At 71.8% G+C, this 55341-nt stretch carries 56 protein-coding genes and 1 riboswitch (1 of these 57 only partly in view); of the genes, 32 read left to right on the forward strand and 24 right to left on the reverse strand.

Annotated features, from left to right (window positions below; translation table 11 throughout):
- Nucleotides 1-201: 201 nt before the first annotated feature.
- The 10 genes from ACIQAK_RS19620 to ACIQAK_RS19665 all read left to right on the forward strand — a co-directional run bounded on the left by ACIQAK_RS19620 (nt 202) and on the right by ACIQAK_RS19665 (nt 10239).
- Nucleotides 202-810: a CDP-alcohol phosphatidyltransferase family protein gene (locus ACIQAK_RS19620; RefSeq protein ID WP_366390359.1), complete on the forward strand. Its 609-nt coding sequence runs from the start codon at nt 202-204 to the stop codon at nt 808-810.
- A gap of 113 nt (nt 811-923) precedes the next feature.
- The gene (locus ACIQAK_RS19625; protein ID WP_366390358.1) at nt 924-3419 is read left to right on the forward strand and encodes a mannose-1-phosphate guanyltransferase; all 2496 of its coding nucleotides are present in this window, start codon (nt 924-926) and stop codon (nt 3417-3419) included.
- A 108-nt stretch (nt 3420-3527) separates the two neighbouring features.
- Entirely contained in the window at nt 3528-4442 is a 915-nt protein-coding gene (locus ACIQAK_RS19630; RefSeq protein ID WP_366390357.1) for a DUF881 domain-containing protein, read from the forward strand.
- Nucleotides 4439-4771 carry a small basic family protein gene (locus ACIQAK_RS19635; RefSeq protein WP_003970459.1) on the forward strand — a complete coding sequence of 111 codons (333 nt, stop codon included), beginning with the start codon at nt 4439-4441 and terminating at the stop codon, nt 4769-4771. The genes ACIQAK_RS19630 and ACIQAK_RS19635 overlap by 4 nt, the downstream gene beginning before the upstream one ends.
- Nucleotides 4772-4776: 5 nt before the next feature.
- Nucleotides 4777-5598, forward strand: coding sequence for a DUF881 domain-containing protein (locus ACIQAK_RS19640; protein WP_366390356.1), 822 nt, complete (start codon nt 4777-4779; stop codon nt 5596-5598).
- A gap of 190 nt (nt 5599-5788) precedes the next feature.
- Nucleotides 5789-6574: an FHA domain-containing protein gene (locus tag ACIQAK_RS19645; RefSeq protein WP_366390355.1), complete on the forward strand. Its 786-nt coding sequence runs from the start codon at nt 5789-5791 to the stop codon at nt 6572-6574.
- A 42-nt stretch (nt 6575-6616) separates the two neighbouring features.
- On the forward strand, nt 6617-7360 hold the full coding sequence (locus ACIQAK_RS19650) for a MerR family transcriptional regulator (RefSeq protein ID WP_366390354.1): 744 nt from the start codon (nt 6617-6619) through the stop codon (nt 7358-7360).
- Between the two features lie 53 nt (nt 7361-7413).
- Nucleotides 7414-7887, forward strand: a complete 474-nt coding sequence (locus ACIQAK_RS19655; protein ID WP_006123076.1) for a bifunctional nuclease family protein — start codon at nt 7414-7416, stop codon at nt 7885-7887.
- Nucleotides 7888-8055: 168 nt separating this feature from the next.
- Nucleotides 8056-8673, forward strand: a complete 618-nt coding sequence (locus tag ACIQAK_RS19660; protein ID WP_366390353.1) for a MerR family transcriptional regulator — start codon at nt 8056-8058, stop codon at nt 8671-8673.
- Nucleotides 8674-8772: 99 nt separating this feature from the next.
- Entirely contained in the window at nt 8773-10239 is a 1467-nt protein-coding gene (locus ACIQAK_RS19665) for a DNA polymerase IV (RefSeq protein WP_366390352.1), read from the forward strand.
- On the opposite strand, the gene ACIQAK_RS19670 is transcribed toward ACIQAK_RS19665, so the two are convergent.
- A complete protein-coding gene (locus tag ACIQAK_RS19670) occupies nt 10161-10532 on the reverse strand; it encodes a PRC-barrel domain-containing protein (protein ID WP_366390351.1) in 372 nt (123 codons plus the stop codon). The two genes, ACIQAK_RS19665 and ACIQAK_RS19670, sit on opposite strands and share 79 nt — an antisense overlap.
- A 134-nt stretch (nt 10533-10666) precedes the next feature.
- A riboswitch (glycine riboswitch) is annotated at nt 10667-10764 on the forward strand.
- Between the two features lie 193 nt (nt 10765-10957).
- On the opposite strand from ACIQAK_RS19670, the gene gcvP reads away from it, so the two are divergent.
- On the forward strand, nt 10958-13843 hold the full coding sequence (gene gcvP / locus ACIQAK_RS19675; protein ID WP_366390350.1) for an aminomethyl-transferring glycine dehydrogenase: 2886 nt from the start codon (nt 10958-10960) through the stop codon (nt 13841-13843).
- A gap of 93 nt (nt 13844-13936) precedes the next feature.
- On the opposite strand, the gene ACIQAK_RS19680 is transcribed toward gcvP, so the two are convergent.
- Together ACIQAK_RS19680 and ACIQAK_RS19685 are read right to left on the reverse strand one after the other, a co-directional pair.
- Complete coding sequence (locus tag ACIQAK_RS19680) at nt 13937-14143, reverse strand: DUF5999 family protein (protein ID WP_366390349.1); 207 nt, start codon at nt 14141-14143, stop codon at nt 13937-13939.
- Nucleotides 14144-14455: 312 nt separating this feature from the next.
- On the reverse strand, nt 14456-15049 hold the full coding sequence (locus tag ACIQAK_RS19685) for a hypothetical protein (protein WP_366390348.1): 594 nt from the start codon (nt 15047-15049) through the stop codon (nt 14456-14458).
- Between the two features lie 486 nt (nt 15050-15535).
- Here ACIQAK_RS19685 and ACIQAK_RS19690 point away from each other — a divergent pair, with 486 nt between their 5' ends.
- Nucleotides 15536-17044, forward strand: coding sequence for a glutamate--cysteine ligase (locus tag ACIQAK_RS19690; protein ID WP_366390347.1), 1509 nt, complete (start codon nt 15536-15538; stop codon nt 17042-17044).
- Between the two features lie 50 nt (nt 17045-17094).
- Here the strand turns inward: ACIQAK_RS19690 and ACIQAK_RS19695 are convergent, their stop codons facing one another.
- Nucleotides 17095-18885 carry a substrate-binding and VWA domain-containing protein gene (locus ACIQAK_RS19695; RefSeq protein ID WP_366390346.1) on the reverse strand — a complete coding sequence of 597 codons (1791 nt, stop codon included), beginning with the start codon at nt 18883-18885 and terminating at the stop codon, nt 17095-17097.
- Nucleotides 18886-19082: 197 nt separating this feature from the next.
- Here ACIQAK_RS19695 and ACIQAK_RS19700 point away from each other — a divergent pair, with 197 nt between their 5' ends.
- Nucleotides 19083-19862 carry a type II CAAX endopeptidase family protein gene (locus tag ACIQAK_RS19700; protein ID WP_366390345.1) on the forward strand — a complete coding sequence of 260 codons (780 nt, stop codon included), beginning with the start codon at nt 19083-19085 and terminating at the stop codon, nt 19860-19862.
- 79 nt (nt 19863-19941) lie between these two features.
- Here the strand turns inward: ACIQAK_RS19700 and ACIQAK_RS19705 are convergent, their stop codons facing one another.
- From ACIQAK_RS19705 to ACIQAK_RS19720, 4 genes are all read right to left on the reverse strand, one after another.
- Entirely contained in the window at nt 19942-20763 is an 822-nt protein-coding gene (locus ACIQAK_RS19705; RefSeq protein ID WP_366390344.1) for a PhzF family phenazine biosynthesis protein, read from the reverse strand.
- A gap of 119 nt (nt 20764-20882) precedes the next feature.
- On the reverse strand, nt 20883-21140 hold the full coding sequence (locus ACIQAK_RS19710; RefSeq protein WP_366390343.1) for a hypothetical protein: 258 nt from the start codon (nt 21138-21140) through the stop codon (nt 20883-20885).
- Nucleotides 21124-21375, reverse strand: a complete 252-nt coding sequence (locus tag ACIQAK_RS19715) for a DUF6400 family protein (RefSeq protein ID WP_366390342.1) — start codon at nt 21373-21375, stop codon at nt 21124-21126. Before ACIQAK_RS19715 ends, ACIQAK_RS19710 begins: the two co-directional genes overlap by 17 nt.
- Nucleotides 21376-21619: 244 nt before the next feature.
- On the reverse strand, nt 21620-21757 hold the full coding sequence (locus ACIQAK_RS19720) for a hypothetical protein (RefSeq protein WP_366390341.1): 138 nt from the start codon (nt 21755-21757) through the stop codon (nt 21620-21622).
- Nucleotides 21758-22178: 421 nt separating this feature from the next.
- Between ACIQAK_RS19720 and ACIQAK_RS19725 the strand changes: the two genes are divergently transcribed.
- From ACIQAK_RS19725 to ACIQAK_RS19740, 4 genes are all read left to right on the forward strand, one after another.
- Nucleotides 22179-22628, forward strand: coding sequence for a spore-associated protein (locus ACIQAK_RS19725; RefSeq protein WP_366390340.1), 450 nt, complete (start codon nt 22179-22181; stop codon nt 22626-22628).
- A gap of 761 nt (nt 22629-23389) precedes the next feature.
- Complete coding sequence (locus ACIQAK_RS19730; RefSeq protein WP_366390339.1) at nt 23390-24190, forward strand: MerR family transcriptional regulator; 801 nt, start codon at nt 23390-23392, stop codon at nt 24188-24190.
- Complete coding sequence (locus ACIQAK_RS19735; protein WP_366390338.1) at nt 24187-25401, forward strand: glycosyltransferase; 1215 nt, start codon at nt 24187-24189, stop codon at nt 25399-25401. The genes ACIQAK_RS19730 and ACIQAK_RS19735 overlap by 4 nt, the downstream gene beginning before the upstream one ends.
- A gap of 456 nt (nt 25402-25857) precedes the next feature.
- Complete coding sequence (locus ACIQAK_RS19740) at nt 25858-26469, forward strand: PadR family transcriptional regulator (protein WP_366390337.1); 612 nt, start codon at nt 25858-25860, stop codon at nt 26467-26469.
- 73 nt (nt 26470-26542) lie between these two features.
- On the opposite strand, the gene ACIQAK_RS19745 is transcribed toward ACIQAK_RS19740, so the two are convergent.
- Nucleotides 26543-26980: an SRPBCC family protein gene (locus tag ACIQAK_RS19745; protein WP_366390336.1), complete on the reverse strand. Its 438-nt coding sequence runs from the start codon at nt 26978-26980 to the stop codon at nt 26543-26545.
- 80 nt (nt 26981-27060) lie between these two features.
- On the reverse strand, nt 27061-27255 hold the full coding sequence (locus ACIQAK_RS19750) for a hypothetical protein (RefSeq protein WP_366390335.1): 195 nt from the start codon (nt 27253-27255) through the stop codon (nt 27061-27063).
- A gap of 255 nt (nt 27256-27510) precedes the next feature.
- Between ACIQAK_RS19750 and ACIQAK_RS19755 the strand changes: the two genes are divergently transcribed.
- Together ACIQAK_RS19755 and ACIQAK_RS19760 are read left to right on the forward strand one after the other, a co-directional pair.
- Nucleotides 27511-28092, forward strand: a complete 582-nt coding sequence (locus ACIQAK_RS19755) for a Clp protease N-terminal domain-containing protein (RefSeq protein WP_366390334.1) — start codon at nt 27511-27513, stop codon at nt 28090-28092.
- A 154-nt stretch (nt 28093-28246) separates the two neighbouring features.
- Nucleotides 28247-29272 carry an EamA family transporter gene (locus ACIQAK_RS19760; RefSeq protein ID WP_366390333.1) on the forward strand — a complete coding sequence of 342 codons (1026 nt, stop codon included), beginning with the start codon at nt 28247-28249 and terminating at the stop codon, nt 29270-29272.
- Between the two features lie 401 nt (nt 29273-29673).
- Here ACIQAK_RS19760 and ACIQAK_RS19765 read toward each other — a convergent pair whose 3' ends face one another.
- Nucleotides 29674-30372, reverse strand: a complete 699-nt coding sequence (locus ACIQAK_RS19765; protein WP_366390332.1) for a pyridoxamine 5'-phosphate oxidase family protein — start codon at nt 30370-30372, stop codon at nt 29674-29676.
- A 35-nt stretch (nt 30373-30407) separates the two neighbouring features.
- Here ACIQAK_RS19765 and ACIQAK_RS19770 point away from each other — a divergent pair, with 35 nt between their 5' ends.
- Complete coding sequence (locus ACIQAK_RS19770; RefSeq protein WP_366390331.1) at nt 30408-31739, forward strand: aminotransferase class I/II-fold pyridoxal phosphate-dependent enzyme; 1332 nt, start codon at nt 30408-30410, stop codon at nt 31737-31739.
- 158 nt (nt 31740-31897) lie between these two features.
- On the opposite strand, the gene ACIQAK_RS19775 is transcribed toward ACIQAK_RS19770, so the two are convergent.
- A complete protein-coding gene (locus ACIQAK_RS19775) occupies nt 31898-32911 on the reverse strand; it encodes a DMT family transporter (RefSeq protein WP_366390330.1) in 1014 nt (337 codons plus the stop codon).
- Between the two features lie 73 nt (nt 32912-32984).
- Between ACIQAK_RS19775 and ACIQAK_RS19780 the strand changes: the two genes are divergently transcribed.
- Complete coding sequence (locus tag ACIQAK_RS19780; RefSeq protein ID WP_366390329.1) at nt 32985-33908, forward strand: LysR family transcriptional regulator; 924 nt, start codon at nt 32985-32987, stop codon at nt 33906-33908.
- On the opposite strand, the gene ACIQAK_RS19785 is transcribed toward ACIQAK_RS19780, so the two are convergent.
- Nucleotides 33909-34382, reverse strand: a complete 474-nt coding sequence (locus ACIQAK_RS19785) for a pyridoxamine 5'-phosphate oxidase family protein (RefSeq protein ID WP_366390328.1) — start codon at nt 34380-34382, stop codon at nt 33909-33911.
- A gap of 115 nt (nt 34383-34497) precedes the next feature.
- Between ACIQAK_RS19785 and ACIQAK_RS19790 the strand changes: the two genes are divergently transcribed.
- Nucleotides 34498-35151, forward strand: coding sequence for a cysteine hydrolase (locus tag ACIQAK_RS19790; protein WP_366390327.1), 654 nt, complete (start codon nt 34498-34500; stop codon nt 35149-35151).
- A 14-nt stretch (nt 35152-35165) separates the two neighbouring features.
- Here ACIQAK_RS19790 and ACIQAK_RS19795 read toward each other — a convergent pair whose 3' ends face one another.
- From ACIQAK_RS19795 to ACIQAK_RS19810, 4 genes are all read right to left on the reverse strand, one after another.
- Nucleotides 35166-35603, reverse strand: a complete 438-nt coding sequence (locus ACIQAK_RS19795; RefSeq protein WP_366390326.1) for a Rieske (2Fe-2S) protein — start codon at nt 35601-35603, stop codon at nt 35166-35168.
- A gap of 65 nt (nt 35604-35668) precedes the next feature.
- Nucleotides 35669-37885: a SpoIIE family protein phosphatase gene (locus ACIQAK_RS19800; protein WP_366390325.1), complete on the reverse strand. Its 2217-nt coding sequence runs from the start codon at nt 37883-37885 to the stop codon at nt 35669-35671.
- Nucleotides 37882-38331 (reverse strand): STAS domain-containing protein, encoded by a 450-nt coding sequence (locus tag ACIQAK_RS19805; RefSeq protein WP_401848523.1) that lies wholly within the window; start codon nt 38329-38331, stop codon nt 37882-37884. The genes ACIQAK_RS19800 and ACIQAK_RS19805 overlap by 4 nt, the downstream gene beginning before the upstream one ends.
- Nucleotides 38332-38473: 142 nt before the next feature.
- Nucleotides 38474-38746 (reverse strand): DUF3253 domain-containing protein, encoded by a 273-nt coding sequence (locus tag ACIQAK_RS19810; RefSeq protein ID WP_366390323.1) that lies wholly within the window; start codon nt 38744-38746, stop codon nt 38474-38476.
- A 931-nt stretch (nt 38747-39677) separates the two neighbouring features.
- Between ACIQAK_RS19810 and ACIQAK_RS19815 the strand changes: the two genes are divergently transcribed.
- From ACIQAK_RS19815 to ACIQAK_RS19845, 7 genes are all read left to right on the forward strand, one after another.
- Nucleotides 39678-40556 carry a HipA family kinase gene (locus tag ACIQAK_RS19815; RefSeq protein ID WP_366390322.1) on the forward strand — a complete coding sequence of 293 codons (879 nt, stop codon included), beginning with the start codon at nt 39678-39680 and terminating at the stop codon, nt 40554-40556.
- Complete coding sequence (locus ACIQAK_RS19820; RefSeq protein WP_366390321.1) at nt 40553-40936, forward strand: DUF3037 domain-containing protein; 384 nt, start codon at nt 40553-40555, stop codon at nt 40934-40936. Before ACIQAK_RS19815 ends, ACIQAK_RS19820 begins: the two co-directional genes overlap by 4 nt.
- Before the next feature lie 190 nt (nt 40937-41126).
- The gene (gene fabG / locus ACIQAK_RS19825; protein ID WP_015607234.1) at nt 41127-41888 is read left to right on the forward strand and encodes a 3-oxoacyl-ACP reductase FabG; all 762 of its coding nucleotides are present in this window, start codon (nt 41127-41129) and stop codon (nt 41886-41888) included.
- Between the two features lie 20 nt (nt 41889-41908).
- Entirely contained in the window at nt 41909-42664 is a 756-nt protein-coding gene (locus ACIQAK_RS19830) for an SDR family oxidoreductase (RefSeq protein ID WP_366390320.1), read from the forward strand.
- Between the two features lie 118 nt (nt 42665-42782).
- Nucleotides 42783-44363 carry an ABC transporter substrate-binding protein gene (locus ACIQAK_RS19835; RefSeq protein ID WP_366390319.1) on the forward strand — a complete coding sequence of 527 codons (1581 nt, stop codon included), beginning with the start codon at nt 42783-42785 and terminating at the stop codon, nt 44361-44363.
- Between the two features lie 101 nt (nt 44364-44464).
- The gene (locus ACIQAK_RS19840; protein ID WP_366390318.1) at nt 44465-45148 is read left to right on the forward strand and encodes a uracil-DNA glycosylase; all 684 of its coding nucleotides are present in this window, start codon (nt 44465-44467) and stop codon (nt 45146-45148) included.
- Nucleotides 45149-45253: 105 nt separating this feature from the next.
- A complete protein-coding gene (locus tag ACIQAK_RS19845) occupies nt 45254-45754 on the forward strand; it encodes a hypothetical protein (protein WP_366390317.1) in 501 nt (166 codons plus the stop codon).
- Nucleotides 45755-45783: 29 nt separating this feature from the next.
- Here the strand turns inward: ACIQAK_RS19845 and ACIQAK_RS19850 are convergent, their stop codons facing one another.
- Nucleotides 45784-46257 carry a hypothetical protein gene (locus tag ACIQAK_RS19850; protein WP_366390316.1) on the reverse strand — a complete coding sequence of 158 codons (474 nt, stop codon included), beginning with the start codon at nt 46255-46257 and terminating at the stop codon, nt 45784-45786.
- Between the two features lie 291 nt (nt 46258-46548).
- Between ACIQAK_RS19850 and ACIQAK_RS19855 the strand changes: the two genes are divergently transcribed.
- A complete protein-coding gene (locus ACIQAK_RS19855; RefSeq protein ID WP_366390315.1) occupies nt 46549-47457 on the forward strand; it encodes a Gfo/Idh/MocA family oxidoreductase in 909 nt (302 codons plus the stop codon).
- Here ACIQAK_RS19855 and lnt read toward each other — a convergent pair.
- From lnt to ACIQAK_RS19875, 4 genes are all read right to left on the reverse strand, one after another.
- Entirely contained in the window at nt 47378-49264 is a 1887-nt protein-coding gene (gene lnt, locus ACIQAK_RS19860) for an apolipoprotein N-acyltransferase (RefSeq protein WP_366390314.1), read from the reverse strand. The two genes, ACIQAK_RS19855 and lnt, sit on opposite strands and share 80 nt — an antisense overlap.
- A 143-nt stretch (nt 49265-49407) precedes the next feature.
- On the reverse strand, nt 49408-49887 hold the full coding sequence (locus tag ACIQAK_RS19865; RefSeq protein WP_366390313.1) for a nuclear transport factor 2 family protein: 480 nt from the start codon (nt 49885-49887) through the stop codon (nt 49408-49410).
- A 72-nt stretch (nt 49888-49959) separates the two neighbouring features.
- Nucleotides 49960-50826 carry a universal stress protein gene (locus ACIQAK_RS19870; RefSeq protein ID WP_366390312.1) on the reverse strand — a complete coding sequence of 289 codons (867 nt, stop codon included), beginning with the start codon at nt 50824-50826 and terminating at the stop codon, nt 49960-49962.
- Nucleotides 50827-50861: 35 nt separating this feature from the next.
- Nucleotides 50862-51881 (reverse strand): ferric reductase-like transmembrane domain-containing protein, encoded by a 1020-nt coding sequence (locus tag ACIQAK_RS19875; protein WP_366390311.1) that lies wholly within the window; start codon nt 51879-51881, stop codon nt 50862-50864.
- A gap of 241 nt (nt 51882-52122) precedes the next feature.
- Between ACIQAK_RS19875 and ACIQAK_RS19880 the strand changes: the two genes are divergently transcribed.
- Nucleotides 52123-52806 carry a hypothetical protein gene (locus ACIQAK_RS19880; RefSeq protein WP_366390310.1) on the forward strand — a complete coding sequence of 228 codons (684 nt, stop codon included), beginning with the start codon at nt 52123-52125 and terminating at the stop codon, nt 52804-52806.
- 177 nt (nt 52807-52983) lie between these two features.
- The gene (locus ACIQAK_RS19885; protein ID WP_401369394.1) at nt 52984-53646 is read left to right on the forward strand and encodes a sigma-70 family RNA polymerase sigma factor; all 663 of its coding nucleotides are present in this window, start codon (nt 52984-52986) and stop codon (nt 53644-53646) included.
- Here the strand turns inward: ACIQAK_RS19885 and ACIQAK_RS19890 are convergent.
- Together ACIQAK_RS19890 and ACIQAK_RS19895 are read right to left on the reverse strand one after the other, a co-directional pair.
- Complete coding sequence (locus ACIQAK_RS19890; RefSeq protein ID WP_366390309.1) at nt 53632-54873, reverse strand: MFS transporter; 1242 nt, start codon at nt 54871-54873, stop codon at nt 53632-53634. The two genes, ACIQAK_RS19885 and ACIQAK_RS19890, sit on opposite strands and share 15 nt — an antisense overlap.
- 7 nt (nt 54874-54880) lie before the next feature.
- Nucleotides 54881-55341 carry the 3' end of an ATP-grasp domain-containing protein gene (locus ACIQAK_RS19895; protein WP_366390308.1) on the reverse strand. Its footprint extends 763 nt past the window's final position, so only the last 461 of its 1224 coding nucleotides appear in the window; its start codon lies beyond the right edge, outside the window — the gene reads right to left on this strand; it ends in the stop codon at nt 54881-54883.

The raw sequence follows: 55341 nt of genomic DNA on the forward strand, positions 1-55341 counted from the left end.
GTACTGCAGGGGGGACCCTGTGGGAGAGTAGGACGCCGCCGAACAATTTTTCCGGGAAAGCCCCGCACCGTATGGTGCGGGGCTTTTCTGCGTTCAGGCACCGCAGACCGCCGCTTCCGTCCACCCCTGTGCATGTGCCGACGGAAGCTGAGGGTAGGGTCGGGGAGCATCATTCGCACGTTCCTCACAGGAGGCCCCCGGGTGGAGGTCCAGGAGACTCGGGTCCAGACGGACCGGGTCCTCACCATCCCCAACATCCTCAGCATGGCTCGCCTTGTCGGGGTCCCGCTCTTCCTGTGGCTGATTCTCCGCCCCGTGTTCGGCGGGCCCAACAGTGATGGCTGGGCGCTGCTGGTACTGATGCTCAGCGGCATCAGCGACTACCTCGACGGCAAGCTCGCCCGCCGGTGGAACCAGATCAGCAGACTCGGACGGCTCCTGGACCCGGCCGCCGACCGCCTCTACATCCTGTCGACCCTCCTCGGCCTCACCTGGCGCGAGATCCTGCCGCTCTGGCTCACCGCGGCCCTCCTGGCCCGTGAGCTCATGCTGCTGGTGATGGTGGCCATCCTGCGGCGCCACGGCTATCCGCCGCCGCAGGTCAACTTCCTCGGGAAAGCTGCAACCTTCAACCTGATGTACGCGTTCCCCTTGTTGCTGCTCAGCGACGGGAGTGGTTGGCTGGCTGCGGTAGCCGCCATTTTCGGATGGGCGTTCGCAGGATGGGGTACAACTCTGTATTGGTGGGCAGGGATCCTTTACGTGGTCCAGGTCCGCCGGCTCGTCAAGGCGGATGCAGTAGCCGAATGAGCTCGTTGTTGCGGTGCCGTGCAGTGTGGCCGGCCCGCGGTCCGACGTCTTGACTGATGCCCCGACGGGCGAACTCGGCTGACCGTCGTCTCTTTGAGGAGGACGTTTCCGACATGAAGGCCGTCGTGATGGCTGGTGGCGAAGGCACACGCCTGCGCCCCATGACCTCGAGCATGCCCAAGCCGCTCCTGCCCGTGGCCAATCGGCCGATCATGGAGCACGTACTGCGGCTGCTCAAGAGGCATGGGCTCAATGAAACTGTAGTTACCGTCCAGTTCCTCGCCTCCCTCGTCAAGAACTATTTCGGGGACGGCGAGGAGCTCGGGATGGAGCTCACCTATGCCAACGAGGAGAAGCCACTCGGCACCGCGGGGAGTGTGAAGAACGCCGAGGAGGCGTTGAAGGACGACACCTTCCTCGTCATTTCCGGTGACGCGCTCACCGACTTCGACCTCACCGACCTCATCGCCTTCCACAAGGAGAAGGGCGGACTCGTCACGGTCTGTCTGACCCGGGTCCCCAACCCGCTGGAATTCGGCATCACGATCGTGGACGAGGACGGCCAGGTCGAACGGTTCCTGGAGAAGCCGACCTGGGGCCAGGTCTTCTCGGACACCGTGAACACGGGCATCTACGTCATGGAGCCCGAGGTCTTCGACTACGTCGAGGCCGACACCTCCGTCGACTGGTCGGGTGATGTCTTCCCCCAGCTGATGAAGGAAGGCAAGCCCATCTACGGCTATATCGCCGAGGGCTACTGGGAGGACGTCGGCACGCACGAGAGCTACGTGAAGGCCCAGGCCGACGTCCTGGAGCGAAAGGTCGACGTGGAGCTCGACGGCTTCGAGATCTCGCCCGGTGTATGGGTGGCCGAAGGCGCGGAGGTCCATCCGGACGCCGTGCTCCGCGGGCCGCTGTACATCGGGGACTACGCAAAGGTCGAAGCGGACGTCGAGATCCGTGAGCACACGGTCGTGGGGTCCAACGTGGTCGTCAAGACCGGCGCCTTCCTCCACAGGGCCGTGGTCCACGACAACGTCTACATCGGACAGCACAGCAACCTCCGGGGCTGCGTGGTCGGCAAGAACACCGACATCATGCGCGCGGCCCGGATCGAGGACGGCGCTGTCATCGGTGACGAGTGCTTGGTCGGCGAGGAGTCGATCATCCAGGGCAACGTACGGGTGTACCCGTTCAAGACCATCGAGGCCGGCGCGTTCGTCAACACCTCGGTGATCTGGGAATCCCGCGGACAGGCGCATCTCTTCGGAGCGCGCGGCGTCTCCGGGATCCTGAACGTCGAGATCACCCCCGAGCTGGCGGTGCGGCTGGCCGGCGCCTATGCCACGACCCTCAAGAAGGGGTCGACGGTCACCACCGCCCGTGACCACTCCCGAGGCGCGCGAGCCCTCAAGAGAGCCGTCATCTCGGCTCTGCAGGCCAGCGCCATCGACGTACGGGACCTGGAGAACGTACCGCTGCCCGTGGCCAGGCAGCAGACGGCGCGGGGCAGTGCGGGCGGCATCATGATCCGTACGTCGCCCGGAGTGCCCGACTCGGTGGACATCATGTTCATCGACGAGCGGGGCGCCGACCTCTCGCAGGCGCAGCAGCGCAAGCTGGACCGGGTGTACGCCCGCCAGGAGTACCGACGGGCCTTCCCCGGCGAGATCGGGGACCTGCACTTCCCGTCCAGCGTCTTCGACTCGTACACCGGCTCCCTGCTCCGCAACGTCGACATCACCGGGATCGCCGACTCCGGGCTCAAGGTCGTCGTGGACGCCTCCAACGGATCCGCCGGGCTCGTCCTGCCCAGTCTGCTCGGGCGGCTCGGGGTGGACGCGCTGACGATCAACCCGGGACTCGACGAATCGCGGCCCACCGAGTCCGCCGAGACGCGCCGCGCCGGCCTCGTCCGGCTGGGGGAGATCGTCTCCTCGGCGCGAGCGGCCTTCGGTGTTCGGTTCGACCCGGTCGGTGAGCGGCTCTCCCTCGTGGACGAGCTGGGCCGGATCATCGAGGACGACCGGGCCCTGCTGGTCATGCTGGACCTCGTCGCCGCCGAGCGGCGCAGCGGACGCGTCGCCCTGCCGGTGACGACCACGCGCGTCGCCGAGCAGGTGGCTGCCTACCACGGCACCCAGGTGGAATGGACGACCACCTCGCCCGACGACCTGACCCGGGTGGGACGCGAGGAGACCACCATCTTCGGAGGAGACGGCCGCGGCGGGTTCATCGTTCCCGAATTCAGCAGTGTCTTCGACGGGACGGCCGCCTTCGTCCGGCTCATCGGACTCGTCGCGCGGACCCAGCTCACCCTGAGCCAGATCGATGCGCGCATCCCCCGGGCCCATGTCCTGCGCCGCGACCTGGCGACGCCCTGGGCGGTCAAGGGCCTCGTCATGCGCAGCGTCGTCGAGGCGGCCGGGGACCGGAGCGTGGACACCACGGACGGCGTCCGGGTGGTCGAGGCCGACGGGCGGTGGATCATGGTGCTGCCCGACCGGGCGGAGGCCGTCACCCATCTGTGGGCGGAAGGCCCGGACGACGCCTCGGCGCAGGCGCTGCTCGACGAGTGGTCCGCGGTGGTGGAGAGCGCGGGCGAGTGACCTCGTGAAGCCGGTGCACCGGAACTCCCCGACAGGGACTTGCGGTGCACCGGCGTCACCGGTGGGGCCATTCGGCGGCAGCCCGGGTGACGTGCGACGATGTGCGGCATGTCGCAGCAGCACCCCGATCGGAGCACACCCTCGCCGCCCGCACGTCCCGACGCCTCCATGTCGCTGCTGAACAACGTGATGGACCACAGCCTCGACGACGGTTACGCGGAGGCCTCGGCTCGTCGCAGGGCCGACGGGAGCGCGGGGCTGCCCCGTACGCTCAAGTCGAAGCTCGGCCTCGCCGCCGGTCTGGTGGTGGCCGCCCTGGTGGTCACCCTCGGTGCCGCCGAGGCACGGGTGTCGGCGCCGGTCGTCGCCAAGGAACGCGAAGAGCTGATCGACCGGATCGACGACGAGACGCGCGCGGCCGACGCGCTGGAGTCGGATGTCGACGAACTCCGCAGCGATGTGGGCGAGCGCCAGCGCAAGGCGTTGGAGCGGCACGGTGGGGACCAGGGGGAGCTGGTGGCCCTGCTGTCCGGGGCGACCCCGGTCGAGGGCCCCGGGGTGAAGCTCGTCGTGGACGACGCAGAGAACACCGACCAGGGCGGCGACGGGCCCCGCGAGTCATCGAGCTTCGCCGACACCGGCCGGGTGCGCGACCGGGACATGCAGCGGGTCGTCAACGGTCTGTGGGAATCCGGCGCCGAGGCCATCGCCATCAATGGGCAAAGGCTGACGGCGCTGTCGGCGATCCGTGCGGCGGGCGACGCCATACTGGTCGACAACAGGCCGCTCGTACCGCCGTACACGGTGCTCGCGGTGGGGGACGGGAAGAGGCTCGCCGTCGCGTTCCAGGACAGCGCGGACGGCCAGTACCTCAACGCGCTGAAGGAGAACTTCGACATCCGCACCAGCTTGTCCGAGCAGGGGAAGGTGCGGCTCCCGGCCGCGCCGAGCCTGATCGTCCGTACAGCAGAGCCGAAGGCCGCCGGCAGTGGAGCGGCAGAATCAGGGAAGGGCACATCGTGATCGCCGTACTGGGCCTCGTCGTGGGAGTCGTGGTCGGACTGTTGGTCCGGCCCGAGGTACCGGCGGTGGTCGAGCCCTATCTCCCGATCGCCGTGGTCGCCGCGCTCGACGCGGTCTTCGGAGGTCTGCGGGCCATGCTCGACGGCATCTTCGTGGACAAGGTCTTCGTGGTGTCGTTCCTGTCCAACGTCGTGGTCGCCGCGCTGATCGTGTTCCTCGGCGACAAACTGGGTGTCGGCGCTCAGCTCTCCACCGGTGTGGTGGTCGTGCTCGGCATCCGGATCTTCTCCAACGCCGCCGCCATCCGTCGGCACGTCTTCCGGGCTTGAGGCCGATGAACAACGAAGAGAACCCGCGCAACCGACCGCCCCGGCAGCCGGACGCGGGCCCGTCCGCCGTCCCGGACGCCCCTGCGCCGCCGCCCGCAGCCAGGGAGGTATCGGGGCGTCAGAGGCTGCTGGCGGGCCTGTGGCCGCCCCGGTTGAGCCGGGCTCAACTCATCGTCGCCGTGCTGCTGTTCGGGCTCGGCCTCGGACTGGCCATCCAGGTGCGGTCCACCAGCGACGACAGTGCGCTGCGCGGAGCGCGGCAGGAGGACCTGGTCCGGATCCTCGACGAGGTCGACGACCGGACGCAGCGTCTGGAGGACGAGAAGCAGCGTCTGGACGACCAGCGCACCGAGCTGGAGAACAGCTCGGACCAGGCCGAGGAGGCCCGGAAGCAGACGTTGGAGAAGGAACGGCAGCTGGGGATCCTCGCGGGTACGGTGGCGGCCCAGGGTCCCGGCATCACACTGACGATCAGCGACCCGTCCGGCGCGGTCGCGGCCGACAAGCTGCTCGACACCGTCCAGGAGCTGCGTGCGGCCGGGGCCGAGGCCATCGAGGTCAACGGCGTCCGGGTGGTGGCCAACACGTACTTCGCCGGGGACGGCGGTGACATCCAGGTGGACGGCAAGAAGATCCAAGCGCCGTACGAGTTCAAGGTGATCGGCAAGCCGCAGGACCTGGAGCCCGCCCTCAACATTCCCGGCGGTGTGGTGCAGACGCTGGAGAAGGAGCAGGCCACGGCGGTGGTGGAGCGGTCCGAGGACATCGTCGTCGACGCCTTGCGACCGGCGGAGCGGCCTGACTACGCTCGGTCGTCGTCCCCGTGAGCGCGCCGGGCCGAAGGGCCGGTGGACGAGGGCGCGAGGTTGCGGGGGGTCGGCGCACCGGATTGGCGGTGCGTGGTGGAAACTGTCGGGTGGATACGGACGTTGTGAAGATGTCCGGGTCGGCAGGTGTGTTCATTCAGGGTTCGTCCTGCCCCACGGGCGGGTCTATGTCGGTCAAGGGGAATCGCCCGTGAAGTTTTTTGCGAAGTTGTTCGGGAAGAGCGCACGCGAGGACAGCAACAGTGCTGCTCGCCACCGTGCTCCGCGCCACGGCCAGGGCGGGGAGCAGGAGGCGGAGCGTCCGCTCTTCCGCGATGAGGTGTCCGGTGACGCCACTCAGACTGGTCTCGACGTGTCGTCCGTCGACCCTGCCGGTGCCGGCCGCATAGGTTTCGGCGAACCATCGACCTCGCGTTCGGGTGGAGGGTTCACCCCGGAGGGCTCGTCGATGCCGGTCTGTGCGAGGTGCGGTCACCGCAATGCGCAGGCCAGTCGTTTCTGCTCCAACTGCGGCGCGCCGCTGCGGGGCGGTGTCCCCGAGCGTGCCTCGGAGACGACGTCCACGATCTCCATCTCCGGCCTTGAGGCGTACGAGGCCGAGGCGACCGGCCAGACGGCTCTGCCCTCGCTCTCCGCCGAGGCCCAGGCGGCCGTGGACGCGCTGCCCGGCGGTTCGGCGCTGCTGATCGTGCGCCGCGGCCCGAACTCCGGGAGCCGTTTCCTGCTGGACAGTGACCTCACCACCGCCGGCCGTCACCCGCAGAGCGACATCTTCCTCGACGACGTGACCGTGTCGCGGCGTCATGTGGAGTTCCGCAGGGGCCCGGACGGTAGCTTCACCGTGGGTGATGTCGGCAGCCTCAACGGCACCTATGTCAACCGTGAGCGCATCGATTCGGTCCTGCTGGCCAACGGAGACGAAGTCCAGATCGGAAAGTACCGCCTGGTCTTCTACGCGAGCCCGCGGGGCGTGTGACCCGCCCCCGGACTCCGTCCGGGGGAACCCCCAGGAAGGCCCATGCTGCGAACACCGACAGGCGGTGCCGGCGACGGCACCGCCACCGCGGAAGCCCGCTGGATGAGCATCGGAACGGTGCTCACCCGGCTGCGCGAAGAGTTTCCGGAAGTCACGATCTCCAAGATCCGCTTTCTGGAGGCCGAGGGTCTCATCGAGCCGCAGCGGACCCCGTCCGGGTACCGGAAGTTCGCTCCCGGCGACGTGGAGCGCCTCGCGCAGGTGCTCAGGATGCAGCGGGACCACTATCTGCCGCTGAAGGTCATCCGGGAGCACCTGGACGCCCTGGCCCGGGGTGAGCAGCCCGCGCTGCCCTCACCGGGCGCTCAGCGGGACCTCGGCGACGGTGTGTGGGAGTCCGGTCCCGGCGTGGCGACCGCCGCGCGGATCGGGCGCGCCGAGCTCCTGGCGGCCGCTGAGGTCGACGAGGAGCAGCTGGACGAGTGGGAGTCCTACGGGCTCATCGTCCCGGCTCCTGAGGGCGGCTACGACGCCGAGATGGTGACCGTGGCGAAGCTGGTGGCGGATCTGGGCCGGTTCGGCCTGGAACCGCGCCACCTGCGTGCCATGCGCGCCTCCGCGGACCGGGAGGCGGGGCTGGTCGAGCAGCTGGTCGCGCCGCTGCGTCTGCACCGTAATCCACAGACCAGAGCGCACGCCGAGGCCACGGCGAACGAGCTGGCCGAGCTCTCCGTACGGCTGCACGCGGCGCTCGTCCAGACGGCTCTGCGCAGCCGTCTGCACTGAGCTCGGGGGAGCCCGACTACCCAAACATGGCGAGCACGTCCTAGGGTTGCTGTGTGAACGAGCTCGACGTTGTCGGTGTCCGGGTGGAAATGCCCTCCAACCAACCGATCGTTCTCCTGCGTGAAGTGGGAGGCGACCGGTACCTCCCCATTTGGATCGGTCCTGGGGAGGCGACCGCCATTGCCTTCGCCCAGCAGGGCATGGCTCCGGCCAGGCCGCTGACCCATGACCTGTTCAAGGATGTGCTCGAGGCCGTGGGCCAGGAGCTCACCGAGGTCCGCATCACGGACCTGCGCGAAGGGGTCTTCTACGCGGAGCTCGTCTTCGCCAGCGGGGTCGAGGTGAGCGCCCGGCCGTCCGACGCCATAGCGCTCGCCCTGCGCACCGGCACGCCGATCTACGGCAGTGACGGCGTGCTGGACGACGCGGGCATCGCGATCCCCGACGAGCAGGAGGACGAGGTGGAGAAGTTCCGCGAATTCCTCGATCAGATCTCACCGGAGGACTTCGGTACCAACAGTCAGTGACCGTCCCGCAAGGATGTCGTCAGCGCATCCGACAAGCCTTTCCCGGAGACGAGACACGGGAAACCACCCTCAGGGTGGTTATCACTCGGCGTGCCGAGTGTGGCGATCGTTGACGCACCCCCAGTGACTGCCTACCTTCGAGTGGGCAGGTCAAGGACGGAGGTCGGCGTGAGAAGCAGCGGCGACGGTACGGCGGCGGGTGGGCCGTATCCGCAGCACGGCAGTGGAGCCGACCACGCCATCAGGCAGCCGGTTCAGCCGGCGGCGGTGGCAGCGGACGGTGTGGCCGCGGCGAGCGATATCGGCTATCGCGGACCGACGGCATGCGCGGCGGCGGGGATCACCTACCGCCAACTGGACTACTGGGCGCGCACCGGGCTGGTCGAGCCGAGCGTGCGGCCGGCCTACGGGTCGGGGACGCAGCGTCTCTACAGTTTCCGGGACGTGGTGCTCCTCAAGATCGTCAAGCGCTTCCTGGACACCGGGGTAGCTCTCCAGAACATCCGCACCACGGTCCAGCACCTACGGGACCGTGGTTTCCGGGATCTCGAGCGCATGACGCTGATGAGCGACGGGGCGACGGTCTACGAGTGCTCCTCGCCCGACGAGGTCGTCAGCCTCCTCCAGGGCGGGCAGGGCGTCTTCGGGATCGCCGTGGGGGTCGTGTGGCGGGATGTGGACGCGGCGCTCTCCCAGCTCCACGGCGAGCGGGTCGACACCGGCGAGACCCTCATCGGCAACAATCCGGCCGACGAACTCGCCCGTCGCCGCAACCGTGCCGGCTGAGCGGCCGACAGCACCTGACAGCACGGAAACGGGGCGGCCCGGCTCTCCACGGAGAGCCGGGCCGCCCCGTTGTCAGTGGCGTAGGGCAGCATCGGTGGTGTGAGACCCGCGCCGACCATCCTCCACCTGGACATGGATGCCTTCTACGCCTCGGCGGAGCAGGCGGCCAAGCCCAGCCTGCGCGGGAAGGCGGTCGTGGTGGGCGGCCTCGGCCCCCGCGGGGTGGTCGCCACCGCCTCGTACGAGGCACGGCTCCTGGGCGTCCACTCCGCGATGCCGACGGCTCAGGCCAGACGGCTCGCGCCGAACGCCGCCTATCTGGTGCCCCGCTTCTCGCTGTACCGGTCGGTGAGCGAGCAGGTGATGGAGCTCCTGGGGCGGCTCTCGCCACTGGTGGAGCCGCTGAGCCTGGACGAGGCCTTCGTCGATCTGGAGGCGGGCGGGATGGCGGACGACTCGGTGTCGGCCCGGACGACGGGCGAGCGGCTGCGCACGGCCATCCGGGAGGTGACCGGGCTGAGCGGGTCGGTCGGGCTCGCCGGTTCGAAGATGCTCGCCAAGATCGCCTCCGAGCAGGCCAAGCCGGACGGGCTGACGCTCATCGAGCCGGGCACCGAGTGCGAGCTGCTGGCCCCGATGTCCGTACGGACGCTGCCGGGCGTCGGGCCCGCCACCGGGGACCACCTCCGGCGGGCCGGCATGACCACCGTCCACGACCTCGCGGAGGCGGGCGAGGCCGAGCTCGTACGACTGGTCGGCAAGGCCCACGGCCACGGGCTGTACCGGATGGCACTGGGTCTCGACGACCGGCCGGTGGTCGCCGAGCGGGACGCCAAGTCCGTATCGGTGGAGGACACCTTCGATGTGGACCTGCACGACCGGGTGCGGGTGCGCGCGGAGGTGGAGCGGCTGGCCGTGCGGTGCGTGGAGCGGCTGCGGTCCGCCGACCGGTCGGGGCGCACGGTGGTGCTGAAGGTGCGCCGCTTCGACTTCTCCACCCTGACCCGCTCCGAGACGCTCAGAGGGCCCACGGACGACCCCACGGTGGTCCGTGAGGCGGCCGCGAGACTGCTGGAGCTGGTGGACACCACCGGTGGTGTAAGGCTCCTGGGCGTGGGCGTCACGGGGCTCGCGGACTTCACCCAGGAGGATCTGTTCGCGCAGGCCGCGGACGCCAGGGAGCTGGCGGAGCGGGCGCGCACACCGGAGAATCCGGTGCCGGACGACGCCGGGCCGGGCGGCGGACCGGCGGACGAGGAGCCCGTACGGGACAGCGCGGAGCAGCTCGCCGCCCGGCGCTGGCCCGCCGGGCACGACGTACGCCACACGGTGCACGGGCACGGCTGGGTGCAGGGGAGCGGGGTGGGCCGGGTGACGGTCCGGTTCGAGGAGCCCGGGGGGCCGGTCGGCCGGGTCGTCACGTTCCGCGTCGACGACCCGGAGCTCAGCCCGGCCGATCCGCTGCCGCTGGTCCGCGACCCGGTCGACTACTCCTCCTGGCCGGCCAGCCTGCCGAAGTCACGGTCGGGGCCGGTCTCCGCCGCCGGCGGGGAGTCCAGACCGTAATGGCGGTAGAGCTGCAGCTCCTGCTCCGGCGAGAGGTGCCGGCCCACCCCGAAGTCCGGTGCGCCCTTGATCAACGCCCGGTCGAAGGGGACCCGCAGGGTGTCCTCGACGAATTCGCTGGGTTCCAGCGGGACGAAGGCGTCCCTGCTGAACAGGCCGGTGCGGACGGCCGCCCACTCGGGGACCCCCGTCGCGTCGTCGAGATAGACCTCATCCACCGTTCCGATCTTGGCGCCCCTGCGATCGAACGCCTTACGGCCGATCAGGCGGCGCGGATCGATATCCGTCTTCACGGTGCCTCCCTCTGGTCGCCACTGCTCAGGGGGGTCCCCTGTCGCTCCACCAGCACCAGACAAGTGCAGATCCGTGGCGTCGGCCACTCGAGGGCTCCGCGAGGACGGCCGCTGGTAGGCTGGCAGCTGGCTGCTGACCCCGTGCGGGAGAGTCCTCCGGTGCGGAATCCGGAGGCGCCGAAGGAGCAAATCCTCCCCGGAATCTCTCAGGCCCCCGTACCGCACGGACGAGGTCACTCTGGAAAGCAGGGCGGGTTCGTGCGGGCGCATGCCGGGACGGGCTCGACCCTCACCGACGGTGAAAGTCGGCACGCCCCCGGGCGGGCCGGTGAAGCTCTCAGGTTGACATGACAGAGGGGGAGGCCGTTCGGGCACCCGCGCCGTGGTGCCCCTCGCAGGTCGTGACAGACCAGGAGGCCTCCACCATGACCCCCCGTCGCACTCCGCTCTCCCAGCTGGAGCAGGGCATTCCGTTCGAGCAGCGCCACATAGGGCCCGACGCCGGCGCCCAGGCGAAGATGCTCGCCCAGGTCGGCTACGGCTCCCTCGACGAGCTGACCGCCGCCGCGGTGCCCGACGTGATCAAGAGTGCGGAGGCCCTGAACCTTCCCTCGGCGCGCACCGAGGCCGAGGTGCTGGCAGAGCTCCGCTCGCTGGCCGACCGCAACAAGGTGCTCGCCCCGATGATCGGCCTCGGCTACTACGGCACCTTCACGCCGCCCGTCATCCTGCGCAATGTCATGGAGAACCCCGCGTGGTACACGGCCTACACGCCGTACCAGCCGGAGATCTCCCAGGGCCGCCTGGAGGCCCTGCTGAACTTCCAGACGATGGTCGCCGAGCTGACCGGGCTGCCCACCTCCGGCGCCTCCCTGCTCGACGAGGGCACCGCGGCCGCCGAGGCCATGGCGCTCGCCCGGCGCGTCGGCAAGGTCAAGAACGGCGTCTTCCTGATCGACGCCGACACCCTGCCGCAGACCGTCGCGGTGATCCAGACCCGTGCCGAGCCGACCGGCGTCGAGGTCGTCGTCGCCGACCTCAGCGACGGCATCCCCACGGAGATCGCCGAGCGCGGCGTCTTCGGCGTCCTGCTCCAGTACCCGGGCGCCTCCGGTGCCGTGCGCGCCATCGGGCCCGTGATCGAGCAGGCCCACGAGCTCGGGGCGATCGTCACCGTCGCCGCCGACCTGCTCGCCCTCACCCTGCTCACCTCGCCCGGAGCCCTCGGCGCGGACATCGCGGTGGGCACCACCCAGCGCTTCGGCGTCCCGATGGGCTTCGGCGGCCCGCACGCCGGCTTCATGGCCGTCCGCGAGAAGTTCGCCCGCTCCCTGCCCGGCCGCCTCGTCGGCGTCTCCGTCGACGCCGACGGCAACAAGGCCTACCGCCTGGCCCTGCAGACCCGCGAGCAGCACATCCGCCGCGAGAAGGCCACCAGCAACATCTGTACGGCGCAGGTGCTGCTCGCCGTCATGGCCGGCATGTACGCCGTCTACCACGGCCCCGACGGGCTGCGCACGATCGCCCGGCGCACCCACCGCTACGCCACGATCCTCGCCGAGGGCCTGCGCGCCGCCGGTGCCGAGGTCGTGCACGGCGCCTTCTTCGACACCCTGACCGTCCGGGCGCCCGGCAAGGCCGCGGACATCGTCGCGGACGCCCGGGAGCGCGGGGTCAACCTCCGCCGCGTCGACGCCGACCACGTCTCCATCGCCTGCGACGAGACCACCACCCGCGCCCAGCTTTCCGCCGTCTGGGCCGCCTTCGGCGCCGACGCCGACATCGAGGCGCTGGACGGCTCGGCCGCCGACGCGCTGCCCGAGGCGCTGCTGCGCTCCGACGACATCCTGACCCACCCGGTCTTCCACCAGCACCGCTCCGAGACCGCGATGCTGCGTTACCTGCGCAAGCTCGCCGACCGTGACTACGCGCTGGACCGCGGCATGATCCCGCTCGGCTCCTGCACCATGAAGCTGAACGCCACCGCCGAGATGGAGTCGATCACCTGGCCCGAGTTCGGCGCGCTGCACCCCTTCGCCCCGGCCGAGCAGGCGCAGGGCTTCCTCACGCTCATCCGCGAGCTGGAGGAGCGCCTGGCGGAGGTCACCGGTTACGACGCCGTCTCCATCCAGCCGAACGCCGGCTCCCAGGGCGAGTTCGCCGGGCTGCTGGCCGTCCGCGCGTACCACCGGGCCAACGGCGACGACCAGCGCACCGTCTGCCTGATCCCCTCGTCCGCGCACGGCACCAACGCCGCCAGCGCGGTCATGGCGGGCATGAAGGTCGTCGTGGTCAAGACCGCCGACGACGGCGAGGTCGACATCGCGGACCTGCGGGCCAAGATCGAGCAGTACCGCGACGAGCTCGCCGTGCTCATGATCACCTACCCCTCCACGCACGGGGTCTTCGAGGAGCACGTCGCCGACATCTGCGGCGAGGTGCACGACGCGGGCGGCCAGGTCTACGTCGACGGCGCCAACCTCAACGCGCTCGTCGGCCTCGCCAAGCCCGGCAAGTTCGGCGGCGACGTCTCGCACCTGAACCTGCACAAGACGTTCTGCATCCCGCACGGCGGCGGCGGCCCCGGCGTCGGCCCGGTCGGGGTCCGCGCGCACCTCGCCCCGTACCTCCCCAACCACCCGCTCCAGCCCGCCGCGGGACCGGAGACCGGTGTGGGCCCGATCTCCGCCGCCCCGTGGGGCTCGGCGGGCATCCTGCCGATCTCGTGGGCGTACGTCCGCCTGATGGGCGGCGAGGGGCTCAAGCGCGCCACGCAGGTCGCCGTGCTGGCCGCCAACTACATCGCCAAGCGGCTGGAGCCGCACTTCCCGATCCTGTACAACGGCCCGGCCGGACTGGTCGCGCACGAGTGCATCGTGGACCTGCGGCCGATCTCCAAGGCGACCGGGGTCTCCATCGACGACGTCGCCAAGCGCCTGATCGACTACGGCTTCCACTCGCCGACCATGTCGTTCCCGGTCGCCGGCACGCTGATGATCGAGCCGACCGAGAGCGAGGACCTCGCCGAGCTCGACCGGTTCTGCGACACCATGATCGCGATCCGCGCCGAGATCGAGAAGGTCGCGTCCGGCGAGTGGAGCGCGGGCGACAACCCGCTGTCCAACGCCCCGCACACCGCGGCCGCGCTCGGCGGCGACTGGGACCACGGCTACAGCCGTGCGGAGGCCGTCTTCCCGGCCGGGGTGTCCGCCGCCGACAAGTACTGGCCGCCGGTCCGCCGCATCGACGGTGCCTTCGGCGACCGCAACCTGGTCTGCTCCTGCCCGCCGCTGGAGGAGTACGACAACTGACGCTCAGGACGGACGCCTGACATGCGTCGGGGCCGGTGCGGGGATCTCCCCGGGCCGGCCCCTTCTCCGTACAGCCTTCTCCGTACGTCCGCCTCAGGCGGCCTTCATCACGCTGCCCGCCGCCAACGGCCGGTGCGGGGCGATGATCTGCCCGTCCGGCAGCAGCTCGCCGGTGTCCTCGAAGAGCAGGACACCGTTGCACAGAAGGCTCCAGCCCTGTTCCGGGTGGTGTGCCGTCAGGCGGGCCGCCTCCCGGTCGGGGGAGTCGGCGGTGGGGCAGGGTGGCTGGTGCTGGCACATGGATGCGTTCTTTCGCTGCGTCGAGTCGAATGTCCTGCGGCTGGATGAGAGGTTCATGGCCGCCCCCGTATCAGTCGGTCCGGTCCCAGTGTTGCCCTACGGGGGTGATTCCGCAGGGATTTCGCGGCAGCTCCCGTACTCCTCTCATGACGCGTCACCCGCGCGGACGGTTCACCGCAACTGCACTGTCACTTCGGGTGGTTCGGGGTGGCCGGACCGGGCTAGTCCGAGTGGGTAAGAGGGAGCCCCCGCGGTGACCCGTTCCGCCGGCGGGCGTGCGGGTCACCGCGGGGGCCGGTCGTCGGCCGCCGGTCAGGCGGAGCTGAGCAGCGGGCCCGGTGCCACGCGCAGGGTCATGACGGGCAGCAGATCGGCGACCCGGTACGGCCGGTGCGCGGCGATGCCCGGCGGCGCCGGCGCCAGGGGCACCAGGACGTCGGCCGGGGCGAGCACACCGCCGGAGGCGTCGGAGGCGTCGTCTGCGGTGTCGTCGTGCAGCCAGAGGGTGAGCATGTACAGCTCGGGGATGGAGAGAAGTCTCGCCTGGTACGCCGTGGGCGAGGCTTCCGCCTGGCGGACCGCGAGCTCCGTCGAGGCGAGATAGGGGCCCTCGAAGAAGTGCGAGAAGCTCCAGCCGTCCGGGGTGAGCATGGTGTCCGCGGCGGCGATCGTGCGGCCCTCGCTCCGGATCAGGAAGCGCCAGGCCGCGAGGCGGGTTCGAGGTGCGGTCCCGGTCGGAGCGATCCGGTCCAGAACGTGCACGGGAAGCGGCAGTTCGGGGCTGAGCGGTCCCTGGACGGACCGGAGGGCGGAGGTGCGCGCCTGGCGGACCGCGGTGGGGGAACCGAGGGCCGCGGACACGCTGCGCAGGGCGGGCGCGGGAGCCGAGGGGACATGCAGCGGCATAGTGGGTCGCCTCTCACTTCGGAGACACGGTGATGCGTGGGCGGGTGCAGACGGCGCTGTCGGCAGAGTGGGGCCGGAGGAGGCCGGTGACGGGCCGGTCGCGTCAACTCTCTGCCTCGTCAGGCGGAGTTTATACGACACGTGTTCACTGAGTGTTTCCGCTAGCTGCCGGGGATATTTCGCGCAAGGCGGCATCCGGACTTCGACATGCGGTTTTTCTGGTGATCTGATCGACCGTTCCCGGCTTCGGCCTGCGCCTCTTCCGGCGGAGCGGTAGGCCGAAACCTGCCGGTGTTTCCGCCACGCGCTTTCCGGGTGAAAATGCCGTCCGCCGGGTGCCGTAGGAATGTGCCCCCGGTCTCCGTCATCCAGCCTAGCGGGTTTCCGGTGCTCCGTGGGGCGTTACGGATCACTCCCGCTGGGCATTATCGATCGTGATGCGAACGGCCCGGTCAGCGGGCCGACCACTGGAGGAGGGACCCCTCGATGGGGGAGAAGGTCGTGGCGGGAGCCTTTGACCTGTCCGATCGGCAGGCCTACCGCACCAAGCTCAACCAGTGCCTGGAGGGGCTGGGCAGACTGCTGACGGAGCAGAGGTTCGACCGTCCCAGAAACATGATGGGGCTGGAGATAGAGCTGAATCTCGCGGGCTCCGACGGCATGCCCCGGATGATGAATCAGGAAGTGCTCCAGCGCATCGCGAGCCGGGATTTCCAGACCGAACTCGGGATGTTCAACCTGGAAGTAAATGTCGTTCCGCACCGGCTCGGTGGCCGGGTATTCGATCAGCTCTCGGAGGAGCTGCGGACCGGTCTCGCCTACGCGCACCGCAAGGCCGGTGAGGTGGACGCGGGGATCGTCATGATCGGAATCCTGCCCACGCTCGGCGAGCACGACGTGGTTTCCGCGAATCTGTCGGACGTGGACCGCTACACCCTGCTCAACGACCAGATGGCGGCGGCCCGGGGGGAGGAATTCGCCTTGGACATCGAAGGCGTCGAGCATCTGGTCTGCTCCTCGCCCTCGATCGCCCCCGAATCCGCCTGCACCTCGGTGCAGTTGCACCTCCAGGTGACACCCTCCCGGTTCGCCGACGTGTGGAACGCCGCCCAGGCGATCGCCTCGGTCCAGATCGCGCTGGGCGCCAACGCCCCGTTCCTCTTCGGCAAGGAGCTCTGGCGGGAGTCGCGGCCCCCGCTGTTCCAGCAGGCCACCGACGTACGGCCGCCGGAGCTGGCGAACCAGGGCGTACGGCCGAGGACCTGGTTCGGGGAGCGCTGGATCACCTCCGCCCAAGAGCTCTTCGAGGAGAACCTGCGCTATTTCCCGCCGCTGCTGCCGATCTGCGACGAGGAGGAGCCGCTGCGGGTCCTCGACGAGGGCGGGGTCCCGGCGCTGGCCGAGCTGGTCCTGCACAACGGGACGGTCTACCGCTGGAACCGCCCGGTGTACGACGTGGCCGACGGCGTCCCGCACCTGCGGGTGGAGAACCGGGTCCTGCCGGCCGGGCCGACCGTCACGGACGTGATCGCCAACGCCGCGTTCTACTACGGGCTCGTCCGGGCGCTCGCCGAGGAGTCCCGGCCGGTCTGGAGCAAGCTGCCCTTCGAGGCCGCGGCGGAGAACTTCACCGAAGCGTGCCGCCACGGCGTCGAGGCCGAACTGCTCTGGCCGCGACCCGGAGGCCGCTCCGGCGGGCTGACCAGGATCCCCGCCGTACAGCTCGTACGGGAGGAGCTGCTCCCGCTGGCCGCGGCCGGGCTCGACGCCTGGCACATCGAGCCCGCCGACCGGGACCGCTACCTCGGGGTGATCGAGGAGCGGTGCAAGCGGCGGGTCAACGGGGCTTCCTGGCAGGTCGCCACCTACCACCGGGCGCTGGAGGCGGGGCTCGGCCGGGACGCGGCGCTGGCGGCGACCACCCGGCGCTACGCCGAGCTGATGCACGCCGGGGAGCCCGTGCACACCTGGCCGGTGGGATTCCCGGCACCCTGAGGCGTGCTCGTACGCGGATGAGGGCGGCGGACCCGGCCGGGGCGCCGCCCTCACTCCTGGGCGGCGCGCCCGTTCTGTCCGGCGCTCATGATGGCCCGCAGGATGACGGCCTGGATCTCCACCGGGTCGCTCACCTCGTACCCGTCGCCCCCGGTGGCCCGCGCGATCTGGGCCACCTCCTCGCGGTCGGCGTCCGGGCCCACCGCGATGGCGATGATCGGAACGGGACGCTCCGGGTCGGCGAGCTCCTGGAGCCGGGCGATCAGCGCACTCCGGGAGATGCCGTCCTCGTCCTGGTTGGAACCGTCGGTGAGGATCACCAGGGCGTTGAACTTGCCCTTCCGATACGTCGACCGGGCCTCCTGGTACGAGGCCAGCACCGTGTCGTACAGCCCGGTCGCCCCGCCCGGCACGGGCTGCAGCCCCGCGAAGGCCGCCGACAGCTTCTCCCGGTGGGTCGAGCCGCCCTGGGCGGGGTCGCCCAGCCGGCGGGTCGGCATGAGCTCGCGGTAGTCCCTCTCGCCGTCCAGCGCCGTGGCGAACTCCCACAGGCCGATCTCGTCGTCCGGCGTGAACTGGGTGAGCGCCTGGATGAGCGACTCCTGGGTGACGTCCATCCGCGACCGGTCGCGGCCCGGCACCGGGGTGGACATCGAACCCGAGGCGTCGACCACCGTGGTCAGCCGGGCGCTCTGGACGGTGATCGTCCACATCCCCAGCACCTCCTGGAGCTCCTTCGCCGACGGCGCCTCGGCCGCCGGTGCGGCGTACGGCTGCGGAAACCTGCCGCCCGCCGACGCGACCACGGTGTCCTCGGCCTCCCCGTGGGCTGGCCGGAACCCGTGCCGGGCGAACACGGCGCGTGAGCTCTCATCGTTGAGCAGGGTCATGAAGCGCAGCGCCGCCCGGCACTGGGCGAGGGTCAGCCTCTCCTCGTCTACCAGCGTGTACGGGTAGTCGAGCAGCGGGGTGCCGTCCTCGGGGTAGAAGAGGTCCAGCTCGCCGCTGTCGGCGGCCTCCGCGTTGTGGGTGAAGGCGGCCTGCTCGGACACCAGGACGGCCTGGTTACGTCTCGGGTTGCCCTCCTCGGCGCCGGAGCCGCTCCGCGCCAGCGTCTCCAGCACCTGCGCGTCGCTGTCCGACATCCGCTCGGCCAGCACCTTCGCGGTCTCCGCGACCGTGGTGCCGCTGTCCCCGCCCTGCTGCTCGGACGAGGCGGCGATGCTGGTGAGGGCCAGCAGGCCGGTGGCGCTGCGCGCCGGATCGGCCGCACCGAGGCGAACCCGGTCCGCCCGGAGCGCCGCGGTGACCACCTCGGCCCAGGAGTACGTCTTCCGCGGCCATCCCAGACGCCGCGCCGCGGACGGCACCATGGCGAGGCCCACCGGCGACGAGGCCACCGAGTCCGAGGGGGAGATGGGGATGCCCGTACCGAGCCCCTCGGCCCGGTCCAGCCAGAGGTCGGAGTCGGGCAGCCAGACCTGGAAGCCCGGCGTCTCGCCCCCGCCCGCCAGCGCGTCGGCCACCTTGTAGGAGTCGCGGGCCACCACCTCCACGTCGAGGCAGCGGCCGCCGGATCTCACCTCGTCGACACGGGTCTGCTCGGCTATGGCCCCGATCGCCGGCGCGATGTCCGGGGAGGCGGCGACGGACAGCCGCACGGCGGAGTCCTCGCAGGACTCGGAGAACGACAGCAGGCCGCCCTCGACCGCCACCCCGGTTCCCGTCGCCACCGCGAGGACGAGCAGGGTGGCGATGACGATGGTGCGGTGCCGGCGCTTGGGAGAGGCGTCCCCGCGCTCTTCCCGCGCGTAGGCGTCGGGCAAGCTGTGACGTCCCATGCCGGTGGTGCCCCCCTGAAGACGAACGACGAACGACGAACAGGGAGAGAGGGGGACCGCACCACCGGTGAAGGTGGTCGTCCTGCGGCCTGTCGCGCATGATCTTCGTACCTGCATTCGAGACCCTAGCGGGACAGTGGGCGGGATGAGACGCGATTGCAGAACAAAAGGCAGGTGTACCGGTGGAGGTGGGGCGCGTGGCTGATTCTCATCCCCAAGAGGGTGTGACACGAAGGATCTTGCGGTCGGAGACCATGCTGGTCCTGGCGCTCTCCCTGGGCGCGAGTGCGGTGTCCGCGCTCATCAGTTTTGTCGGATCACTGACGAAGCCGGGTGGTTTGAAGGACCAGGCGGCGACGCTGAACGGTTCCTACGCCCCGGGCCGTCCCTGGCTTGACCTGGCTTGGCAAATGTTCGGAATCGCAACGGCCCTGGTGCCGGTCGCCCTCGTGGCGCACCTGCTCATCAGGGAAGGGGCGAGCCTGCGGACCATCGGATTCGACCGCACCAGGCCGGCGTCCGACCTCGGCCGCGGGACCCTGGTCGCGGCCGGGATCGGCGGCGCCGGGCTCGCCTTCTACCTGGTCGCCAGGGCGAGCGGCTTCAACCTCACCGTCGTACCGGAGTCGCTGCCCGACGTCTGGTGGAAGTTCCCCGTGCTGATCCTCTCCGCGGCGCAGAACTCCGTGGTGGAGGAGGTCATCGTCGTCGCCTACCTGCTGCGCCGGCTGGACCAGCTGGGCTGGACGCCGATGGCCTCGCTCGCGGCCAGCTCCGTGCTGCGCGGCTCGTACCACCTGTACCAGGGCATCGGCGGCTTCATCGGCAACCTGGTGATGGGCCTCGTCTTCGTGCTGCTGTACCGGCGTTGGGGGCGGGTGGGCCCGCTCGTCGTCGCCCATACGCTGCTCGACATCGGGGCGTTCGTCGGGTACGCGCTGCTGGCGGGGCGGGTGGGCTGGCTGCCGACGCCGTAGGAGGGGAGGGGCGGCGCAGACGGTCCCGTACGCCGCCCCTGCGGGCCGTCCGGGTCGGGACGCGCGCCGCCCCTGTCCTTCAGAAGGACGTCAGCAGCTCGCCGTCGATGACGGTGACGGCCGTGCCGGTCAGCAGGGTGCGTTCGCCGCGCAGTGCGGTGCGTACGAGCCCGGAGCGGGCGGACGCCTGCAACCCGGTGAGGTCCACCTCACCCAACCGGGCCGACCAGAACGGTGCCAGCGCGGTATGGGCGCTGCCGGTCACGGGGTCCTCGTCGATGCCGACACCGGGGAAGAACCCCCGTGAGACGTAGTCGTAGCCGCGGGCCGGGTCCTCGGCGGCGGCCGTGGCGATGACGCCGCGCCGCGAGTGGGCCCCGAGGGCGGCGAAGTCCGGGGACAGAGCCCGTACGGTCGCCTCGTCGCGCAGTTCGACGAGCAGGTCGCCGATGTGCTCGCCGGTGTCGTGGACCGACACCGGCTCCGCCCCCAGCGCCTCGGCGAGCCCGGGCGGCACGGCCTCCTCGCGCAGCGGGGAGGTGGGGAAGTCGAGCGTGAGGGAGCCGTCCGGGTGGGCGGTGGCGGTGAGGATGCCACAGCGCGCGGTGAAGCGGACCATGCCGGTGGCCCGTCCCGTGGTGTGCAGGACGTGCGCGGCGGCCAGCGTGGCGTGGCCGCACATGTCGACCTCGGTGACCGGGGTGAACCAGCGCAGCGCCCAGTCGGCCTCGCCGCCCGGCGGCAGCGGGTGGGCGAAGGCCGTCTCGGAGAGGTTGACCTCGGTGGCGATCTCCTGGAGCCGTTCGGCGTCCGGGAATCCGGCGGATTCCAGCAGGAGAACGCCTGCGGGGTTGCCGGAGAAGGGGCGATCGGTGAAAGCGTCGACGATACGAATCCTCATGGGGCGACCGTAGAGCGCCGGCGCGGCCACCGGCCAAGGCCAATCCGGGGTTTCTGGCCCCCTGTCCCAGCTGCCGTCCCGACCGGGCGGCGCGGACGACCGGGGAGCGAACCGAGAGCTCAGGGGCAGGGGGCGCCGTCGCGGTGGGTGGCGCCGGGGCTGGTGGCGCCGGGACGGGTGTCCAGCGACCAGGTGTGCGTGCAGCCGGGGCACTGGAGGTGCAGGACCGGGCCGTCGTTGGAGATCAGATGGCGCCAGTGCTCGCGGCAGGTGCGGCGGTCCGCGCAGGTCGCGCAGTGCCGGGCGTCGTCGCAGGCGGGGCAGGCCACCCAGGCGCGCCGGGCGATGTCCGCCTGCGGATCAATGGGCAGCCGCACGGCCCGGGCCCTCGCTCGGCAGGACGCCGGCGGCCACCAGCCGGTCGTAGGTGCGCTGCTGATCGTCGTCCAGGCCCGAGTAGAGCAGGGCGTAGGCCTCGTTCTCGCTGCTGAGGGCGGCCACCGGATCCCAGTCGGGCCCCAGCGCGGCGACGACCTCGGCCCGCCGCCGTGCCTCCTCGAAGGTCAGGTCGATCGTGAAGGGGATGAGGCCGCTGGTCCTGTCCTGGTGCATGGCTGCGCTTCCGTCGTGGGGGTGAAACCTCACCATCTGTACCAGGCCGCCGCTGCGGTAGGGAAGGGCGACCTGAGTCGCCCGGCGCGGGCCGGTGGGGGTTCGCCCTCGCGGTCTCGGCTCCGCGTCCTTCGATCGGCGGGCGAGGGCGGGCGGTTGCGGGTACGGGGGCGCCGTCGGCGACCTCGGTCGGTGCGTGGTGCTGTGGTGGAGGTCATGGTCGGCGCGGTTGTGCCTGTGGCCCTCACAGAGCCACGTGTTCTCCCGGACCGGTGTCCTCATCCGTGTCGGCCTCCGAAGAGGTGTCGACATAGACCGCGCTGCCGATCAGCATCACCAGCGCTGCCAGCCCACCGAGAGCAACGACCGTGCAGAGTTCCATGTCAGTGCACCTTCGGGGCAGCGCGGCCAAGGATCCCGTATCCCTCGGCGGCCGGGAATCGCCAGAGGCTGTAGAACATCATCTCGTCGTATCATCCGCGCTTCACGACACGCTGGTCGTCCTGATCACACCCGGACGCACCAACCGCCTGCACGCCGGACCTCACGGGGAGCCATCACCGTGATCGTGCACTGCGGGACGGGGCCGGCCGGATGGCCGGGCCTCACCGCCGACGTCGTCTTCGGTCATCCGACCGGTGTCCGGTTCCCGCTGTAGGGCGGGGGCCTCGTCGTCGCTGTGCGGGCGGGGAGATACGGAGACGCGCCGCCGCCGGCGGACCGTGGGATGAGCGCAACCGTTTCGACGTCCCGAGTGTCACACCATACAGGAGTAAAAACTCCAAAGATCACAAGGGGGAAAAATGAGACTCAAGCGCCCAGCTCTGGCCGCCGCCGTGGTGGCCGCCCTGTCGGTGGGGGCCACGACCGCTCTGGCGGCTCCCGCCTCCGCCGCACCGAACACCACGCCGCAGAAGGTCTGCGGAAGTGCCTACAAGACCGTGAACTCAGCGCCCGTCGGCTCGCTGGGCACCGTCTACCTGACGTACAACTCCTCGAACGGCGAGAACTGTGTCGTGACCATCCGCAAGAACCCGGGAACGGCCGTGGACATGTCCACATGGATCCACGTCCCCGACACCGGGGACGCGGCCGAGGACTACGGACGGTTCTCGTCGTACGCGGGACCGGCCTACGTCTACGGCAGAAGTCACTGCGTCGACTGGGGCGGCCACATCCGCAACGTGTACGTACAGGTAAGTGGCTCCAACTGCGCCACCCTCAAGGAGAACCGGGTCACGTTCACGCGCTGACCGGGCTGTCCACCCGGCTACCCGGGGCGCGCGCCGCCCCGGTCTCGTCGGCGGGCGCGGGGCTGAGGGTCGTCGACCCGGCGCTCGTGGCCCGATGACCTCGAGAGACCGAAGTGGTCCGGCTTGCCCTGGCAGACCCGCTGAGCCCCCTGCCAGGGCAAGGGGCTCAGGCGTGCCATGTTCTTCTCGAACTCTTCGGACCGGACCGCCGCTTCGACCGCCGCCCGCGTGCTGCCGGCGGCAGGACGCTGAGCGTGCTCGTCCACCCCGCGGCGCGCTCGTCTCCCGGCGCTGGGGGCGCAGCGATCACGTCAAGGACCGTGACTTCCCTGTCCCCTCCGCCGAGTGTGCGCGGTGGTCAGCGTCTGACGGGCAAGCACTTCGCGGAACCGGATGACGTCTTCGGCTGGTGCTTCGATGGCGGACTCGGTCTCGCCGTCGGCCGGTCGCGGGTTTTCCAGCGCGTCAGAAGTCAGTGAGACGCGGAGGACGTTGCCCGTCAGAGCGGCTTCGCGCACACAGCCGCACGCGGTGCCCCGATCAGCTGTGACCAGGCAGTGCGTGTCCATCCCCGGAGCCATCTCCTGGTCGTCACGGCGTCATATCAGCGCGTCCCTGGACGTCATGTGGTTGCAGCGGGCGGGACGGAAGACCCTCCAGGACTTCAGGTGGGCAAGGCCCCGCTCCGAGGCCCGGCAAGCGGGAGTTGACCCTCCCCCTACGTCAGGCTTGAGGCTGTGTACCGACGAAAGGGCAGGTGGATGAGCTACTCCGTGGGGCAGGTCTCGGCCTTCGCCGGGGTGACGGTGCGGACTCTGCATCACTACGACAAGGCGGGGCTGCTCTCGCCCAGTGACCGCAGCCCCGCCGGATACCGGCTCTACAGCGAGGCTGACCTGGTCCGTCTCCAGCGGAGCCTCTTCTACCGTGAGCTCGGCTTCCCTCTCGACGAGATCGCCGCGATCTTCAAGGATCCGCAGGTGAACCCCCTGGAGCGGCTCCGGGCCCGGCAACGGCAGCTGCGTGAGGAGATCGCCAGGCTGCAGCGGCTGGCCGAGGTGGCGGAGCGGGCGGTGGAGGTCCAGAAGACCGGGGTGCCCCTGACTCCTCAGGAACGCTTCGAGGTCTTCGGTGAGATCACCTTCGACCTGAGCTACGCCACCGAGGCGGAACTGAAGTGGGCGCACTCGGACGGACAGCGCGAGGCGATGGCGCGCGCGGGCGCTCACACCAAGGAGGACTGGCGTCAGCTCATGGGCGAGGCCGCCGCCTGGCGCACGGAGCTGCTCGCGGCCTTCGACGAGGGGGAGCTGAGCAACGGCGAGCGGGCCATGGACCTCGCCGAGGAGCACCGCCTGCACATCTCACGATGGTTCACCTCCCGCCCGCCCGACATGCACCGGCGCATCGCGGACGACTTCGTCACCGACCCGCGCGCATTCGCCCTGGTCGTACCGCCGTCACAGCAACGCCCGGGCCTGGCCGCCTATACGCGCAAGGCGGTGCACGCCAACGCGACCCGCCACGCAGGTGGCCCTACCGATTCCGAGGAGGACCGATGAGGATCCTGATCGCCGCAGCCGGATCGCGCGGTGACGTCGCGCCCTACACGGGTCTGGGCGCCGAACTGTGCCGGGCCGGATACGACGTCACCCTCGCCACCACCGACACCTTCGCACCCCTCGTACGCGACGCAGGGCTGGAGTTTCGCGGCCTCCCCGCCGGCACACGGGTGCGTGGCAGCGGCACAGGCAAACGTGAACTCATGCGCACCGCCGCCGCGTTCATCACCGAACTGGGTCAGGGCTTCGCCGACGTGATGGACGATGGCACGGACCTGCTCCTGCTGTCGACCACCACGGCTCCGCTCGGCTGGCACCTCACCGAGGCCACGGGCACACCGAGCCTCGGCGTGTACCTCCAACCCGCCGCACCGACCGGCGACTTCCCGCCTGTCGTCACAGGCTCCCGCTCACTGGGCCGCCTCGCCGACCGCGCCACCGGACGCTTCGCACTGCGCATGGCCGACCGCGTCTACGAACAGGCTGTCGCAAAGCTGCGCCACCGCCTCCAGCTGCCCCCGGCCTCACCCTCCCGGACGCGTCGACGACGGGAACTGGCGAACTGGCCCATCCTGCACGGCTTCAGCACGCTCCTGGTACCTCGTCCCTCCGACTGGCGCTCCGGCCTGGAGGTCGTGGGCAACTGGTGGCCTCATCATGAGGCGGCCGACCGGCTGCCCACTGATCTGGAGGACTTCCTGCGTGCCGGACCCCGACCCGTCCTCATCGGCTTCGGAAGCATGGCGGCCGGTGACGGGGAGCGGCTGAGCGAGATCGCTGTGCAAGCCCTGCGCCGCGCCGGGCTGCGCGGCATCCTCCAAGCCGGCAGTGCCGGGCTTGCCGCCGACAGCGACGACGTGCTCACGATCGGGGACGTACCGCACGCCTTGCTGTTTCCACGGCCGGCTGCGGTGGTCCACCATGGCGGGGCCGGCACCTCGGCCGCCGCGTTGCGTGCTGGAGTGCCCGCGGTCACCGTACCGGTGACCGCGGACCAGCCGTTCTGGGCGGGGCGGCTCGCCGCGATCGGCGCCGCCACCGACCCGATCCCCTTCCGATCCCTCACCGCCTACCGGCTTGCCGACTCACTTGACCGCGTGGTGAAGCAGCAGGCACACAGTCGAGCCGCCGCGAGGGGAGCGCACCATCTGATGACCGAGAACGGAGCGGGTCAGGCGCTCAAGGTCATCCAGCGGCTGACCGGCGGATGACGCCGATCCGCTCCTCGCTCCTGCGCTTCTTCAGGCCGGGCACCGATCGGGTGACGGCTGAGCCCCCGGGGCGCAAGTCGCGGTCCACGAGGTTACGAACCCTCTGTGAACGCGGTGGCGTGGTCGGCGGCCCACTGGCGAAACGTTCGCACGCGCGCGTCAAGGAGTCGGTCGATGACGACGCGGCCGACCCGGCCCGTCGCCCCGGTAACGAGTACGGGAGGAATGTCTGTCTGATTCACGCTGCCCACAGAAACGTTACTCGGTAAAAAAGGCAACCTGGTAACACGAGACGTGACGGACGCCCTCGACGGGGGCGTCGTCCAGGCGCACCTGTGAGCCGCCCGAGCCGTAGGCCCGTTCGGGCTGCTTCCGCGGACAGGAGTCTTGCCGGGCGATAGTTTCCGATATATCGTTGATGCATCACGACAGATCAACGACAGAAGGAGCGTAGTGATGCGTTCACACGGATACGAGCACGAGCATGAGCACGGACCGGGGCACTACGGGCCCGGTCATCACGGTCGACGTGGTCAGGACGGGCGCCGAGCCGCCTTCGGGCCGTTCGGGCCGCCGTTCGGTGGCGGGCCATTCGGTGGGGGGCGTGGCCGGGGTGGGGGCCGGGGCAGGGCGCGGCGCGGTGATGTGCGCGCGTCGATCCTGGCTCTGTTGAAGGACCGGCCGATGCACGGGTACGAGATGATCCAGGAGATCGGCGAGCGTAGTGGCGGGGCCTGGAAGCCCAGCCCCGGATCGGTCTATCCGACGCTCCAGCTGCTGGAGGACGAGGGGTCGATCGTCAGCGCGAGCGAGGGCGGCAAGAAGCTCTTCACGCTCACCGACTCCGGGCGCGGCGAGGCCGAGTCCGGTCCCGAGGCTCCCTGGGAGGAGGCGGGGCGCGGTGCGGACTGGGAGGGCGTCAACGAGATCCGGCAGGCCGGATTCGGTCTGATGGAAGCGTTCGGGCAGGTCTGGAAGACCGGCTCGGCCGATCAGCGGCAGAAGGCGCTGACCGTCATCAACGACGCCCGTAAGAAGCTGTACCTGATCCTCGCCGACGAGCACTGATCGGTGTTCGGCCACCGCGGATGCGGCAGGGGCCCACGGAGAGCGACGCCCCTGTCCGTCCCCGCGGTGAGGGTCAGGGGGTGACGAGGCCGGCGAGTCTGCGCAGGGACTCCTGGAGCGCCGCCGTCGCGGAGTCCTTGAGCCTGCCGCCCATCAGGGAGACCGCGGCGCTGGTGAACTCCCCGTCGATGCGCACCGCGGTGGCGCCCCGGTCCGGGGACGGGGTCAGGGAGTAGCGCATGGTCAGGTCGACCCCCATCGGGCCCTTGCCCCGGGTCGTCAGCAGCCTGCCGCCCTCCAACTCGTCGACCGTCCACGTCACTTCGACGGGAAAGCCCATCAGCTTCATGTTCTCCTCATAGGTGGCCCCGCGCTCCAGCAGGGCCGGGCCGCCCTCGGGGAAGCTGGTGTGGGTGGCGTTCCACTCGCCGTACGACGGGAAGTCCGTCAGCTGGGCCCAGACCTTCTCCGTGGGCGCTGCGATGCGTGCCTCGGCGCTGACTTCGGCCATGCGACCGCCCCTGGTTCCGTCCGGTTGCGGTGTCGCGGAACCTAGCGGCAACGGCTCGGACCTTCAATGCTGATGAGTCGTCAGGTGTGCTGGCGCTGCCGGTTCCACCAGATCACCGCCGCGTCGAAGCGGTCCGACGCGCGTGGGTGCGGGCCCTCCTCGTGGCAGTGGAAGGCGGCCCAGAACAGGTCGGCGGGCAGCGCGTCCTCGGGTGCGTACACGCGGTAGACGTACTGCATCCCGTCCTGCGCGAGCAGGGCGACCAGCCAGAACACCCGTGCTTCCCTCCGCCCGGAGCCGATACGTGCTGTTGCGGTTGCTGTTGCGCATTGTGGCCTGAGTGACGTGTGTGCGGGGGTCGGCGGTTGCCCCGGGAGCGCGGCGCACCCCCTGACGGCGATGGTTGTACGCCGCTGCGCGATCTCATCCGCAGGGATGAGGGGTCGCTCCGGTGCGCCCGACTTGGGTGGGACCCGGGAATGGGCCGCTCCGGCGATGCCGTGGCGCCCAGGGACTGATGGGGTGGAGAGGTGCAAAACCGGACGCTGCGAATTCCTGAACAGCCCGCCCAGAACCCCGTCGGAGCCGACGCCGAAGGCACCGTCGAACTGGCCCCGGTGGTGACGGGTGCGCGCAGGCGTGCGCTGCGCGACGGTGACCGCCAGATCGACACAGCCCATCTGCTGCACTCCCTCATCGAGAGCGATCCCGAAGTCCGCGAGGTCTTCGACGGCGGTTCCCGGCTGGCGAGGGTGCTCGGCTACCTGGTGCAGCGCAGCATCGGTTACGGGCTCCGCTGGCAGGGGTCGGTGGAGGAGTCCGGAGCCGTTCCCGTCGTGCGGGACCCTGCCGCGGAGGGCTGGTCGCCGTCGGCGGTCACCGCGATGCAGGACGCCTTGCACAGTGCCGGTCTGCGCGGGGAGCCGCGCGCCCGCGGGCTCGACCTCCTCGCCGCGCTGGCCGCCGACGGCGAGTGCCGTGCGGTGGAGGTGCTGACCCGGGCAGGTGTGGACGCGCGATGGCTGTCGGGTCGGGCGGTGGAGCGTGCCGGCCGAGGCGTCTTGGCGGGTGTGACGGTGGGGTGTGCGGCCGAGGCGTCTTGGCGGGTGTGACGGTGGGGTGTGCGGCCGAGGCGTCTTGGCGGGTGTGACGGTGGGGTGTGCGGCCGAGGACTTTCGGCCGGTGTGAGGGCGGACCGTACGGCCTCAGCGTCTCGACAGGTGTGACAGAGATGACGGTGCTGTCGCCTGCTGTCATGATGTGCCGATGCACGCGTCTCGGGGTACTCAGAAGAGAAGCGCCGGCCTGGGGCTCGCCCTGCTGTCGGCCTTCGCGTTCGGCGGCTCGGGGGTGGCCGCCAAGCCGCTGATCGAGGCGGGGCTCGACCCGCTGCACGTGGTGTGGCTACGGGTGGCGGGCGCCGCCTTCCTCATGCTGCCGGTGGCCTGGCGCCATCGGAACCTGGTACGTGAGCGGCCCGCTCTGCTGGCCGGATTCGGCCTCTTCGCCGTGGCCGGTGTGCAGGCCTGCTACTTCGCCGCGATCTCCCGCATCCCGGTCGGAGTGGCCCTCCTCGTCGAGTACCTGGCGCCCGCCCTGGTCCTCGGGTGGGTCCGCTTCGTCCAGCGCAGGCCCGTCACCCGGGCCGCGGCGCTCGGTGTGGTCCTGGCCGTCGGCGGCCTCGCCTGTGTCGTCGAGGTCTGGGCCGGGCTCAGCTTCGACGCCCTCGGGCTGCTCCTCGCCCTGGGCGCCGCCTGCTGCCAGGTGGGCTACTTCGTCCTCTCCGACCACGGCGGTCAGGAGAGTACGGGGGACGAGGGCCGGCGCGTCGAACCTCCGCATCCGCTCGGCGTCATCGCGTACGGGCTGATCGTCGGTGCCGCCGTCCTCACCGTCGTGGCGCGCCCCTGGGGAATGGACTGGTCGCTGCTCGGCGGAACCGCCGGGATGAACGGCAACGGGGTCCCCGCCTGGCTGCTGCTCGGCTGGATCGTGCTGATCGCCACGGTGCTGGCGTACGCCAGTGGTGTCGTCTCCGTGCGGATGCTCTCGCCGCAGGTCGCCGGGGTCGTCGCGTGCCTGGAAGCGGTCATCGCGACCGTGCTGGCGTGGGTGCTGCTCGGCGAGCACCTCTCCACCCCGCAACTCATCGGCGGCTTCACCGTGCTGACCGGCGCATTCATCGCTCAGTCGGCCGCGCCCAAGCCGCCCTCGGGACCCGTCGCCGCAGGTGCGGGTGCGGCGGCCGGGGCCGCCGAAAGCGAGCTGTCCACCGAACGGCTCCCGCACTAGTGGGACGATCATGCATCTGACTGTGCTGCCGCCGCCCGCCGCCCAGCGCGGGCGGCCACTCCTGACGAGGACCGGGCTCGGGCAGTCCCCGAGCGGTTCGTCGCTGCCCGCGTGCGGAGGCCGAGCGACCACCACCACCCTGTCCTTCGCTGGAGAAGTCACATGCCCACCCCTGTTTCCGGGGTCCTGACCGCCGTCGGCACCCTGCTCCTGCTGACCGCCGTCGCCGGCCGGCCCTGACCGAGGCGCGCGGCGCCTCGGTCACGCGCCGGAGGCAGGCCGGGGCCGTGGCGGTGTAGCGGCCGGGGCGGTGGACGGGCCGGCAGCCGGGCGCCGAGGCTGCGGGCCCGTCGACCCACCGTGCGTCCAGGATGCTTCCCAGCCTCCCGGGGAGCGCGAAATCACAGCGCGTGGAGGTAGCCCGGCACCGTGATGGACGGGTCCAGGTCGTCCGCCGGGACCGGCTGCGCGTAGCCCCGGGTGAGCGGCACGATGCCGGTCCAGTGGGGGAGGGTGATGTCCTCCGGCTCGTCGTCGGGGCCGCCGGTACGGACCTTCGCGGACACCTCGTCGAGGTCCAGCCGGATCACCGCGGTGGCGGCCAGCTCCTTGGTGTTCGCCGGGCGCGAGTCCCGGGAGCGTCCCGGGACGGCCTGCTCGACGATCGCGTCGAGGGCGATGCGCCGCTCCTCGGGATCGGTCACGGCAACGGCGGTGCCGTGGACCACCACGGAGCGGTAGTTCAGCGAGTGGTGGAAGGCGGACCGCGCCAGCACCAGGGCGTCGACATGGGTGACGGTCAGGCAGACCGGCAACCCCGGGTCCGCCGCGGCGCGGGTGTTCCGCAGCGGCCGGGAGCCGGTCGACCCGTGGACGTACAGGTGCTCCCCGACCCGCCCGAACATGGTCGGCAGCACGACCGGCGCCCCGTCCCGGACGAAGCCGAGGTGGCAGAGGTAGGTCTCGTCGAGTATCGAATGGACCAGCTCACGGTCGTAGGAGGCGCGCTCCTTGGCCCGGGTGGGCACCGTGCGCTCGGTGGGCGGGTAGGGGGTGGTGGCGCCCGGGCCCGTCGTGGCGGGCGACGCGGTGTCCTGCATGGCGAACTCCATTGCACTAGTGCATACTGTTTTTTGTGCTAGGAGGGTATCGGATCAATGGGCGGCGCGCAGCGGAGATTGCCGCCAGCGTGGAGCGCGGGGTCGGCTCGGGGGACCTCGCGCCCGGCCATGTGCTGCCCCCGCTGCGGGAGTTGGCCGCACGCCTGGAGGTCAACCCGAACACGGTGGCCGCCGCCTACCGGACGCTGCGCGAGCGTGGAGTCATCGAGACGGCGGGCCGCCGGGGGAGCCGGGTGCGGGCCCGTCCGGCCAGCACCCCCCGCGGCTCCCTGCGGATCGAGGCGCCGCCGGGCGTGCGTGACCTCGGCGAGGGCAACCCGGACCCGGCTCTGCTGCCGGAGCTCGGCCCGGCGCTCGCCGCAGCGGCGGCGGCCGACGCCGAGAACCCCGGCCTGTACGGGGAAGCGCCCGTGGTCCCGGAGTTCGCCGCGTACGCGCGGGGGGCGATGGACGCCGACGGGGTGCCCGGGGGGCCGGTCGCGGTGACCTCCGGCGCCCTCGACGCCATCGAGCGGGTCCTGGCGGCCCACCTGAAGCCGGGCGACGCGGTGGCGGTGGAGGACCCCGGGTGGGGCAGCGTGCTCGACCTCGTGCCGGCGCTCGGGCTACGTGCCGTGCCGGTCGGGGTGGACGAGGACGGCCCGCTGGTCGCGGACGTGGAACGGGTGCTGCGGGCCGGGGCGCGGGCGCTCGTCGTCACCGACCGGGCGCAGAACCCGACCGGGGCCTCGGTGAGCGCGGGCCGCGCCAGGGAGCTCAAGGCCGTGCTCGCCCGCCACCCGGACGTGCTGCTGATCGAGGACGACCACGGCCACGCCATCGTCGGCCTGCCGCTGCACCCGCTGGCGGGTACCACGGACCACTGGGCGTTCGTCCGGTCGGCGGCGAAGGCGTACGGCCCCGACCTGCGGGTCGCCGTGCTCACCGGGGACCCGGTCACAGTCGACCGGGTGGCGGGGCGGCAGGGGCTGGGGCCCGGCTGGGTCAGCCGGCTCCTCCAGCGCGCGGTGCTCCACCTGTGGACCTCCAACGCCGTCGACACCGCCGCCGTCGCCCGGTCGTACGGGGAGCGGCGCGACGCCCTCGTGCGCGCCCTGGCCGAGCGTGGGGTGGCGGCCCACGGGCGCAGCGGGATGAACGTGTGGGTGCCCGTCAGGGACGAGACCGGGGCCGTCACCCGGCTGCTGCACGCGGGGTGGGCCGTGGCCCCCGGAGCGCGCTTCCGGATGGCCACGCCCCAGGCGGTGCGGCTCACCGTGTCCCGGCTGACCACGGCGGACATCGGGCCGCTGGCGGACGCGGTGGCGGCGGCGGCCGGACCCGTACGGCCGGTGACGTACGGCTGAGACGGCCGGCGCGGTTGCCCGGCGGGCACGCCGGGCCGAGGTGGCCGAGGCGCGTGCGGTCGCCCGCCGTACGCGGGATCACGTCCCGCTGAGACGCTTCGTCCGGTCGTACGCGGGATGATGTGAGGCTGAGGCGCCTCGTCCGGCCGTACGTGGGATCAGGTACGGCTGAGACGCTTCGTCCGGCCGTCCGCTGTACGTCCGGACCGTGCGGCGGAGCCTGCTGGGCGGCTCTGGGTGAGGGCCGCTCCGGCCAGCACGATCACCGCGCCCACCGGGGTGTTCCAGCTCAGCTGCTCGCCGAGCAGGGCGACGCCCGCCGCCGTGGCGATCACCGGGATGAAGTAGGTGACCATCTGCCCGGTCGTCGGGCCGACCTCCTGGACCAGCTCGTACTGGAGCAGCACCGCAAGACCCGTACCGAGCGCGCCGAGCGCCAGGACCGACAGCGTGGGCAGCAGCGGGAACGTGTCCGGGGCCGAGGTGAACACCGGGGTCACCACGGCCAGTTGCAGCGTCCCGACGAAGAGCTGGCTGCCGGTGAGCGTCAGCGTCGAGGAGCCGGTACCGGCCAGCGTGCGGCGGACGTAGATCCAGCCGACCGCGTAACTGAACGAGGCCAGCAGCGCCATCCCCGTACCCGGCAGGTCCAGGCCGGAGAAGCCCTGCCAGGCGCCCAGTACGGTCAGTACGCCGAGGAAACCCACGCCCAGGCCCGCGACGCGGCGGCGGGTCGGGCGGTCCTCGGAGAGCGCGACCACCGAAAGGGCCATGCCCCACAGGGGGGAGGTCGCGTTGCAGATGCCGGCGAGGGTGGAGGGGATGGTCAGCTCGGCGTAGGAGAAGAGGGAGAACGGCAGCGCGTTGAGGAAGAACGCCGCCACCGCGATGTGGCCCCAGGTCCGGGCCGAGCGGGGCAGCCGCGCCCGGCGCACCGCCATGGCCACGCCCAGTACGGCGGTCCCCGCCAGCAGTCTGCCGAGCGTGACCTGGAACGGTGCGTACCCTTCGGTGCCCACCTTGATGAGCAGGAAGCTGAACCCCCAGATCAAGGAGAGCGCGGCGAACCGGATCCGCCAGTCCACGGCCGGACGCCGGGTGCCGGGGGCGGGCGGGAGTGGCGGCGGGGGCGCGGCCACAGGGGGGGCGGGCTGCTGGCAGGGGGCGCTCATGGCTCCACGATGACCAACACAACTGCTTAGAACAAGCGAGAGTTTCTGTGCTGATTCACGTAGCATCGCTTACATGTTGAATCTGGAGCGGCTGCGCACCCTCGACGCCCTCGCCCGGCACGGCTCGGTGAGCGGGGCCGCCGGGGGGCTGCACGTCACCACGTCGGCGGTCTCGCAGCAGATGGCCAAGCTGGAGCGCGAGGTCGGACAGCGGCTGCTCGCCAGGAACGGCCGCGGGGTCCGTCTCACCGACGCGGGCCGGCTCCTCGCGGACCACGCCGCGCGCATCCTGTCGCAGGTGGAGCTGGCCCAGTCCGACATCGAGGCCCAGCGGGGCGAGGTGGTCGGCGAGGTGACGCTCTGCGCCTTCCCCACGGCGGCGCGCGGACTGCTGCCCGCCACGCTCACCGCCCTGCGCACGGACCATCCCGAACTGAGGGTGCGAACCCGGGAATTGGAGCCGGAGCAGGGGCTCCTCGCGGTGCTGCGGGGCGATGTCGACGTGGCCGTGGTGCTCGACTGGAGCAACAAGCGGCTGCCGGTCCCCGGTGGCCTGACCAAGGCCGAACTCCTCGACGACGCACCGGACATCGCCATGCCGGCCGGACATCCACTGGCGGACCGGGCCGAAGTGGATCTTGAGGACTTCGCGCGGGACGAGTGGGTCTCCTGGCCCGAGGGTGAGTTCTGTTACGAGTGGCTCATGTTCACCCTGCGCTCCCGGGGGATCGAGCCGCGCATCTCGCACCTGGCCGGTGAACACCACACGCAACTCGCGCTGATCGCGGCCGGGTTCGGTGTCTGCGTGGCGCCGCGGCTGGGGCGCGGCCCGGTCCCCGAGGGGGTCTGCCTGGTGCCGGTGCGGCAGACCGTGCGCCGCCACGTCCATGCCGTCTGGCGCACGGACGCCGACGCCCGCCCCTCGGTCCGGGCCGCGGTCCAGGCGCTGCGGGCGGCGGGGGAGCGGGTGGCGTCCGGTCGCCCCGCCGGTGGCTGACTACCGTCCCGGATCCGGGAGTTTGCGGAAGTCCCACGAGGTGACGGTGTCCGGGGTGAGCCGCAGCCACTCGTGCCGCCCGTCGTGCGGCATCTCCACCAGACCGAAGTATTTCGCGGGGAACAGCCGCTCCGTTAAGTCGAGTTCGGGGCACGGCTCACCCGTGCGCGGGGACTCGCCGACGAACTCCGCCGTACCCGACAGCTCCACGCCGCGCAGCTCGTCGTACGCCTCCCCGTCGTCGACCACGACGGCGATCCGCGGGTCCTCGCGCAGCTGGGACCAGCGCAGGGAGCGGGTGATCGAGTACAGCCAGAGCGAGGAGCCGTCCCAGACGAACCAGAGCGCGCCGATGTGCGGCGGGCCGCCGGCGGAGAGGGTGGCGACCCGGCAGGTGCGCTGCTCGCCGAGGTAGGCGTCCCGCTCCTCGGGGGTCATCATGATCCGGCGACCGCGTCGCTGGGTGTCGGTCATGGGGTGTCCTCCCCTTGTCATCTGACGCTATGTCAGAAATCATGGAGGCTCTCCCCGCGCGGCGCAATGCCGTCCGCCGCACGGCGGGACCACCAGGCACAGAAGGAGGAGCGCCGTGGCGTCCAGGGATGCGCGGGAACGGCTGGCCGCGCTGCTCGACCCCGCCACCACCGTACTGCTGACCGTCGAATGCCAGCAGGGGGTCGTCGGGCCGGACAGTGCCCTGCCCGAACTCGCCGCCGCCGCGCGCTCCTCGGGCGCCCTCGACAACATCGCCCGGCTGGTCGCCGCCGCCCACGAGGGCGGGGTCCAGGTCATGCACGCCGTCGCCGAGAGCCGCCCCGACGGACGCGGTGCCAACCGCAACGCCCGGCTCTTCCGCGCCGCCGCCCGGCTCCCCGTCCAGCAACACACCGGCACCACCGCCGTACGGGTCGCGGCACCCATCCAGGTGGCGGACGAGGACCTCGTCGTACGGCGGCTGCACGGGCTCTCGCCGCTCGCCGGCACCGATGTGGACGCCCTCCTGCGCAACCTCGGCTGCCGCACGCTCGTCGTCACCGGGGTCTCGGCCAACGTCGCCGTCCCCAACGCCGTGTTCGACGCCGTCAACCTCGGCTACACGGCCGTGGTCCCGGCCGACGCGATCGCGGGGGTGCCCGCCGAGTACACCCCCGCCATGATCCGCAACACCCTCGCCCTGGTCGCCACCATCGCCACCACCGATGACATCCTGGGCCGCTGGAAGGGGCCCCGCAGGCGGTCCTAGGGCGTCGGAACCCCCTACGCCAGGGTGATCGACCCGCCCTCCACCGAGATCTCCCGCGCGGGCAGCGGCTGGGTGGCGGGCCCGGCAGTGGGGCTGCCGGTCGACGCGTCGAACGTCGAGCCGTGGCAGGGGCAGGTGATGACACCGTCCGTGACGTCCTTGACCGCACACCCCTGATGGGTGCACGTGGCCGAGAAGGCCTTGAACTCACCGGCCCTCGGCTGGGTCACCACGACCTTCTGCGTGGCGAAGACCACCCCGCCGCCCTCCGGGATGTCCGCCGTCCGTGCGAGGACGGCCCCGTCCTTCGCCGGCGGCCCGGCCGACTCCGCGCCCCCCGAGTCGTCCGAACCTCCGCACGCGGTGAGTGCGGCAGCCGCCCCGGCCGCACCCACCGCCAGGACGACGGTGCGGCGTTCGAGGAGGATCGGACGCTCCTGCGCTGCGCTCATCGCGGCATTCCCTTCATCGGTGTCCATGGCTTCGGCCATGGGTACGGAGAGCGGGGCGCCGGTGTTCAGCGCGGGCACTCCTCATCGCCCCGGGGACGGGTGGCGGTCAGGATGAGGACGGCCTGGTCGTCGTCGACGTCGCGGCCGTCGGTGAAGTCGCGGACCGCGGCGGTGAGGGCGTCCAGGACGTCCGAGGCCCGCCGCGGCGACGGGATGAGGGCCTGGGCGAGCCGGTCCTCGTCGAACAGTTCGTCCGCACTGTTGCGGGCCTCGGTGATGCCGTCGGTGTACAGGACGAGGCTCTCCCCGGGGGCGAGCCGGAAGCGGCCGGAGCCCAGTGGCGGGTCCGGCAGCACACCGAGGAGCGGCCCGTCGCTGCTGACCGGGCGGGCTTCGTGAGCGGTGATGTGCAGGGGGAAGGTGTGGCCCGCGCGCACGAGTTCGATGTCCAGCCCGGCGCTGGTGGGGGTGAAGTGACCGTAGACCAGGGTGACGAAGCCGGTCCCGTGGCTGCCGTGCCGTCTGATCAGGGCGTGGTTGATGGCCTGGACGACGGCCTGCGGGCCGGGCAGGAGAGAGGCGACGGCCCGGGCCGTGTGGCGGACCAGGGCGGTGGTGGTGGCGGCCAGCGCGCCACGGCCGCAGACATCGCCGAGCATGAACGCCCAGCTGCCGTCGTCCAGGGGGAAGACGTCGTAGAAGTCCCCGCCGATCTCCAGTCCTTCACCTGCGGGGTGGTAATGGGTGGCCAGCTCCGCGCCGGGCAGGGCGGGCAGGTCGGGCAGGAGCAGACCGGCCTGCAGATCGCGGGCGAGGGCGGCACGCTGGGTGTACTGGCGGGCGTTGCGGGCGGCGGTGGCGGCGCGGCGGGCGAGCTCCTCGGCCAGGGCCACGGCATGCCCGTCGAAGACGTGGTCGCCGGTGGTCAGCAGCGTCAGGGTGGCGAAGGTCTGTCCCCGGTCGGTCAGCGGAACGCACAGGTAGCCGGTGACGCCCAGGTCCTGCCAGGGGCCGGGCCCGGTGGGGGTGCGGCGGGCGACCTCGGTCAGCGCGGAGGCCAGCACGCGGGCGACCGCGTCGTCGGCGGCGTCGTAGACGGGGATGTGCGCGGCCAGCAGCTGCTGTGCGTGCTCGGTGGGGGCGGCGGTGGCGATCCGGCGCACCCGCCCCTGCTCGACGACGTCGACAGCGCACAGCGGAGCCAGGGCCGGCACGCACAGGGCGGCCAGCCGCTGGAGGCTCTGGGCGTAGTCGAGATCGGCGCTCAGCGCGGTACTGGCCTTGAGCAGGAACGCCAGGTCCTCCCGGGCGGCCTTCTCCCGGGCCTCGGCGGCCAGCCGGGCCCGCTCGGCACGGTGGCGTTCGATGGCCAGTGCCGCGGTGCCGGCGAAGACACCGGCCAGCGCGAGGTCGGCCTCGACCGGAGATCGGGGGACATGGTGGTACATGGCGAAGGTCCCCAGCAGCTGCCCGTCCCGGGCCAGGATGGGGGTGGACCAGCAGGCGGCGAGACCGGCACGTTCGGCCAGGTCGCGGAAGTCGTCCCAGAAGGGGTCGGTGGCGATGTCGGAGACGATCACCCGCTGCCGGCGGTGGGCGGCTGTTCCGCAGGAGCCGACGCCTTCACCGGTGGCGATGCCGTCGATGGCTTGGTTGTAGAAGTCCGGCAGGCTGGGAGCGGTTCCGTGCCGCAGGTGAAGACCGTCGGGGTCGGCCAGGAGAACGGAGACCAGCACGCCGGGCGACAGGACCTCGATGGCCTTCGCCATCCCCTCCAGGACCTGTTCCAGGGGAGCCTGGAGGGCGATCTGCTCCAGCAGGACACGGTGTTCGGCGGTCAGCCGCTGGGCGTGCTTGACCTGGGTGGTCTCCACCCCGATCATCCGCACCCCCATGACGTTGCCCCCCGCGTCACGGCGCGGCTCGTAGGTGAAGTCGAAGTACGCCTCACGCACCTGCGTGCCCTCTCCGAGCAGCACCCGCGCGCCGCGTCCGGTGTAGGGCTGGCCGGTGCGGTAGACACGGTCCAGGAGCGCGATGAAGCCCTGCTCGGCCAGCTCGGGCATCAGCTGCCCGATCGGCAGCCCGGTACGTTCCGAGGCACGGCCGACGGCGGTGAAGAACGCCGGGTTCGCGGTCTCCAGAAGATGGGCCGGACCGGACATCGAGGCGAACACGACGGTCGACTCACCGAACAGCGCAAGCAGATCCGCCTCGGCGGCGGGCGTCGCTTCGGCTCCGGGGTTCCGCAAAGCAGCCGGCCGCCTTGGTGTGCTGGTCATCCCCTACCCCTTTCCCGAACAACGATCTCCACACTGTCATCGGCCGCCCGGCCGCCGGTGCTCCGGGCGACGGCGAGCGCCTCCCCGGTGGTGGCGTGTACGGGGATCACCTGGTCCAGCCCGGTCAGCGAGAGCACTCTGGCGACCGGCGCGGGCGCGGCCGCCAGCCGCAGCTGTCCCCCCTGGGCCGACAGACGCTGGTAGAGGCGGACCAGGCCGCCGATACCGGAGGAGTCGCAGAAGCTGAGCGAGGCGCAGTCGATCACTATCACCCGAGGCACCGGCCGTACGGTCAACGCCGCCGCGGCGGCCTCGTCCAACTGCACCACACTCTCGAAGTCCAGTTCCCCTCGAAGCTGGAACACCGCGGCCCCAGCCACCGGGCCGACTTGAACCGAGAACATCTGGCGCCCGCCTCCCGCTCGCCGGTACAACAAGACCCTCATCGTAGAAGCGTCCCTGCCTGCCGACGAAGCCCACCCCGGCCGGCACGGCCGCCCCGCGGCGGTGAGGGCGGCGGCCCCGGGGAGTCGGCCGCCAGCGGATGACCACGGCGGGAGACGAACGGCGACCACTTCCCCGGCGGGATCAGCGCACGCGGCGAATGCGGATCGGGCCGTGCGCCTCGGCGGGGTCGACCGCTCGGCCGCCCTGGGTGATCTCCACCTCGCCGGCGGAGACCAGCCGCCGCGCCGCCCTGCGGGCCGGTTCCATGAGGGCGCGCCAGCCGTCATCGTCTCCGTCGTAAACGGCTCGCGCGGCATCGGACGGGCAGATCGTCGCCGCGGGCGCGCGCTTGTCCAGCAGCTCCCGGATGGCCTGTTCGAGCCGCCGGGCCTGTTGCCGCTCGGATTCACTCATGCCACCAGTGTCGCATTCGCCCGGAAGATCCTCGGTCCCGCCGAGGCAAGGGGATGCCACGGGTCCGAGAGGAGGGGGCCTGCGCGGTGGGCAGGACCCAGCAGCAGGGACCGGGCCGCGTGGCCGGCGCACTCGCGGTCGCCGCGGTTGCCCGGCGGGTACGCGGCGACGGGTGCCGGCGGTTCGGATGGCGTAGCCCCGCTCGGTGGGGGCGGGGCGGACGAGGACGGCAGACTTCGACGGGCTTACCTTGCTGCGATCCCGTTGGCCTGCGGACATGGAGCGAACTCGTGCCTGCCCTCTGCTCAGCACTACGACCGAGGTGGAGCGGACGGAGTGGATCCCGCTCGCCTCCACGTTGGACTTGATTACCGAGGGGTTGGTAGAGAACGCCGACACCTTGATCGCACTGCTGTTTGTCCTTTCGTAGGACTGGGCGGTCCTGTCGCGGCGGGTGGGGGCGCCACGAGGAGCCATGGAATCGAGCGAGGTGAGAAACCTTCACCGCCGGGTTGTCGTAGCAATCCGGGTGCGGCTGGGGGAAGTCCGGTTCGGGGAAGGCCGTCGTGTACAAGGTCGCCGGTGTGCCTGGGGCACAGGACCGGTCAGCGGTCCCGCAGGACGGTTCAGATGTGCTTCGGCACACCTACGCCCCGATCATGTTGGAGCTGGGGAGTCTGTCGTGACCCTTGCTCGGTGGCTCGGGCACTCCTCGCCGACGATCACCCTCGGTTACTATGCTCACTTCATGCCGGAAGCCGGCAGCAAGGGGCGCGGCACCATCGACGGTGCGCTTGGGGGGCGGGGGGATCGACTCACCGGCCAGAACTCCCCGGATTCTCCCCAGCACCGTCGACCGGTGATTCCTGGCGCCGCGCCCCCAGAGGCCGTCAGCGGATGGCAAGGCGGAGAAGATGGGTGGCCTGGGAAAGTGTTGAAGGAAGTCGTAGCGACCCGCTATGTCACACCCTTGCGTGAGGGCGGCTCGCTCCCCGGGATCGTCGAGGCCGACGACCTCGGCACGTACGTCACGAAGTTCACCGGGGCCGGCCAGGGCCGCAAGACGCTCGTCGCGGAGGTCATCTGCGGGGAGTTGGGGCGGCGGCTGGGGCTGCGGGTGCCGGAGCTGGTGACCATCGAGCTCGACCCGGTCATCGGTCTCGCCGAGCCCGACCAGGAGGTGCAGGAGCTGCTCAAGGCGAGCGGCGGGCTGAACCTCGGCATGGACTACCTGCCGGGCTCGCTCGGCTTCGACCCGCTCGCCTACGAGGTGGGGTCGGCCGAGGCGGGGCGGGTCGTCTGGTTCGACGCGCTGATCAACAACGTCGACCGGTCGTGGCGCAACCCCAACACGCTGGTCTGGCACGGTGACCTCTGGCTCATCGACCACGGCGCCACCATGATCTGGCACCACAACTGGCCGGGGGCCGAGGCCTCGGCGGCGAAGCCGTACAACGCCTCCGACCATGTGCTGGCCCCCTTCGCCCCGGACATCACCGCCGCGGCCGCCGAGCTGGCGCCGCTGGTCACCGAGGAGCTGCTCACCGAGGTGGCCGCCGACGTTCCGGACGTCTGGCTGGTGGACGAGCCCGGGTTCTCCTCCATCGACGAGCTTCGCCGGGCCTACGTGGCCCCGCTGCTGGCGCGGGCCGCCACCATCCACGAGCGGATCACCCTGGACGCGCCGGCCGCGGACCGGCCCTCCCAGGCCCCCGGCTGGCTCACCGAACGCCTCCCGCCCCGGGCGCAACCGGCGGGCGGGGACCGCGCCGCGGCAGCCGCCCGCACCGGCGAGGAGGCCGGCCGATGACGCGCCGCGATGTCTTCGAGTACGCGCTCCTGCGCGTCGTCCCCCGGGTCGAGCGCGGGGAGTGCTTCAACGCCGGGGTCCTGGTCTACTGCCGGGCCCACTCGTTCGTCGCCGCCCGTACGCACCTGGACGAGGCGAAGCTGAGGGCGCTGGACCCGGACGCCGACGTCGTCGGGGTGCGGGCCGCCCTCCGCGCGGTCGAAGGGGTCTGCGGCGGCGGGACGGGGGCCGGTCAGGCGGCCGGCGACGACCCCGGGCGGCGCTTCCGCTGGCTGATCGCCCCGCGCTCCACGGTCGTCCAGCCCGGAACCGTGCACAGTGGGCTCACCACCGACCCGGCCGGGGAGGTCGAGCGGCTGCTCGACCTGCTGGTGCGCTGAGCCTCCCGCGGGCGGGGCGCCGGGTGTGACGTGCGGCCCCGCGCGCCGCGCGCCGTTGACACCGGGTGCCAGGGCTTCTAGCGTCTCGTCTGCTGAAGGTACTAAGCGGTTGCTCAGCCATCGGGTCTCTCTGTCAGGGAACGGCCACGACGTCCGCTGAGCCGCTATCCAAGGGCGAGGAGAACCAAGCATGTCCACCACCGAGCAGCGCGTCGCCATCGTGACGGGAGCGGCGCGGGGCATCGGCGCCGCCACCGCCGTACGCCTGGCGGCCGAGGGCCGCGCCGTCGCCGTACTCGACCTCGACGAGGCGGCCTGCAAGGACACCGTCGAGAAGATCACCGCCGCCGGAGGCACCGCGCTCGCCGTCGGCTGCGACGTGTCGGACAGCGCCCAGGTGGAAGCCGCCGTCGCGCGGGTCGCCGCCGAGCTGGGTGCCCCGACGATCCTGGTGAACAACGCGGGCGTGCTCCGCGACAACCTGCTGTTCAAGATGAGCGAGTCCGACTGGGACATCGTGATGAACGTCCACCTCAAGGGCGCGTTCCTGATGGCGAAGGCCGTCCAGGCGCACATGGTGGAGGCCAAGTTCGGCCGGATCGTCTCGCTGTCCTCCTCCTCGGCCCTCGGCAACCGCGGCCAGGCCAACTACTCCGCCGTCAAGGCGGGGCTCCAGGGCCTCACCAAGACCCTCGCCAAGGAGCTCGGCAAGTTCGGCGTCACCGCCAACGCCGTCGCCCCCGGCTTCATCGTCACCGAGATGACCGCGCAGACCGCCGCCCGCGTCGGCATGGGCTTCGAGGAGTTCCAGGCGGCCGCCGCCACCCAGATCCCGGTCCAGCGCGTCGGGCGCCCCGAGGACGTGGCCAACGCCATCGCCTTCTTCGCCGGTGACGACGCCGGCTTCGTCTCCGGCCAGGTCATCTACGTGGCCGGCGGCCCCCTCAACTGACCCGAAGGGCAGCGGACGACATGACGATGCAGGACAGCGGGAAAGTCGCCCTCATCACGGGCGCCAGCCGGGGCATCGGCTACGGGGTCGCCGAGGCGCTCGTCGCGCGCGGCGACCGGGTGGCCATCACCGGGCGGGGCGAGGACGCCCTGAAGGAGGCCGTGGAGCGGCTCGGCGCCGACCGGGTCATCGCCATCCCCGGCAAGGCCCACGACGAGGCCCACCAGGCGGCGGCGGTCGAGCGGACCATGGAGGCGTTCGGCCGGGTCGACTACCTGGTGAACAACGCGGGTACCAATCCGGTCTTCGGCCCGATGGCCGAGCTCGACCTCAACGTGGCCCGTAAGGTCTACGAGACGAACGTGATCTCGGCGCTCGGCTTCGCCCAGCAGACCTGGAAGGCCTGGCAGCGCGAGAACGGCGGGGCGATCGTCAACATCGCCTCCGTCGCCGGCGTCTCCGCCTCGCCGTTCATCGGCGCGTACGGGATGTCCAAGGCGGCCATGGTCAACCTGACCCTCCAGCTGGCGCACGAGTTCGCGCCGGTCGTCCGGGTCAACGCGATCGCCCCCGCCGTGATCAAGACGAAGTTCGCCGAGGCGCTCTACGAGGGCCGTGAAGCGGAGGCAGCCGCCGCCTATCCGCTCGGCAGGCTCGGTGTGCCCGAGGACATCGGGGGCGCCGCGGCCTTCTTGACCTCGGCGCAGTCGGACTGGATCACCGGGCAGACGCTGGTGGTCGACGGGGGAATCTTCCTCAACGCCGGCGTGGGCTGAGCGCGGCCTGAACCGGTTTGGCCCTGATTGACTCAAGTGCCCCGCTGGACCGTCGGATTGCTGCGGCGGGGCGCTGCGGTATGGTCTGCCGACCCATGGCTGATCGAGGAGCGTGCACGTGTTCTACCGGGCCAGTCTGCAGGCCGCTGCAGCCCTAGCATCCCTTTCTCTGCTGGCCGGCTGCGGTCTTCTCTCCGACAGCGGATCGGAAACGGAACAGAAGATAACCGTCGGGACGACGAGCTCCCCGTCCACGCTGGACCCCGCGGCGGCCTGGGACGGCTCCTGGGAGCTGATGCGGAACATCTACCAGACCCTGGTGAGCTTCCCCACCGGCAGTACGAGTCCCGAGCCGGACGCGGCCGACTCCTGCACGTTTACCGACGCCACGAGCATGGCCTACCGGTGCACGCTCAAGAAGAACCTCAAGTTCTCCAACGGCGAGAAGCTCGACGCCCAGGCCGTGAAGCACTCCATCGACCGCGTCGTGGGCATCCACTTCAAGGGCGGGCCGGCCGGCATGCTCGGCTCGCTCGACCGGGTGGAGACCAAGGGCGACGACACGGTCGTCTTCCACCTGAACAAGTCCGACGCCACCTTCCCGTTCATCCTCGCCACCCCCGCCATGTCGCTCGTCGCCCCCGGTGACTACCCCAAGGACAAGCTCCGCGACGACGGCAAGGTCACCGGCTCCGGGCCCTACCTCCTGGACTCCTACGAGCCCGGCGTCACCGCAGAGCTGACGAAGAACCCCGACTACAAGGGCTTCGCCAACCGGAAGAACAACGCGGTCACCATCCGGTACTTCGAGAAGTCCGCCCAGATGGTCTCCGCGCTGCGGGCCGAGGAGATCGACGCCACCTACCGCGGTCTGACCGCCGGGGATGTCGTCGGCCTGAAGGACAAGAAGGAGGGCAACGAAGGCCTCCAGATCATCGAGACCACCGGCGCGGACATCCGCTTCCTCGTCTTCAACCCCAAGGACCCGTCCGCCGCCAAGCCCGCCGTCCGCAGGGCCATCGCCCACGTCGTGGACCGGGACGCCCTGGTCGCCAAGGTCTACCGGGGCACCGCCGAACCCCTCTACTCGATGATCCCCAAGGGCATCTCCGGGCACACCACCAGCTTCTTCGACACCTTCGGCGACCCGGACGTGAGGAAGGCGAAGGACATCCTGACCGACGCCGGGATCACCGCGCCGGTGAAGATGACCTTCTGGTACACCACCGACCGGTACGGCTCCTCCACACAGCCCGAGTTCGAGGAACTGCGGCGGCAGCTGGAGAAGTCGGGACTCTTCGACATCACGCTGGAGAGCGCACCCTGGAAGACGTTCCAGGAAGGTTTCACGCAGGGCGAGTACCCGGTCTTCGGCCGCGGCTGGTTCCCCGACTTCCCCGACCCGGACAACTTCATCGCCCCCTTCGTCGGCGAGGAGAGCGTCACCGGGACCCCGTACCGCAACAAGGAGATCACCCAGCAGCTGATCCCCTCCACGCGCCAGGAGAGCGACCGGGGCGCGGTCAGCAAGCAGTTCGAGCGGGCCCAGCAGATCATCGTCGACGACGTCCGGCTGCTGCCGCTGTGGCAGGGCAAGCTGTACGTGGCCTCCGGCGAGGACATCGGCGGCGGCGAGCGCGCGCTGGACCCGCAGACCGTCATGCAGATGTGGGAGCTGTACCGCAAGACCAGCTGGTAGCGGGTGTGCGGGCCCGGGGAGTCCGCCTCCCCGGGCCCGTTGTCAGTGGTGGGCGGTAGGTTCGGGGATCAAGAACCTGTTGCTCACCGGAGGTTGTGGACGTGACCGATATCGACCTGCTGCCCGAGTCCTGGCGCGGCGTCCTCGGCGAAGAACTGCGGAAGCCGTACGTCAAGGAGCTGGCGGACTTCGTCGAGGAGGAGCGGGCCAAGGGGCCGGTGTACCCGCCGCGCGAGCAGGTCTTCGCCGCCCTCGACGCCACGCCGTACGACCAGGTCAAGGTCCTCGTCCTCGGCCAGGACCCGTATCACGGGGAGGGCCAGGGGCACGGGCTGTGCTTCTCCGTGCGGCCCGGTGTGAGGACGCCGCCCTCCCTGCGCAACATCTACAAGGAGATGCATCAGGAGCTCGGTCTGCCGATCCCGGACAACGGCTATCTGATGCCGTGGGCCGAACAGGGCGTCCTCCTGCTGAACGCGGTGCTCACCGTGCGCGGCGGCGAGGCCAACTCCCACAAGGGCAAGGGCTGGGAGAAGATCACCGACGCGGTGATCCGCGCCGTCGCCGAGCGTCCCGACCCGGCCGTCTTCGTGCTCTGGGGGAACTACGCCCAGAAGAAGCTCCCCCTGATCGACGAGGAGCGCCACATCGTGGTGAAGGGCGCCCACCCCTCCCCGCTCTCCGCGAAGAAGTTCTTCGGCTCCCAGCCCTTCACCCGGATCAACGAGGCGGTCGCGGCCCAGGGCCATCAGCCGATCGACTGGCGCATCCCGGACCTCGGCTGAGGCCGGCCGGGCCGCCGCCCGTGCCTGAGCGGTATTGCCTGAGACCGGCGCTAGCGTCGGGGAGGAACCGGTACCGACCGGCCGCACGGGCAAGAGGAGACCGCAGTGGTGGAGCAGCAGGAGGCGTCCGAGGACGCCGTCATGACCAGGATCGGCCAGGCGGTCATGTTGCTCCACGGCGGTGACCGGGAGGAAGCCCGCAACCGCTTCGGCCTCCTGTGGTCGGAGCTCGGTGCGGACGGTGACGCCCTGCACCGCTGCACCCTCGCGCACTACCTGGCCGACACCCAGGACGACCCCGGGGACGAGCTCGCCTGGGACCTGCGGGCCCTGACGGCGGCAGAGGGGCTGAGGGCCGAGCGGTCCGCCGGGCACCGGGACTTCCTGGCGGTCCAGGCGTTCTACCCCTCGCTCCACCTCAACCTGGCGGCGGACTACCTCAAGCTTCAGCGCCCCGACGCGGCCCGCATCCACCTGCGGCAGGCCCGTGACGCCGCGGACGCGCTGGACGGCACCGGACCCGGCGGTCGAGACGGTCACGGAGGTGGCGGCGGGGGTGTGCGGGCCGCCATCGAGCGGCTGGAGCTGCGCATGAGGGGGCAGTGAGCCGGGGGGCCCGGTCGTCCTGCCGGCCGTCAGCGCCCGTACGCCTCCTCGCAGACCCCGGCCTCCTCGCTGCCCGCGGGCCAGCCACCGTACCCCCGGCCGATCGCACACACGTCGGGTACACCGCCCCGGACCTGCGGCAGGGACGGCAGGACGCCGGGAGGGATGCGCGGGACCTGCCGCGGCACTGTCCGTCGCTGCGGTGGCGCGGCGCGCTCCGGTGACCGGGGGGCCGACGGAGGTCCGGCGCGCCGGGCCCGCGGGGGTCCGGCGGCGGAGGGGGAGGGCAGGGCGCTCCCGCCGGGCGACGGGCTCGGTTCCGCGATGGTCTCCAGCGCCTCACGCCCGGGCGGCTGCACGACCTGCGGGAACACGTCCTGCACCGGCCGGCTGCTCTCAAGAGGCTGCCGGGGGGTCGCCCGCGGCTCGACCGACACGCATCCGGAGACGGCGGTGACGGCCACCCCGACCAGGAGTCTCGTGGTGAATCTGGTTCGCTGCACGCGGGTAACTCTGCGGTGCGGGCGGGCACTCGGGCAGCCCGAGGCGCCGGAATGGCCCGCACGAGTGACCCGGTCAGCACGGCGCCCGGCCCCGCCCCCGGTGGGGCGCGGACGACCGGGAACGGTCACACACCCGTCGCGTGGTCGACGCGCTCGCGCACCAGGGCCGGGTGGTCGTCGTGCCGGGTGGCCAGGGAGGGGCCGACCGCCTCCCCGTATGCTGCCGGAACCGGAACATCATCACGGCACGCCGGTCCGGACACCGGACGGCACGGCGAGAGGGAGACCCCTGTGAAGGTCGGTTGCATCGGGCTCGGCGACATCGCGCAGAAGGCGTACCTGCCGGTGCTGACCGCCGTCCCGGGGGTCGAGCCGCACCTCCAGACCCGTACGCCCGCCACGCTCGACGCCGTGGGCGACACCCATCGCATCCCGGCCGGCGCCCGCCACACGACCCTGGACTCGCTGCTCGCCGAAGGGCTCGACGCGGCGTTCGTGCACGCCCCGACCGCCGTCCACCCCGAGATCGTGGGACGGCTCCTGGCAGCCGGGGTGGCCACCTATGTCGACAAACCGATCGCCTACGAGTACGCCGAGTCCGAGCGGCTGGTGAACCTCGCGGAGGAACGCGGCGTAAGCCTCGCCGTCGGCTTCAACCGCCGCTTCGCCCCCGGCTACGCCCAGTGCGCCGAGCACCCGCGCGAACTGATCCTGATGCAGAAGAACCGGGTCGGGCTGCCCGAGGAACCCCGCGCCCTGGTGCTCGACGACTTCATCCACGTCGTCGACACCCTGCGCTTCCTGGCTCCGGGACCGGTCGACCGCACCACCGTGCGGGCCCGGATCGTGGACGGTCTGATGCACCACGTGGTGCTCCAGCTCTCCGGCGACGGCTTCACCGCGATCGGCATGATGAACCGGTTGAACGGTTCGACCGAGGAGATCCTCGAAGTCTCCGGCCGGGACACCAAGCGCCAGGTCCTCAACCTCGCCGACATCGTCGACCACGAGGGCCGGCCCAGCGTGCGCCGGCGCGGCGACTGGGTGCCGGTGGCCCGGCAGCGGGGGATCGAGGCGTGCGTCCACGCGTTCCTGGACGCGGTCCGCGCGGGCACGGTGCTCAGCGCCCGGGACGCCCTGGCGACCCATGAGCTGTGCGAGCGGATCGTCCGGGAGTCCCTGGAGCAGGCCTCCTCCTGAGCGCCCGCAGCCCCTCCACGGCACAGAGGGCGGCCAGCGCCGACAGGGCGCCGTACACCGCCCAGTCGCCGAAGCGGCCGTAGAGCGTGGCGCCGCGGGCCAGCGGTACGTCGTACACGGCTGCCGCGCTCTCCCGGGTACCGAGCGGCTCACCGATGCGTTCCCCGCGCGGCCCGTACACCGCGCTGATCCCGGTGAGCGTCGCGTGCACCACGGGGCGGCCGTTCTCGGCGGCCCGCAGCGCGCCCAGCGAAGCGTGCTGAGCCGGTGCCCAGCTCTCCTGGAAGGTGGAGGTGGCGGACTGCGCGACGAGCACCTGGGCGCCGTCCCGGGTCAGCCGCCTGCTCATGTCGGGGAACGCCGACTCGAAGCAGACCAGCGGGCCGATCCGCAGCCGCCGGTCGTCCTCGGGCAGAGCCATCACGACCTGTCGGTGGCCACGCAGCCGGTCCTCGCCCGCCGCCTTGCCCACGGAGGTCGCCCAACCGAGCAGGGAGCGCGCCGGGACGTACTCACCGAACGGCACCAGGCGCATCTTGTCGTACCGGTCCCCGGTCGGCCCATCCGGTCCCACGAGCACCGCCGACTTGAAGATCCCGCTCCGGCCCGATCCGTCGCTCTGCCGGGCGTCCACGTTGACCAGCAGACCGGCCCCGGTCTGCCGGGAGAGCGCCGCGAGCCGCCGCGCGGTCCTGGGGTCCCGCCAGACACCCGCCCCAATGCTGCTCTCCCCCCACACCACGAGGTCGACGTCCCGCCCCGCCACCGCACGGGTCAGCTCCTCGCCCCGGGCCAGGCGCCGCTCGACACTCCCGGGACCGACGACGACCCCCGGTTGTACGACGGCGATCCTGGCCGTCCCCGTGGTCACCGGCTGCGGCGCCCAGGCCCACACCGCTGACCCGGCCAGGGCGCACCCGGCCAGCAGCACCCCGCCCGCCGCCCGGGCGCCGGTGCGCACGACCGTCAGCAGGGCGAGCGCGGTGTTGACCGACACCACCAGCAGGCTCACCAGCCACACCCCGCCCACCGACGCCACCCGCAACGCCGGGGCGACCTCCCACTGGCTCGCGCCGAGAAGCCCCCAGGGTCCGCCGAGCCCCTCCCAGGAGCGGACCAGCTCGATCACCAGCCACCCCGAGGGCACGGCCACCACCGCGGCGGTGGCCCGCAGTGCGGAGGGCCTGCCGCCGAGCAGCCGTTGGACGAGCACACCCCAGGGCGCCCACAGCAGACCGAGCAGCGCGGCCAGCAGCACGATGAAGACGTGCAGGCTCGGCATCAGCCAGTGGTGGACGGCGATGACGAAGCCGATGCCGCCGATCCAGCCGTCCAGCGCCGCCCGGCGCGTCGTGGGTGCCGAACGGATCAGCAGCAGCCAGGGGACGAGCGCCGCATAGCCCCACCACCAGAGCGAGGGGGCGGGGAAGGCGAGCGCGGGGAGCGCCCCGGCGAGGAGCGCCGCGGCCCCCCGGACCCCGCCGGACGCCGGAAGCGACCGGCGGGCGGGGCCCGCGCCGTCCGGGTGCGGTTGGTCCGGCGGTGACGCGTCCGAGCGCGGTACGGATGGCGACGCTCCGCCCGGGTGCGGTCCGCCCGGGTGCGGTCCGTCCGGCGACGACCCGTCCCGGTGCCGTCCGTCAGGCGGTGACCCATCGGGGTGCGACCCGCCCGTCGGCCGCCCGCCCCGTGGCCGTTGGCCCCTCGGCTGCCCGTCCGCCGACAGCTCACCCCTGGGCCGCCCGCCCCCCGGCCGTCCGCTCCTCGGCTGCCCGTCCGCCGGGTCACCTCCGCCCCGCATCCGCATGCCGTGCCCTCCTCGTCCCGTGCGGGTGAGCAGCCGCGTGATCTGCCGGGTCAGCTCCGCGTTCCCAGTGTGGGGGAGGTGGTCCCCGCCGGACCCGGGACGCGGCCGGGGCTCCCGACGAAGGGGCTCGGCGAGGGCGGGGTTCAGGCCGGCCCGGGGGCGCGGCGCCACTTCTCGTGGACGGTGACCGTACGGATGCGCCAGCCCGGGTCCGTACGGTGCAGCTCGAAGGTGTACCGCCCGCCGGAGACGAAGTCGGGGGCGGTGTCGCCGGCCGGGGTGGGACCGCCCTCCCGCGCCAGGCGCATCGGGTTCAGGTAGTCGGCCCGCACCTCTGCCCGGTCGCCCGGGTAGCCGCCCAGGTCCTGGAGGTCGATGCGCCGGTTGACGATCAGGTGCTGGCGGACCGCGAAGAGGCGCATCGTCCCGGTGAGCCACCGCGCGATCTCACCCGACGGGCCCGCCACCCCGCCCGCGCCGGTGTAGTCCGCGCGGCCGTCCGGGGTGAACAGGGCCTCGTACGCCGGCCAGTCGCCGTCGTCCACGGTCATGGCGTACCCGGTGATCAGGTCGTCGATGGCGAGCCGGTCCATCACGGTTGCGAGTGCCACACGCTGTGTCATCGGTCAAGTCTGGGTCAAGCGGCCCGCCACGCCAAGGGGCCTGCGAGGGCGGGAGCCGACGGGGTGACCGGGTCAGCAGGGGACGACGGCGACCGGACCCAGCGCGTGCGTGACCGTCGTCTGCGCCACCGGGGAGAGGCCGAGACCGAGCGACTCCCCGCCCTTGCGGCGGCCGATCACCGTCAGGGCAGCCGTGGCGGACGCCGTCACCAGGGTGCGTGACGCGGACCCGTTGACCGGCTCCCGTACGACCTCCACCCGCGGGTACCGCTCCTGCCATCCGGAGGTCAGCTCCGCCAGACCGCGCCGGGCCGAGTCCGCCGCGGCCTCCCGGTCGAACACCGGTCCGCCCGCCAGCATCGAGGAGAACATCGTCCAGCCGTGCACGATCCGCAGCCGGGCGCCGGGCCGGGTGGCGGCGGTGGCGAAGGCGAACCCCAGGACCGCCTCGCTGCTCTCGTCGGCGGCCACCCCCGCCACGATGTCGGAGAAGGGCTCGGTGTCCGCCGGCCGGTCGTCCTCGTCCGAGCCGCTGTCCTGCACGATGACGACCGGGCAGCTCGCCATCGACGCGGTGGCCAGGCTGTTGGAGCCGATCATCAGCGACCGGAAGCCGCCGAGCCCCCGCGAGCCGACCACGACCATCGACGCGTCCCGGCCGAGCGAGACCAGGGCCGCCGCCGGGAAGTCCAGCGGGGCCAGCGTCGAGGGGCGCGAGGCCGGAGCGATCAGTTCGCTCCGCCGGACGGCCTCGGCGAGAAGCTCGTCCGCCTCGCGCAGCTGGGTCGCCTCGTCCACGGTCCGGGTGAGCGGCCTGACGTGGACGATCAGCAGCGGCAGCCGGCGCCGTGCGGCCTCCTGCGCGGCCCAGTCGAGCGCCTGCCGGCTGTGTGTCGAGCCGTCGACGGCGGCGATCACGGGAAGATCATCGGTTGTCATGGACCCGAGCGTACGTTGCCGGGCGCGGGCGCCGGTCAGTCGTGGTCGTGGGTGGAGGAGGTGTCGTCGGGAGGTGCGGTCCGCCCGCCGTCACTCCCGCCGGCCACCACCACGACCAGCGCCACCATGACCCCCACCACCGCGAGCCGGCCGCCCAGACGCAGCGCCCAGCCCGTCCGCGAGACGGTGGCACCGGGCAGGACGGGCAGCCTCTCGGAGCGGCGCGCCGGGCGCAGCAGGCGCACGAGCAGCAGCGCCGCGACCGGCAGTTGGAGCAGCCAGACGCTGGTGCGGAACCAGCCGTCGTACCAGACGTTCGTCCCGTACAGCAGGGTGTGCCACACGCTCAGGACGTAGACCACGATCACGAAGCGGTGCAGGACGCGCCAGGTCTTCGGACCGATGCGGTGGCGTACGTAGAAGAGCAGGCCGAGCGGTATGGCCAGGTACAGCGCCGCCTGGCCGACCGGGATGGCGATCTGTCCGGTCCCCGAGTCGTAGCCGCCAGGGACGAACGTCTCGACGAAGGCGGTGGCCAGCGCGGAGTTCCAGGCCGCCGTGTCGTGCCGCACCAGCTCGGCGCCGAACAGCAGGGCGTGGGCCGTGATCAGCGCGATGGTGTTGAGGCTCGTGGTGCGGTGCAGGCGCTCCAGGCGGGGGCCCGAGAGCGGCAGACGCCCCGGGCGCGGGCCGGACAGCAGGAGTCCGAGGACGACCGTCCCCCACGCCCAGAGCAACGCGGACCAGCCGAACGCCTGGCTGAGGAAGTACATCCAGAAGCCGCCCGCGTCGGCCATGAACGGCATCACGGAGACCGTGGAGGAGGTCTTGTTGCGGATGCGTACGTAGAGCAGGACGAAGACGGCCGCCGTCACCAGGAGCGCCACCAGGCCGTCGGGCCAGGAGGCACGCAGATCGGCGCGGAGGGTGATGCGCTGCGCCGGGCGGGGCTGCCGGGGGCCGGGGAGCTGGGCGTCCGGCGATGCGGACTCAGGGGACTGGGTGAGGACTTCGGCGGCCGCTGCCGGTTCGGGTGCGGGGGGCGGGTTCGTCATGCGGCCTCTTCGGGGACGTCGGCTGGCGGATCGGATGCGTCGGCCCCGGGCCACGAGGCGTGTGCGGGCGCGTCGTTGGAGCAGTCGGCGGTGGAGGGGCGAAAGTTCCCCCGGAGGCCCCCGGGATGCGATGTGATGTGAATCACATGGGTGGGGTCTGGGGCAAACGGGGTGAACTCCTTTTGTTTCCGCGTCTGCTGGTCTTCCCGGCTGGGTGGGTGAGGCTGGCACGATGGCCGTCATGGGAGCCGGAACCGCACTCCGCCTCGCCCGCACCGCGCTGTTCGCGGTCGTGTGCGTCGCCGTGTCCGGGCTCGGCCATGCCCTGATGGCCGACGGCCCCCTGCCGCTGCTGCCCCTGGCGGCCGTTCTCCTACCGGTCGCCGGCGCGGGCTGGTGGCTCGCCGGACGCGTACGCGACGCCCCGGCCACCGTCTCGGCCCATGTCCTGGGCCAGTTGGGGCTGCACGCCTACTTCACCGCCGCCGGCGCCTGCTTCCCGGCGGCTTCCGGAGGAGGTGGCACGGGGAGTGCGCACCACGCGCACGGTTCGATGCCCCACGCCTCCCACGCCTCCCACGCGGGTCCGGCCGGAGACGCCTCGCTCCCGATGGAGCTGGCGGCCGCCTTCGACGGTTCGGTGTTCACCCTCGGCATGGCCGCCGCCCACGCGGCCGCCGGACTGGTCTGCGGCTGGTGGCTGTGGCGCGGCGAAGTGGCTCTGGCCCGGCTGGGCCGCTGCCTGGCCCTCTTCGTGCGGGCCCCGCTGCGGACGGCCTGGCGTCTCTGGACGGCGGCCCCGCTCCACGCCGGAGGGCCCGTACGGCCACGTGCCCGCCGCCGGCCGGGCCGCCGTCCGCAGGACCTCCTGGCCCTGCACGCGATCTCCCGACGCGGTCCACCGCCTCCCGTCCCCTCCCTGTGACCTCCGACCGCCCACCCGGTTCCGTGTGACCCGGTGGCGGTACGGGTGTGCGCTCGCGCCCACACCCGTAACAGGCATGCCGGTACCGCCGGACCGCCCCCCGGGCGTCCGCGCGGCCGGCCACGCGGAGCCGGGCGGCTGACGCACCACGGCTCCGCCAGGACGCGAAGGACTGCTGTGACCCTTACTGCCACCCCGACTCCCCCTGCCCGGCCGCCGGCCGCCCCGGCGCCCCGGCCCCGGGGGTACGCCGCCCGGCAGAACGACGTACAGATCACCGACTGGGCCCTGGCCGCCGGTGGCGGAGACCGGGAGGCCGCCGACCGCTTCGTCCGGGCGACCTACGAGGACGTCCGGAGGTTCGTCGCCTACCTCAGCGCCGACGTCCCGGGCGCCGACGACCTCGCGCAGGAGACCTACCTGCGGGCGATGAGCGGACTGGCCCGCTTCGCCGGACGCTCCTGCGCCCGCACCTGGCTGCTCTCCATCGCGCGGCGCGTCGTCATCGACCGCCACCGCACGGCCGCCGTGCGCCCCCGGACCGCCGACACCGCCGACTGGCAGGGCGCGGCGGAACGGGCCCAGCCGCGCCACGTCCCCGGCTTCGACGAGTCGGTCGCGGTCTTCGACGCCCTGCGCCGCCTGGACCCGGCACGCCGCCAGGCCTTCGTCCTGACCCAGGTGCTGGGGCTGTCGTACGACGAGGCGGCGGACGTCGCCGGATGCCCCGTCGGTACGGTGCGTTCGCGCGTGGCGCGCGCCCGCCGGGAGCTGGCGGGCCAGTGGCGTGCCGAGCCGGGGGAGGGGGTGGCGGTGGCCGCCGGTTCAGCCGCCCCCTAGGCCGGGCGACGTGCCCGCCCGGGGCCCCGGCCGGCCCCGGGCGGTGCGGCGGCTCAGCAGCAGCACCGGCAGCAGCAGGCACTGGAGGCAGACCGCCAGCCAGAACGCCCGCGCCGAACCGGCCGACTCCGCCGCCGCGTACAGCTGACCGCCCACCACCCCGCTGGCGAACGCGCCGATGCCCGCCGCGAGCCGCTGCCGGCCGAACACGGTGGCCGGGGGAGCGGAGCTACGGGCCAGCGCCTCCAGGTCGTTCTTCAGGAAGAGCACGATCTCGCCCAGACAGAGCAGCGCCCCGCCCACCGCGATGCCCGCGTGCCCGCCCCCGGCGATGGCCGCCATGCCCGCCGCCATGGCACCGAACCCCCACCGCAGCGCCGCCGGATAGCTCAGGGCGGCGATCCTCTCCGCCAGCAGCGGCTGGGCGACGACGAGGAGGGCCGCGTACCCCGTCAGCACCACCCCGTAGAACCCCGCCGACGTGCGGGGGACCGCGTACAGCGCCAGGTAGTGCTGGAAGAACATGAACGCGTAGACGCTCACCACCGTGACCAGGAACGGCGAGAGGCCCGGCCGGCGTACGGTGCCGCCCGGCGCGGCCGCGACCGGCTCCGGGCGCTCCTGGCCGCCCGGCAGGAACGCGTGCCCCACCCCGACGAGTGCGAACAGCCCGGCGACGCCCGTGAAGAGAGCCCCGGGGGAGCCCAGCACGAGCGGGGCCGCCGCCGGAGGGCCGAGCGCCATCCCCGCGTTGAACGCCGAACTGCTCGCCGACAGCAGCCGCGGCCGGTCCTCATCGGGGCAACCGGCGACCAGGTACGCCTTGTTGGCGGGCAGATAGAGCGCCGCGCCCGCCGACACCAGCAGCAGCGCGCCGATCGCCAGGACGGGACTGGCCAACCCCGGGACGAACGCGGCGAATCCGGCCGTCCGCAGGGCCAGCGCCAGCAGCATCGACCGCCGCAGCCCGATCCGCCCGGCGACCGGACCCGCGACCACGCCCCCGGCGAACTGGATCAGCGAGGCCACCGCCAGCACGACGCCGACCGTGCCGAGACCGAGGCCGAGCCGCTGGTGCAGCAGCACCGACATGTACGGCAGCACGGCGAAACTGCCGAGCGTGATCAGGAAGGAGCCCGCCAGCAGAAAGGCCCGCGGACCGGTGAAACGCCGCCGCACCGCCGTCGTCCGGCGCGTGCTGGTCCCCGCCGTCCGGTCGGCGCTCACCCGGCTCTCACGCCGTGTCCGCGATCACCGGGCGCACCCGGACCGCCGCGCTCCACGCCCGGTGCTGGGCCAGTTCCGCCGTCGCCGCCCGGGCCAGCACCATGCCGGTGCACCCCCGCTGATCGCCCACCTGCGCCAGGCTCTCGCCCGGGACGCGTACGGGGTACCACTCCACGGACCCGGGAAAGGCGGCGAGTTCGTCGAGGCCGTGCCAGCCCTTCAGCACCCCGGGCCGGTCCGCGTAGACCAGGACGAAGCCGTACGCGGGCCCCCGGCCCTCCAGCGGGGAGTCCAGCAGCCGGGGGCGGCGGCCCAGCGCCTCGTCCATCATCGCCGTGTACACATTGGTGCCCAGCGTCCGGCAGAGCACCTCGCCGACCAGCGCACCGCCGATCCGCCGGTTGACCTCCACCAGCTCCGGGCCCTCGGCGGTCAGGATGAACTCCACGTGGGCGAACCCCCGCCGAT

The organism is Streptomyces sp. NPDC088706 (assembly GCF_044752765.1).
Lineage (GTDB): Bacteria > Actinomycetota > Actinomycetes > Streptomycetales > Streptomycetaceae > Streptomyces.

What these genes read in the sequence shown, in the direction of transcription:
- ACIQAK_RS19625 (WP_366390358.1), top strand. Translation starts at nt 924, where the DNA reads ATGAAGGCCGTCGTGATGGCTGGTGGCGAAGGCACACGCCTGCGCCCC.
- ACIQAK_RS19630 (WP_366390357.1), top strand. Translation starts at nt 3,528, where the DNA reads ATGTCGCAGCAGCACCCCGATCGGAGCACACCCTCGCCGCCCGCACGT.
- ACIQAK_RS19640 (WP_366390356.1), top strand. Translation starts at nt 4,777, where the DNA reads ATGAACAACGAAGAGAACCCGCGCAACCGACCGCCCCGGCAGCCGGAC.
- ACIQAK_RS19650 (WP_366390354.1), top strand. Translation starts at nt 6,617, where the DNA reads ATGCTGCGAACACCGACAGGCGGTGCCGGCGACGGCACCGCCACCGCG.
- gcvP (WP_366390350.1), top strand. Translation starts at nt 10,958, where the DNA reads ATGACCCCCCGTCGCACTCCGCTCTCCCAGCTGGAGCAGGGCATTCCG.
- ACIQAK_RS19680 (WP_366390349.1), bottom strand. Translation starts at nt 14,143, where the DNA reads ATGTGCCAGCACCAGCCACCCTGCCCCACCGCCGACTCCCCCGACCGG.
- ACIQAK_RS19685 (WP_366390348.1), bottom strand. Translation starts at nt 15,049, where the DNA reads ATGCCGCTGCATGTCCCCTCGGCTCCCGCGCCCGCCCTGCGCAGCGTG.
- ACIQAK_RS19690 (WP_366390347.1), top strand. Translation starts at nt 15,536, where the DNA reads ATGGGGGAGAAGGTCGTGGCGGGAGCCTTTGACCTGTCCGATCGGCAG.
- ACIQAK_RS19695 (WP_366390346.1), bottom strand. Translation starts at nt 18,885, where the DNA reads ATGGGACGTCACAGCTTGCCCGACGCCTACGCGCGGGAAGAGCGCGGG.
- ACIQAK_RS19705 (WP_366390344.1), bottom strand. Translation starts at nt 20,763, where the DNA reads ATGAGGATTCGTATCGTCGACGCTTTCACCGATCGCCCCTTCTCCGGC.
- ACIQAK_RS19715 (WP_366390342.1), bottom strand. Translation starts at nt 21,375, where the DNA reads ATGCACCAGGACAGGACCAGCGGCCTCATCCCCTTCACGATCGACCTG.
- ACIQAK_RS19720 (WP_366390341.1), bottom strand. Translation starts at nt 21,757, where the DNA reads ATGGAACTCTGCACGGTCGTTGCTCTCGGTGGGCTGGCAGCGCTGGTG.
- ACIQAK_RS19725 (WP_366390340.1), top strand. Translation starts at nt 22,179, where the DNA reads ATGAGACTCAAGCGCCCAGCTCTGGCCGCCGCCGTGGTGGCCGCCCTG.
- ACIQAK_RS19730 (WP_366390339.1), top strand. Translation starts at nt 23,390, where the DNA reads ATGAGCTACTCCGTGGGGCAGGTCTCGGCCTTCGCCGGGGTGACGGTG.
- ACIQAK_RS19735 (WP_366390338.1), top strand. Translation starts at nt 24,187, where the DNA reads ATGAGGATCCTGATCGCCGCAGCCGGATCGCGCGGTGACGTCGCGCCC.
- ACIQAK_RS19740 (WP_366390337.1), top strand. Translation starts at nt 25,858, where the DNA reads ATGCGTTCACACGGATACGAGCACGAGCATGAGCACGGACCGGGGCAC.
- ACIQAK_RS19745 (WP_366390336.1), bottom strand. Translation starts at nt 26,980, where the DNA reads ATGGCCGAAGTCAGCGCCGAGGCACGCATCGCAGCGCCCACGGAGAAG.
- ACIQAK_RS19760 (WP_366390333.1), top strand. Translation starts at nt 28,247, where the DNA reads ATGCACGCGTCTCGGGGTACTCAGAAGAGAAGCGCCGGCCTGGGGCTC.
- ACIQAK_RS19765 (WP_366390332.1), bottom strand. Translation starts at nt 30,372, where the DNA reads ATGCAGGACACCGCGTCGCCCGCCACGACGGGCCCGGGCGCCACCACC.
- ACIQAK_RS19775 (WP_366390330.1), bottom strand. Translation starts at nt 32,911, where the DNA reads ATGAGCGCCCCCTGCCAGCAGCCCGCCCCCCCTGTGGCCGCGCCCCCG.
- ACIQAK_RS19780 (WP_366390329.1), top strand. Translation starts at nt 32,985, where the DNA reads ATGTTGAATCTGGAGCGGCTGCGCACCCTCGACGCCCTCGCCCGGCAC.
- ACIQAK_RS19785 (WP_366390328.1), bottom strand. Translation starts at nt 34,382, where the DNA reads ATGACCGACACCCAGCGACGCGGTCGCCGGATCATGATGACCCCCGAG.
- ACIQAK_RS19795 (WP_366390326.1), bottom strand. Translation starts at nt 35,603, where the DNA reads ATGAGCGCAGCGCAGGAGCGTCCGATCCTCCTCGAACGCCGCACCGTC.
- ACIQAK_RS19800 (WP_366390325.1), bottom strand. Translation starts at nt 37,885, where the DNA reads ATGACCAGCACACCAAGGCGGCCGGCTGCTTTGCGGAACCCCGGAGCC.
- ACIQAK_RS19805 (WP_401848523.1), bottom strand. Translation starts at nt 38,331, where the DNA reads ATGAGGGTCTTGTTGTACCGGCGAGCGGGAGGCGGGCGCCAGATGTTC.
- ACIQAK_RS19810 (WP_366390323.1), bottom strand. Translation starts at nt 38,746, where the DNA reads ATGAGTGAATCCGAGCGGCAACAGGCCCGGCGGCTCGAACAGGCCATC.
- ACIQAK_RS19820 (WP_366390321.1), top strand. Translation starts at nt 40,553, where the DNA reads ATGACGCGCCGCGATGTCTTCGAGTACGCGCTCCTGCGCGTCGTCCCC.
- fabG (WP_015607234.1), top strand. Translation starts at nt 41,127, where the DNA reads ATGTCCACCACCGAGCAGCGCGTCGCCATCGTGACGGGAGCGGCGCGG.
- ACIQAK_RS19830 (WP_366390320.1), top strand. Translation starts at nt 41,909, where the DNA reads ATGACGATGCAGGACAGCGGGAAAGTCGCCCTCATCACGGGCGCCAGC.
- lnt (WP_366390314.1), bottom strand. Translation starts at nt 49,264, where the DNA reads ATGCGGATGCGGGGCGGAGGTGACCCGGCGGACGGGCAGCCGAGGAGC.
- ACIQAK_RS19865 (WP_366390313.1), bottom strand. Translation starts at nt 49,887, where the DNA reads ATGACACAGCGTGTGGCACTCGCAACCGTGATGGACCGGCTCGCCATC.
- ACIQAK_RS19870 (WP_366390312.1), bottom strand. Translation starts at nt 50,826, where the DNA reads ATGACAACCGATGATCTTCCCGTGATCGCCGCCGTCGACGGCTCGACA.
- ACIQAK_RS19875 (WP_366390311.1), bottom strand. Translation starts at nt 51,881, where the DNA reads ATGACGAACCCGCCCCCCGCACCCGAACCGGCAGCGGCCGCCGAAGTC.
- ACIQAK_RS19880 (WP_366390310.1), top strand. Translation starts at nt 52,123, where the DNA reads ATGGGAGCCGGAACCGCACTCCGCCTCGCCCGCACCGCGCTGTTCGCG.